General features: G+C 69.4%; 46 protein-coding genes, 2 pseudogenes and 1 CRISPR repeat array (2 of these 49 running past the window's edge). Of the genes and pseudogenes, 24 read left to right on the top strand and 24 right to left on the bottom strand.

The window, feature by feature from the left end; genetic code table 11:
* The 3 genes in view from DEW08_RS24325 to dsrO are tightly spaced (at most 29 nt apart) and all read right to left on the bottom strand, a layout consistent with a single transcriptional unit that may run on beyond the window.
* Nucleotides 1-2,623 carry the 5' portion of a molybdopterin-dependent oxidoreductase gene (locus tag DEW08_RS24325; protein ID WP_109332077.1) on the bottom strand. It extends 485 nt beyond the left edge of the window, so 2,623 of the gene's 3,108 nt are visible here — the first part of the coding sequence; its start codon is at nt 2,621-2,623; its stop codon lies off the left edge, out of view.
* Nucleotides 2,624-2,652: 29 nt separating this feature from the next.
* Nucleotides 2,653-3,783 (bottom strand): NrfD/PsrC family molybdoenzyme membrane anchor subunit, encoded by a 1,131-nt coding sequence (nrfD, locus tag DEW08_RS24320; protein WP_109332076.1) that lies wholly within the window; start codon nt 3,781-3,783, stop codon nt 2,653-2,655.
* The gene (gene dsrO, locus DEW08_RS24315) at nt 3,783-4,532 is read right to left on the bottom strand and encodes a sulfate reduction electron transfer complex DsrMKJOP subunit DsrO (RefSeq protein ID WP_109332072.1); all 750 of its coding nucleotides are present in this window, start codon (nt 4,530-4,532) and stop codon (nt 3,783-3,785) included. Before dsrO ends, nrfD begins: the two co-directional genes overlap by 1 nt.
* A gap of 274 nt (nt 4,533-4,806) precedes the next feature.
* Between dsrO and trxC the strand changes: the two genes are divergently transcribed.
* Nucleotides 4,807-5,250, top strand: a complete 444-nt coding sequence (gene trxC, locus DEW08_RS24310) for a thioredoxin TrxC (RefSeq protein ID WP_109332070.1) — start codon at nt 4,807-4,809, stop codon at nt 5,248-5,250.
* Nucleotides 5,251-5,256: 6 nt separating this feature from the next.
* Here trxC and DEW08_RS24305 read toward each other — a convergent pair whose 3' ends face one another.
* The 5 genes from DEW08_RS24305 to DEW08_RS24285 form a co-directional block, all read right to left on the bottom strand.
* Nucleotides 5,257-5,883, bottom strand: a complete 627-nt coding sequence (locus DEW08_RS24305; RefSeq protein WP_109332069.1) for a response regulator transcription factor — start codon at nt 5,881-5,883, stop codon at nt 5,257-5,259.
* Nucleotides 5,873-7,732 (bottom strand): sensor histidine kinase, encoded by a 1,860-nt coding sequence (locus tag DEW08_RS24300; protein WP_245986958.1) that lies wholly within the window; start codon nt 7,730-7,732, stop codon nt 5,873-5,875. Before DEW08_RS24300 ends, DEW08_RS24305 begins: the two co-directional genes overlap by 11 nt.
* Nucleotides 7,733-7,919: 187 nt before the next feature.
* The gene (locus DEW08_RS24295; RefSeq protein WP_109332068.1) at nt 7,920-11,006 is read right to left on the bottom strand and encodes a MexW/MexI family multidrug efflux RND transporter permease subunit; all 3,087 of its coding nucleotides are present in this window, start codon (nt 11,004-11,006) and stop codon (nt 7,920-7,922) included.
* Nucleotides 11,003-12,103, bottom strand: coding sequence for an efflux RND transporter periplasmic adaptor subunit (locus DEW08_RS24290; protein WP_109332067.1), 1,101 nt, complete (start codon nt 12,101-12,103; stop codon nt 11,003-11,005). Before DEW08_RS24290 ends, DEW08_RS24295 begins: the two co-directional genes overlap by 4 nt.
* 19 nt (nt 12,104-12,122) lie before the next feature.
* Entirely contained in the window at nt 12,123-12,668 is a 546-nt protein-coding gene (locus DEW08_RS24285) for a DMT family transporter (protein WP_109332061.1), read from the bottom strand.
* 222 nt (nt 12,669-12,890) lie between these two features.
* Here DEW08_RS24285 and DEW08_RS24280 point away from each other — a divergent pair, with 222 nt between their 5' ends.
* The 6 genes and pseudogenes from DEW08_RS24280 (at nt 12,891) to ribD (ending at nt 19,683) form a co-directional block, all read left to right on the top strand.
* Nucleotides 12,891-13,811 (top strand): LysR family transcriptional regulator, encoded by a 921-nt coding sequence (locus DEW08_RS24280; RefSeq protein ID WP_109332060.1) that lies wholly within the window; start codon nt 12,891-12,893, stop codon nt 13,809-13,811.
* 435 nt (nt 13,812-14,246) lie between these two features.
* The gene (locus DEW08_RS24275; RefSeq protein WP_109332055.1) at nt 14,247-14,984 is read left to right on the top strand and encodes a class I SAM-dependent methyltransferase; all 738 of its coding nucleotides are present in this window, start codon (nt 14,247-14,249) and stop codon (nt 14,982-14,984) included.
* A 97-nt stretch (nt 14,985-15,081) separates the two neighbouring features.
* Nucleotides 15,082-16,032 (top strand): formylglycine-generating enzyme family protein, encoded by a 951-nt coding sequence (locus DEW08_RS24270; protein ID WP_245986957.1) that lies wholly within the window; start codon nt 15,082-15,084, stop codon nt 16,030-16,032.
* 33 nt (nt 16,033-16,065) lie between these two features.
* A pseudogene (locus DEW08_RS24265) lies at nt 16,066-16,691 on the top strand (GTP cyclohydrolase II).
* A 46-nt stretch (nt 16,692-16,737) separates the two neighbouring features.
* Nucleotides 16,738-18,441: a WD40 repeat domain-containing protein gene (locus DEW08_RS24260; RefSeq protein WP_109332050.1), complete on the top strand. Its 1,704-nt coding sequence runs from the start codon at nt 16,738-16,740 to the stop codon at nt 18,439-18,441.
* Nucleotides 18,442-18,546: 105 nt separating this feature from the next.
* Nucleotides 18,547-19,683, top strand: a complete 1,137-nt coding sequence (ribD, locus tag DEW08_RS24255) for a bifunctional diaminohydroxyphosphoribosylaminopyrimidine deaminase/5-amino-6-(5-phosphoribosylamino)uracil reductase RibD (RefSeq protein ID WP_245986956.1) — start codon at nt 18,547-18,549, stop codon at nt 19,681-19,683.
* 214 nt (nt 19,684-19,897) lie between these two features.
* Here the strand turns inward: ribD and DEW08_RS24250 are convergent, their stop codons facing one another.
* The 7 genes from DEW08_RS24250 to DEW08_RS24220 are packed head-to-tail and all read right to left on the bottom strand — an operon-like array spanning nt 19,898 to nt 28,359.
* Nucleotides 19,898-20,980 carry a CMD domain-containing protein gene (locus tag DEW08_RS24250; RefSeq protein WP_109332038.1) on the bottom strand — a complete coding sequence of 361 codons (1,083 nt, stop codon included), beginning with the start codon at nt 20,978-20,980 and terminating at the stop codon, nt 19,898-19,900.
* Complete coding sequence (locus DEW08_RS24245) at nt 20,977-22,434, bottom strand: NAD(P)-binding domain-containing protein (protein WP_109332032.1); 1,458 nt, start codon at nt 22,432-22,434, stop codon at nt 20,977-20,979. Before DEW08_RS24245 ends, DEW08_RS24250 begins: the two co-directional genes overlap by 4 nt.
* Entirely contained in the window at nt 22,431-23,192 is a 762-nt protein-coding gene (locus DEW08_RS24240) for an ABC transporter ATP-binding protein (RefSeq protein WP_109332031.1), read from the bottom strand. Before DEW08_RS24240 ends, DEW08_RS24245 begins: the two co-directional genes overlap by 4 nt.
* 15 nt (nt 23,193-23,207) lie before the next feature.
* Nucleotides 23,208-24,107 (bottom strand): ABC transporter ATP-binding protein, encoded by a 900-nt coding sequence (locus tag DEW08_RS24235; protein WP_109332030.1) that lies wholly within the window; start codon nt 24,105-24,107, stop codon nt 23,208-23,210.
* 7 nt (nt 24,108-24,114) lie between these two features.
* Nucleotides 24,115-25,953 carry an ABC transporter permease gene (locus tag DEW08_RS24230; RefSeq protein WP_109332029.1) on the bottom strand — a complete coding sequence of 613 codons (1,839 nt, stop codon included), beginning with the start codon at nt 25,951-25,953 and terminating at the stop codon, nt 24,115-24,117.
* Between the two features lie 40 nt (nt 25,954-25,993).
* On the bottom strand, nt 25,994-27,181 hold the full coding sequence (locus DEW08_RS24225; protein WP_109332028.1) for an ABC transporter substrate-binding protein: 1,188 nt from the start codon (nt 27,179-27,181) through the stop codon (nt 25,994-25,996).
* Between the two features lie 47 nt (nt 27,182-27,228).
* Complete coding sequence (locus DEW08_RS24220; RefSeq protein ID WP_109332399.1) at nt 27,229-28,359, bottom strand: ABC transporter substrate-binding protein; 1,131 nt, start codon at nt 28,357-28,359, stop codon at nt 27,229-27,231.
* Between the two features lie 417 nt (nt 28,360-28,776).
* On the opposite strand from DEW08_RS24220, the gene DEW08_RS24215 reads away from it, so the two are divergent.
* The 15 genes from DEW08_RS24215 (at nt 28,777) to DEW08_RS24145 (ending at nt 43,847) form a co-directional block, all read left to right on the top strand.
* Nucleotides 28,777-28,971 carry a hypothetical protein gene (locus DEW08_RS24215; RefSeq protein WP_109332027.1) on the top strand — a complete coding sequence of 65 codons (195 nt, stop codon included), beginning with the start codon at nt 28,777-28,779 and terminating at the stop codon, nt 28,969-28,971.
* A 41-nt stretch (nt 28,972-29,012) separates the two neighbouring features.
* Complete coding sequence (locus DEW08_RS24210) at nt 29,013-30,347, top strand: phenylacetate--CoA ligase family protein (protein WP_109332024.1); 1,335 nt, start codon at nt 29,013-29,015, stop codon at nt 30,345-30,347.
* Between the two features lie 240 nt (nt 30,348-30,587).
* Nucleotides 30,588-31,664, top strand: coding sequence for an ABC transporter permease (locus DEW08_RS24205; protein WP_109332021.1), 1,077 nt, complete (start codon nt 30,588-30,590; stop codon nt 31,662-31,664).
* Nucleotides 31,658-32,452 carry an ABC transporter ATP-binding protein gene (locus DEW08_RS24200; protein WP_109332017.1) on the top strand — a complete coding sequence of 265 codons (795 nt, stop codon included), beginning with the start codon at nt 31,658-31,660 and terminating at the stop codon, nt 32,450-32,452. Before DEW08_RS24205 ends, DEW08_RS24200 begins: the two co-directional genes overlap by 7 nt.
* A gap of 13 nt (nt 32,453-32,465) precedes the next feature.
* Nucleotides 32,466-33,104 carry a cysteine dioxygenase family protein gene (locus tag DEW08_RS24195; RefSeq protein WP_109332016.1) on the top strand — a complete coding sequence of 213 codons (639 nt, stop codon included), beginning with the start codon at nt 32,466-32,468 and terminating at the stop codon, nt 33,102-33,104.
* A gap of 14 nt (nt 33,105-33,118) precedes the next feature.
* Nucleotides 33,119-34,723, top strand: a complete 1,605-nt coding sequence (locus tag DEW08_RS24190; RefSeq protein ID WP_109332015.1) for a rhodanese-like domain-containing protein — start codon at nt 33,119-33,121, stop codon at nt 34,721-34,723.
* An 11-nt stretch (nt 34,724-34,734) separates the two neighbouring features.
* A complete protein-coding gene (locus DEW08_RS24185; protein WP_109332014.1) occupies nt 34,735-35,730 on the top strand; it encodes an ABC transporter substrate-binding protein in 996 nt (331 codons plus the stop codon).
* Nucleotides 35,731-35,759: 29 nt separating this feature from the next.
* Nucleotides 35,760-36,671 carry a LysR substrate-binding domain-containing protein gene (locus DEW08_RS24180; RefSeq protein ID WP_109332013.1) on the top strand — a complete coding sequence of 304 codons (912 nt, stop codon included), beginning with the start codon at nt 35,760-35,762 and terminating at the stop codon, nt 36,669-36,671.
* A 127-nt stretch (nt 36,672-36,798) separates the two neighbouring features.
* Nucleotides 36,799-37,611, top strand: a complete 813-nt coding sequence (locus DEW08_RS24175) for an ABC transporter permease subunit (protein ID WP_109332012.1) — start codon at nt 36,799-36,801, stop codon at nt 37,609-37,611.
* A 27-nt stretch (nt 37,612-37,638) separates the two neighbouring features.
* Nucleotides 37,639-38,463 carry an ABC transporter ATP-binding protein gene (locus tag DEW08_RS24170; protein WP_425429136.1) on the top strand — a complete coding sequence of 275 codons (825 nt, stop codon included), beginning with the start codon at nt 37,639-37,641 and terminating at the stop codon, nt 38,461-38,463.
* Nucleotides 38,464-38,489: 26 nt separating this feature from the next.
* Nucleotides 38,490-39,527 (top strand): ABC transporter substrate-binding protein, encoded by a 1,038-nt coding sequence (locus DEW08_RS24165; protein ID WP_181449479.1) that lies wholly within the window; start codon nt 38,490-38,492, stop codon nt 39,525-39,527.
* A gap of 44 nt (nt 39,528-39,571) precedes the next feature.
* Nucleotides 39,572-40,699 carry an LLM class flavin-dependent oxidoreductase gene (locus DEW08_RS24160; RefSeq protein WP_109332010.1) on the top strand — a complete coding sequence of 376 codons (1,128 nt, stop codon included), beginning with the start codon at nt 39,572-39,574 and terminating at the stop codon, nt 40,697-40,699.
* Between the two features lie 80 nt (nt 40,700-40,779).
* The gene (locus DEW08_RS24155) at nt 40,780-41,580 is read left to right on the top strand and encodes a class II aldolase/adducin family protein (protein ID WP_109332009.1); all 801 of its coding nucleotides are present in this window, start codon (nt 40,780-40,782) and stop codon (nt 41,578-41,580) included.
* Nucleotides 41,581-41,618: 38 nt separating this feature from the next.
* Entirely contained in the window at nt 41,619-42,611 is a 993-nt protein-coding gene (locus tag DEW08_RS24150; RefSeq protein ID WP_168220496.1) for an ABC transporter substrate-binding protein, read from the top strand.
* Between the two features lie 30 nt (nt 42,612-42,641).
* A complete protein-coding gene (locus DEW08_RS24145; protein ID WP_109332002.1) occupies nt 42,642-43,847 on the top strand; it encodes an acyl-CoA dehydrogenase family protein in 1,206 nt (401 codons plus the stop codon).
* 81 nt (nt 43,848-43,928) lie between these two features.
* Nucleotides 43,929-45,946: direct repeats of the CRISPR family, unit length 36 nt; unit sequence GTTGCGGCTGGACCGCGGTTTCCCATCGGCTACAAT.
* A 74-nt stretch (nt 45,947-46,020) separates the two neighbouring features.
* Here DEW08_RS24145 and cas2 read toward each other — a convergent pair.
* The 6 genes from cas2 to DEW08_RS33585 all read right to left on the bottom strand — a co-directional run bounded on the left by cas2 (nt 46,021) and on the right by DEW08_RS33585 (nt 53,992).
* Nucleotides 46,021-46,326: a CRISPR-associated endonuclease Cas2 gene (cas2, locus tag DEW08_RS24140; protein ID WP_109332397.1), complete on the bottom strand. Its 306-nt coding sequence runs from the start codon at nt 46,324-46,326 to the stop codon at nt 46,021-46,023.
* Between the two features lie 33 nt (nt 46,327-46,359).
* Complete coding sequence (gene cas1 / locus DEW08_RS24135) at nt 46,360-47,322, bottom strand: type II CRISPR-associated endonuclease Cas1 (RefSeq protein WP_109331999.1); 963 nt, start codon at nt 47,320-47,322, stop codon at nt 46,360-46,362.
* Nucleotides 47,319-49,538: a type II CRISPR RNA-guided endonuclease Cas9 gene (gene cas9, locus DEW08_RS24130; protein ID WP_168220495.1), complete on the bottom strand. Its 2,220-nt coding sequence runs from the start codon at nt 49,536-49,538 to the stop codon at nt 47,319-47,321. Before cas9 (DEW08_RS24130) ends, cas1 begins: the two co-directional genes overlap by 4 nt.
* Complete coding sequence (gene cas9 / locus DEW08_RS31350; RefSeq protein ID WP_168220494.1) at nt 49,493-50,563, bottom strand: type II CRISPR RNA-guided endonuclease Cas9; 1,071 nt, start codon at nt 50,561-50,563, stop codon at nt 49,493-49,495. The genes cas9 (DEW08_RS24130) and cas9 (DEW08_RS31350) overlap by 46 nt, the downstream gene beginning before the upstream one ends.
* Nucleotides 50,564-50,816: 253 nt before the next feature.
* Nucleotides 50,817-52,637 carry a DNA methyltransferase gene (locus DEW08_RS33590; RefSeq protein ID WP_181449477.1) on the bottom strand — a complete coding sequence of 607 codons (1,821 nt, stop codon included), beginning with the start codon at nt 52,635-52,637 and terminating at the stop codon, nt 50,817-50,819.
* Nucleotides 52,619-53,992, bottom strand: a complete 1,374-nt coding sequence (locus tag DEW08_RS33585) for a type IIL restriction-modification enzyme MmeI (RefSeq protein ID WP_181449476.1) — start codon at nt 53,990-53,992, stop codon at nt 52,619-52,621. Before DEW08_RS33585 ends, DEW08_RS33590 begins: the two co-directional genes overlap by 19 nt.
* A gap of 524 nt (nt 53,993-54,516) precedes the next feature.
* On the opposite strand from DEW08_RS33585, the gene DEW08_RS24120 reads away from it, so the two are divergent.
* The gene (locus DEW08_RS24120; RefSeq protein WP_109332396.1) at nt 54,517-54,885 is read left to right on the top strand and encodes a transposase; all 369 of its coding nucleotides are present in this window, start codon (nt 54,517-54,519) and stop codon (nt 54,883-54,885) included.
* Here the strand turns inward: DEW08_RS24120 and DEW08_RS24115 are convergent.
* Both DEW08_RS24115 and DEW08_RS24110 read right to left on the bottom strand, forming a co-directional pair.
* A pseudogene (locus DEW08_RS24115) lies at nt 54,866-55,183 on the bottom strand (IS21 family transposase); the annotation flags it as partial. The gene DEW08_RS24120 and the pseudogene DEW08_RS24115 sit on opposite strands and share 20 nt — an antisense overlap.
* 126 nt (nt 55,184-55,309) lie before the next feature.
* Nucleotides 55,310-56,490, bottom strand: a protein-coding gene (locus DEW08_RS24110) for an IS3 family transposase (protein ID WP_109331997.1) whose coding sequence is annotated in 2 segments (ribosomal slippage) — nt 55,310-56,196 and nt 56,196-56,490 — 1,182 coding nt in all. Because the reading frame shifts where the segments join, the coding sequence is not laid out codon by codon here.
* Between the two features lie 70 nt (nt 56,491-56,560).
* Between DEW08_RS24110 and DEW08_RS24105 the strand changes: the two genes are divergently transcribed.
* Nucleotides 56,561-56,956 carry a hypothetical protein gene (locus DEW08_RS24105; protein ID WP_109331993.1) on the top strand — a complete coding sequence of 132 codons (396 nt, stop codon included), beginning with the start codon at nt 56,561-56,563 and terminating at the stop codon, nt 56,954-56,956.
* Between the two features lie 11 nt (nt 56,957-56,967).
* On the opposite strand, the gene DEW08_RS24100 is transcribed toward DEW08_RS24105, so the two are convergent.
* A protein-coding gene (locus DEW08_RS24100) for an ATP-binding protein (RefSeq protein ID WP_109331991.1) crosses the window boundary here: on the bottom strand, nt 56,968-57,671 show its end. It continues 1,306 nt past the right edge of the window; the window shows 704 of its 2,010 coding nt (coding positions 1,307-2,010); its start codon lies beyond the right edge, outside the window; the stop codon is at nt 56,968-56,970.

The following is a 57,671-nucleotide window of genomic DNA, read 5'->3' as shown; positions in this document are numbered from 1 at the left end:
CGTCGGCGAAGGCCGGGGGCATCCAGGTTGCCGTGCCGGTCCAGCGCCGGCCGGTGATGCTGCTCTTCGAGGAACCGACGGCCTCGTTGTAGACCTGCAGCGGCTTGGCGAACCTGTGGGCCGCCCGGTCGCCCTCGAACCCCTCCGTCTGGTTCTGGTAGCGGCCGCCGCGCGCGAGGATGAAGGCGACCTTGCGCCATTCCTCCGGCTTCAGCGTCGCCTTCAGCATGGGCAGCACCCGCTCCACGCCGGACAGCGCGATGTCGTCGTCGGAGGCGTCGGGGACCGGCTGCTTGCCGAGCCACGCGATGTTGGCGCCGCCGCGCAGGTACCAGTCCTCCGGCCGCTCCAGCGGATAGCGGTTGCCCTCCATATCCTCGATGGCACCGGGACCGAAGCCCGGCAGGCCCAGACGCCTGGCGAGCGCGATCAGCACGGTCTCCATCTGGACATGCTGCCCGTCGGGCAGCGCGGCGGTGCGGGACTCCACCACCGGCCAGCGCGCGGTCGACGCCTTGGTCGGCACCCCCGCCCACGGGGCGGCCCAGCCCCAGGTCTCGTACAGCACCGTGTCGGGCACGATATAGTCGGCAAACGCGGTGGTCTCGTTGATGAAGGGGTCGATGGCGACGATCAGCGGCAGCGCCTTCGGGTCGCGCAGCGTCGCCTCGACGGCGGCACGGCCGCCGGGAATGCCGTAGACCGGGTTGCTGTTCCACAGGAACAGGGCCTTCAGCGGATAGGGATAGCCGTCCGCCACGCCGCTGGTCAGATACTCGGTCGTCAGTTGCGGGGCGTTGGGATACCAGGGGGCCTTCGCGGGGTAGGGCTTGCCGGCCTCCTTCTTCGCCTTGAACTCGCTGGACTTCTCGTAGGGCACCGGGCGGCTGATCGCTGTGCCGGAGGGCTTCACCTGTCCGGGGAAGCTGGCGAGCTTGTAGCGCGGCCCGTCCTGCTCGTCCGGAAAGCGGCCGCCGCCGAAGATGGTGCCGCCCTTCCAGTTCAGGTTGCCGATCAGCGTGTTGAGCGTGACGACGCCGAAGGCGTTGTAGAAGCCGTTGCCGGCCATCATGCCGCCATGGGCGTTGGCGGCGGCCTTCTTGCCGTGGCTGGTGAACTCGCGCGCCAACCCGGCGATGACGTCGGCGGGGATGCCGCAGGCCTCGGCATAGCCGCGCAGCTCCATCTTCATGGCCTCCTCGCGCAGCAGGGTCAGGCCGGTCTTCACCGCCAGCTCGCCGGACGGGCTGGACAGCGGGCCGTCATGGAACAGCGCCGCCGGCGCCATCAGGGCGTCATGCGCCACCGGCCGGCCCTCGCCGTCCAGCACGACGAAGGCGTCCTTGTCGCCGTAGCGCTCCTTGTCGTCCAGCGTCACCCAGCCCATGTCGGAGGCCCGCAGCAGGCGCCCCTCGCGCGGGTGGCCCTTCTGCACGACGACGAGGTGGGTGGCGTTGCACCAGCCGGCCTCGCCGGCCGCCTCTGCCGCCTTGCCGTTGGGCTGGGCGAGGTACCTGGAGTCGATGCGGCCGTTCTCGAACATCCAGCGCATCATGCCCATGACCAGGGCGCCGTCGGTGCCCGGCCGGATCGGGATCCAGTCGGCGCGCCCACCCGCGGCACTTGCGCCGGCGTTGGTCAGCACGGGATCGACGACGACGTAGTTCAGCACGCCGTCCGTCCGGCCCTTGGCGACCAGCATGGCCTGCCGCTTGAACGGGTTTCCGGCGTTCGACGGCGCCGTGCCGATGAACAGCACGAATTCCGCGTTCTCCAGGTCCGGCTTGGCATGCGGCATCGCCTTCAGGTCGCCGAAGACGGCACCCGATCCCGACCGATAGGCGCCGCCGCAATAGGCCCCGTGCCCGACGAAGTTGATGGTGCCGAGCGCCTGATTGAAGAAGCGGCGGACGAAGGGCTCGCGTCCGTCATTCACCGACGACAGCAGGGCCACCTGGTTGACCTTCGGCCCCAGTTCCGGCGCCGCCGGGTCGATGGGGGTCTTCAGGTCGCGCAGGCTGCGCAGCCCCTCCACCGGCCCCTCGCCGAACAGGTCGCCGCCCTCGGCGATCTCCTCGACCAGCCGGTCGAAGGCGATCGGCTCCCACCGGCCGGAGCCGCGCGGCCCGACGCGCTTCATCGGCGTGGTGATGCGGAAGGGCGAGGTCAGCATCTCCAGCGCCGCGTTGCCGCGCCCGCAGGCGGTCGAGCGGCCCTGCAACCCCTTCTCATCCAGCCGCGACAGCGACTTCAGGCTTTCGCGGATCGGCGTGCCGTAGGGCAGGAAGGGGTCGGTGGACAGCGGGCTGTAGGGATTGCCGGCGACGCGCAGCACCTTGTTCTTCCCGGCATCGACGCGGACCCGCACGCCGCACAGGGTGGTGCAGCCCAGGCAGGCGACGTTGGCGACGATCTGGCCGGGTGTCGGGACAAGCTCCCCGCTCTTGGCGTCGACGCGGAACTCGGGCCTGGGTGCGTTGCCGGAGATGGCGTCGTCCGGCTTTTCCCCGGCCCAGGCCCCCTTCACGAGCTTGCGGCCGGTTTCGGAGAAGCCCCCGGCGAAGGCGGCGAACGCGCCGCCCGCGGCGGTGGTCTTCAGGAGAAGGCGACGGGTGATCGACATGGCGGTGTCTCCGGTGATCCTGCGGACGGTCATTCGGCGGCCACGGTGCGGCCGGCAGCCGGGACGGCGCGGACCGGACGGGGCGCCGCACGGCGCGGCGTCGGCAGGAAGGCGGTGAGGACGAGCAGCAGGAAGAGCCAGAGGCCGGCGGTCCCGACGATGCCCAGCAGGCCGTCCGGGCCGGCGGGCAGGGCGTAGTCGTAGAAGCCCGCCCCGGTCTTCGGCACGGTCTGGCCGCCGATGAAGACGGTCCAGCGGAACATCCAGGCGCTGTGGATGGCGATCAGCCCGGTCAGCAGGCCGGTGCCGGCCGGCCTGGCGACGGCGATGGCGAAGGGCAGCACGGTGGCCGCCACCGCCCAGACGGCGGTGACCCGCCATGCCTCGGAGGTCGCGACGCTCTCCAGCGCCTCGGCATGGCTGCGGTCGAGCCCGAACATGCCGAGCGCCAGCCACAGCCCGCCGACGACCATCACGGCCGCCAGGAATGCCGCGAGCAGCCGGTTGGCCCGGACCTCCACCGCGCGGTCGCCGTCCGCGGCGAGGCGGTTCAGCACCAGCACCAGCCCGGCCGCCCCGGCCAGCGCGGTGGCGAGGAACTGGACCGGCAGGAAGGGCGTGTGCCACAGCGGGCGCGCCCGGACCACCGCGACCTCGACGCCGGTGTAGAGCGCCACCAGCACGGCCCCGGCAAGCACGACGAGTCCGGTCGCCCGGATCAGCCGGTCGTCACGGCCGCCGCCCAGGGCCAGCAGCCGGTAGAGCGCGGCGAGCCGGCTGTCCACCCGCCCCTGCTCCTGCAACTCCTCGCGCAGGCAGGCCCAGCCGTAGACCAGCAGCCCCGTCACGTAGAAGGGGATGATCAGCGATCCCCACCACATCCAGGAGGTCGGGCGGAAGACGACGTAGAAGTGCCAGAAGCGGCCGGGCTGGTGCAGGTCGGACAGCAGGGCCACCGGCGCCGCCAGTCCGCAGGTCAGCGCCACCAGCAACGCGACGCGGCCGAGCTTGCGCCAGCCCTCGCGGGCGAAGGCATAGCCGGGCAGGCTCAGCAGCAGACCGCCGACCGACAGGCCGATCAGGAAGAAATACTGCACGGCCCAGGGAAGCCACGCGACCTCGCGGGTCACGTTGATGACCTCGACGATGTTGGTGTCCATCATGCGTGCTCCTTCCCCGCGGGGGCGTGCGCGGTGTGTTCGCTCGGGCGCCACAGGGTCGGCGTGCCGTCGACCTTGCCCTGGAACTTCGGGTCGAGCCCGATGTAGAAGACCCGCGGCTGCGTGCCCTGGTCGGGCTTCAGCACCTTCGGGTCCTGCTCGCGCACCAGCTTCGACACCGCGCTGGCGGGGTCGTTCAGGTCGCCGAAGATGCGGGCGCCGCCGACGCAGGTCTCGACGCAGGCCGGCAGCAGCCCCGCGTCCACCCGATGGACGCAGAAGGTGCATTTGTCGGCGGTCTGGCTTTCGTGATTGATGAAGCGGGCGTCGTAGGGGCAGGCCTGGACGCAGTAGGCGCAGCCGACGCAGACCGTGTTGTCCACCACGACGATGCCGTCCCTGCGCTGGAAGGTGGCGCCGGTCGGGCAGACGGGTATGCAGGGCGGCTCCTCGCAGTGGTTGCACAGGCGCGGCAGCATGTAGGTGCCGCTCTTGCCCTGCTCCGTCACCTCGTAGGTGGAGACGATGGTGCGGAAGCTGTTCTCCGGGACATCGTTCTCCATGATGCAGGCGACCGTGCAGGCCTGGCAGCCGACGCACTTGCGCACGTCCACCACCATGGCCCAGCGGTGGGCCGCCTCTCCGTCCTTGCCGGGCGCCGCGGCCCCGGCAGGCACGGCGGCCAGCGTCGCCGCCCCCACCGTCGCCGCCCCGGCGCCGAGGCAGAAATTGCGCCGTGATCGGTCCATGGTCGACCTCTTCGCACAGGGTCCGTCGCCCGCGCCGATGCGGGCGATTCCTGTCGGAAGCCTAGCCGGGGCAGGACCGGGGTCCCATTGGGAGTTCCCCGCGACTTTCCAGGGATATTCCCAGTGACACCATGCCGCATACCGGATCGCAGTCCGGGCCGGATCGCAGTCCGGGCCGCCTCCCGGACAGCGGCAGCGCCTTCCTTGCCCCGGCCTTCGCCACTGCCCAGATATGGACCGATGCGAGAGGACTCCCTCTCCGAGGAGACCCGCCATGACCGAGAGCCTTCATGTCGCGTGTCCGGCCTGCGACACCATCAACCGGATGCCGGTCAGCCGCCTGGGTCAGCCGGGCAAGTGCGGAAAGTGCGGCAGCGCGCTGTTCCAGGGCCATCCGGTGGCGCTCGACTCCCGCCGCTTCGCCGCCCATGCGGAGCGCAGCGACCTGCCTGTGCTGATCGATTTCTGGGCCGCCTGGTGCGGCCCCTGCCGGATGATGGCGCCGGTCTTCGAACAGGCGGCCGGCCGGCTGGAGCCGCATGTCCGCCTCGCCAAGGTGGATACGGAGGCGGCCCCCGACCTCGCCGCCCGCTTCGGCATCAGCAGCATCCCCTCGCTGGTGCTGGTCCACCGTGGGCGGGAGATCGCGCGGACGGCCGGCGCGATGCCGCTGCCGTCGCTGCTCGCCTGGGTGCGCCAGCATCTCGCCATGGCGTGACGCCGGCTATTCGGCCTCCAGCAGCAGCCGGGTGAGGTCGGCGACCGAGGCGATCTCCAGCTTCTCCATGATGTTGTGGCGGTAGGCCTCCACCGTCTTGGGGCTGAGGTTCACCTCCAGCGCCACCACCTTGCTCGGCTTGCCGGCGGCGACCAGCGAGGCGACCTGCCGCTCGCGCGGGGTCAGCCGGGCCAGCCGGTCGCGCAGCTCCGCCTTGCGCGCCCCGACCGCCCATACACGGGCCGACTTCTGCAGCGCCTCGTGCACGCGGTCGAGCAGGAGCTGGTCGTTCAGCGGCTTCTCGATGAAGTCCACCGCCCCGCTGCGCAGCGCGCGCACGGCCATCGGCACGTCGCCATGGCCGGTGATGACGATGACCGACAGGACCGAGCCGGCGCGGGTCAGCGCCTCCTGCAGTTCCAGGCCGCTCATGCCGGGCATGCGGACGTCGGTCACCACGCAGCCGGGCCGGCCGAGGTCGGCGGCGCGCAGGAACTCCTCGGCGGAAGCGAAGGCCGTCACCTCCTGCCCGACCGAGCCGAGCAGCCAGGCGAGCGAATGCAGCATGGCCGGATCGTCGTCCACCACATAGACGGCCGGTGCCGTCGCGGTCCTTGCGGCGTCAGCCCGCATGATCCTCCCTCCCCTGCCCGCCGGCCGCCGGCAGGCTGACCCGCATTGTTACGCCGCCGCCCGGATTTTCCAAAGCCTGCAGGTGGCCGCCATGGGCCTCGACGATGCTCCGGCAGATCGACAGGCCGAGCCCCATGCCGGCGGCCTTGGTGGTGAAGAAGGGGGTGAAGAGCCGGTCGCGCGCCTCCGCGCTCAGGCCATGGCCGCGGTCGCGCACGTCCAGCACCACGGTTCCCCCGGCGTCCCGCCCGGTGCGCACCGCCACTCCGCCGCCGGCCGGCCGCCCCTCCATGGCGTCGAGCGCGTTCTTGACGAGGTTCAGCACCACCTGCTCGATCTGCAGCCGGTCGGCCATCACCGGCGGCAATCCCTCGGCCAGATCGAGCGTCAGCGGCACCCCGTCGCTGCGCGCCCTCCCCTCGCACAGCGCGACCGCGCCGCGGACCGCCTCGTTCAGCGCCAGCGGCTCGACCGCGACGGTCCGCTTGCGCACGAAATCGCGGATGCGCGCGATGATCTGCGCCGCCCGGTCGGCCTGGGCGGCGATGGCGCGGGTCGCCTCCGCCAGCTCCTCCGGACGGCCTGCCCCGGCCTCAAGCCGGCGGGTGCAGCCGCGGGCGTAGTTGGCGATGGCGCCCAGCGGCTGGTTCAGCTCGTGCGCCAGGCTGCTCGCCATCTCGCCGAGGATCGACAGCCGGGCGACGTGGTCCATCTCCTTCTGCCGTTCGCGCGCGGTCTCCTCGGCGCGGTGGCGCTCCGCCATCTCGTGGAGCAGCTCGCGGTTGGCCTCCCGGAGTTCGGCCGTCCGGACCTTGATGAGATGCTCGACCCGCAGCGAATGGACCGCCCACCACAGCAGCGCCAGGGCGGCGGCGGCCAGCCACTCCCAATGCTCCCGCGCGACGTCGAGCAGCGAGACCTCGCGCAGATAGCGGTACGGCCCGATGCGCAGCTCGCGGAACAGCGCGTGCACCGGCTGGTAGTCGAGCGGGACCGTCCAGCCTTCATAGCCGCCGGCCCTGGCCGCCGGATGGTCGTCGCGCATCTGGAACAGGGCCACCACCACCGCCTTGGCCAGATCCTCGGGCGTCGCGGCGAGGCGGGCGAGCGGCCAGTCGGGATAGAGGTCGGTCGACACCGCACAGGGGAAGCCCGCCGGCCGCCGGGCGCCGAGGACGCGGAAGCGCGCCGGATCCAGCCGCCCCTCCGCCGCCAGTTCCTCGAGCACGCAGGCGCGCAGCACGCCGGCGTCGACGGTTCCCTCCTCGACCGCGAAGGCGACGCGATCCACCGGGAATCCTGAGAAGCGCAGGTCCTTCAGGTCCCGATAGGGATCGACGCCGGCCCTGAGCATCTCGCCCCAGGCGACCTGGAAGCCGCCGAAGGCGTCGGGATCGACCGCCAGCACGGTCTTTGCCTTGAGATCGCCCAGCGCCTGCAGGTCGCCCCGATCGGCGCGCACGATGAGGGTCGAGCCGACCGAGGCCCCGGAGGCCGCGGACCGGGAGCCATGGAGGGTGGCGATGCGGGTCACGCCGTAGCGCGCCTCCAGCTCCACATAATTGCCGGTGTTGGTCAGGACGAAATCGACGCTGCCGGCGCGCACCGCCGCGTCCATTCCCGGCAGGTCGAGCGGCAGCATCACCGCCCCGCGCTCGGGAAACCGCTCGGCGAGATAGCGGACGGTCGGCTCCCACACCGCGTTGGCATGGTCGCCGCCCCGGTAGGCCAGCACGCCGACCCGGATGGGCGGCTCGGCCGCGGCGGCCCCTGCCATCATGGCGAGCCCTGCCGTGACGAACGCCGTGACGAACGCCCTGGCGGGCGTCAGACGGGTCTTTCGGGGCATGATGCGCGGATCCTCGGGGGCGGTCGGAACGCCGGGCGGCGGGCGGCGGGTCACCCCGTCACACGCTGCATAGCCCTTTCCACCGCCGCCTTCAATCGGCGCACCCCACCTCGCCGGCTCGGCCTCGCCCCCGATGCCGCCGTCCGCGGCGGAGTCCGCCGCAGGAGGCGTCCGGACCCGCTGCGCCTCACTCCGCCGGCCGGGTTGCGACGGCGGCGGACAGCTCCGCGGCGCGCGGCGTGGCGGCGTGCGCCCGATGGTCGCGGGCCAGGAGGCTGTAGAGGGTGGGCAGGATGAACAGGGTGAACAGGGTCCCCACCAGCATGCCGCAGACGATCACGACCCCCAGCCCGTAGCGGCTGTTGGCTCCGGCCCCCGTGGCGAACAGCAACGGAATCAGGCCGACCACCATGGCCGCCGTGGTCATCAGGACGGGACGCAGCCTGATCCGTGCCGCCTGCAGGATGGCGGCGTTCCGCTCCAGCCCCTCCTGCGCCTGGAGCTCGTTGGCGAAGGCGACCATCAGGATGCCGTGCTTGCTGATCAGGCCGATCAGGGTCACCAGCCCGATCTGGGTGTAGATGTTCAGCGTCGCGAGGCCCAGCGCCAGCGGCAGCAGCGCACCGCACATCGACAGCGGCACCGTGACCAGGATGATCAGGGGATCGACCAGACTCTCGTACTGGGCCGCCAGCACGAGGTAGATGACGATCACCGCCAGGATGAAGGCGACCATCAGCGCGTTGCCCTCCTGCACGTACTGGCGGGTGTCGGATTGCCAGTCGAGGCTGTAGCCCGGCGGCAGGTCCCGCGTCGCCTCCTCCAGGAAGGCGACGGTCCGGCCGAGGCTGACGCCGGGCGCGGGGATCGCCTGCAGGGTGGCGGCGTTCTGCTGGTTGAACTGGGTGAGCCGGTTGGGCATCACCTCCTCCTCCACGCGGATCACCGCGGACAGCGGCACGAGGCTGCCCCCGGCAGCCCGCACGTAATGCTGGCCCAGCGCCTCGGCGGTCAGGCGGGCGCTGCGCTGGGCCTGCGGGACCACGTCGTAGGACCGCCCCTCCAGGCGGAAACGGTTGACGTAGTTCTCGCCGACCAGCACCGCCAGGGATTCCGCGATGTCGCGCATGCGGATGCCGAGGCTGTTGGCCTTGTCGCGGCTGACCTTCAGGCGGACGACCGGGTTGTTGTAGTCGAGATCGCTGTCGACCACGGCGAACAGGCCGCTGTCGCGGGCCTTGCGCTTGATGTCCTCCATCATGCGGTAGAGCTCCGGATAATCCTGCGGGCTTCGCAGGACCATCTGCACCGGCAGTCCGCCGGTCGAGCCCGGCAGGGCGGGAAGCTGGAAGGCGAAGATGCTGGTGCCCTCCACGTCGCCGGCCAGCGCCTGCAGATCGGCCTGCACCGCACCCGCGTCGCGCTCGCGCTGGTCCCAGGTCTGGAGGTTGATGCCGCCGAAGCTGTTGGCCGGCCCGTCGATGCCGTTGACGATCCAGCGGCTGACGGTCTCGGGCAGCCGGGTATAGACCTCGTCCAGCCTGCGGGAGAACCGCTCGGTATAGTCCAGGTTGGCGTATTGCGGCGCCTTGATCGAGGTCAGGACGCTCGCCTGATCCTCCACCGGCGCCAGTTCGCGCTGCGGCATGCCGTAGAGCCAGGGCAGGCTGACGAGCACCGCCGCCGCGAAGCCCAGGGTCAGCCAGCGCCGCGCCAGCGAACCGGACAGGAGCGTGCCGTAATGCCGGCCGAGCCCGTCGAAGACACGGTCCGCCGCCCGCGCCACCCGCCCCGCCTCCCCGTGGCGCAGGAGAAGGGAGGCCATCACCGGCGACAGCGTGAGGGCGACCACGCCGGAGACCACCACGGCGCCGGCGAGGCTCAGCGCGAACTCCCTGAACAGCGCGCCGGTCAGCCCCCCCATGAAGGCGATGGGGGCGTAGACCGCCGCCAGGGTCAGGGTCATGGCGATGACCGGCCCGGCGACCTCGCGCGCGCCCAGCAGGGCGGCGGCGACGGGCGACCGCCCCTCGGCGATGTGGCGATGGGTGTTCTCCACCACGACGATGGCGTCGTCGACCACCAGCCCCACCGCCAGGACCATTGCCAGAAGGGTCAGCAGGTTGACGCTGAAGCCGAACAGCAGCATCAGCGCCGCCGCCCCCAGCATCGACAGCGGGATGGTCGTCACCGGGATCAGCACGGTCCGCAGCGATCCCAGGCAGAGGTAGATCACCGCGACGACGATCAGCATCGCCTCCACCAGGGTGCGGACCACCTCGTCGATCGAGGCCTGGATGAAGCGGGCGGTCTCGAACGCCAGTTCCACCCGGACCCCGGGCGGCAGCGACTTGCGGATCTCCGGCAGGCGCTGGCGGATGGCGTCGACGATGACCAGCGGGTTGCCCTGGGGCGCGGCGAACAGGCCGAGATGCACGGCCGGCTGGCCGTCCATCAGGGCGCTGGTCTCGGTCGCGCTGGCGCCGAGTTCCACCGTGCCGACATCGCCGAGCCGCACCAGCCCGGCGGCCCCCCGGTGGATGACCATGTCGCGGAACTGCTCGACGCTGGTCAGGTCGGTGTCGACCTGGATGCCCGACACCACGTAGAGCCCTTTCACCTTGCCGGGTGCCGCCTGGTAGTTCTCCTGCCGGATGGCGTCGGCCACATCCTCGGCGCTGAGCCCGCGGGCGGCCAGCCGGGCCGGGTCGAGCCACAGCCGCATGGCGAGCTGCTGGCCGCCGAACACCTGCACCTTCGCGACCCCCTCGATGCCCGCGAAGCCCGGCTCCACCACCCGCGACAGATAGTCGGTCAGCGCGGGAACCGGCAGGCTGTCGCTGGCGAAGCCGACATAGGCCACCGCCGTGGCATCGCCGGACGACCGCTCGATCACCGGGTCGTAGGCCTGGTCGGGCAGCCGGTAGCGGACCTGGTTGACCTTGGCCATCACCTCGCTCAGCGCCTCGGTGGAGTCGCGGTTGAGCTGGAGGCGAAGCGTGATGGTGCTGCGTCCCTGCACGGAGGAGGAGGACAGGTAGTCGATCCCCTCGACCGAGCTGAGGGCCTGGGCGATCGGCTGGGTGACGAAGCCCTGCATCAGGTCGGCGGGCGCGCCGGGAAACTCCGTCGTGACGGTGATGCTGGCATTCTCCAGCAGCGGGTACTGGCGCACCGGCAACCGGTCGAGGGCCAGCAGCCCGGCCATCAGGACCAGCGCGTTGACCACCAGCGCCAGCACCGGGCGGCGGATGAACAGGTCGGTGAAGGTCATGACGGGCCTCCGGCCATGCCGACGGCGAGCGTGTCGCGGCCGGCCGGCTCGACGCGCGCGCCGTCGCTCAGCCGGTTCTGCCCCGACACCACGACACGGTCGCCGTCGCGCAGGCCGTCGACCACTTCGATGCGGCCGCCGCTGCGGGCGTCGGTCTTCACCGCGACCCGACGGGCGGTCAGCGACGCTCCGTCGGGCTGCGCGACGAAGACCGTGTCGCCCCAGGCGCTGGCGATCACCGCCGTCTCCGGCACGGTCACCACCGGCGCGCGGTCCGGCCGGCGGACGCGCACCTCGGCGAACATGCCGGCGCGCAGGCGTGCGTCGGGCGGCGACAGGATGGCCTGGACACGGAGCATGCGCGCCTCGTCCAACACCGGATCGACGGCGCTGACCGTCGCCTCGAAACCCTCCTCCGGCCAGGCGTCGAACCGCAGGAGCACGGGCTGGCCGGGGAGGATTTCGGCGCTGGCACGCTCGTCGAGCGCGAAGTTCACGTAGAGGGTGCTGGTGTCGCTCAGGCTCGCGATGGGATCGCCGGGCGTGAGGTACTGTCCGAGATGGACACGCCGGATGCCCAGCGCGCCGCCGAACGGAGCGCGGATGGCCTTCTGCGCGATCAGCGCCCGGACCTCGGCCAGCTCGGCGCGGATGGAGTCGCGCTCGGCCTGCGCCTGGTCGAGCTGCTTGCGCGGGGCCGTCCGCTCCTCCACCAGTTCGCGGACGCGCTGAAGCTGGCTCTCGGCATTCTTCAGCAGGGCCTCCAGCCGTTGCCGGCGCGCCTGGTCCGGCGCGTCGTTCAACGTGACCAGCACCTGCCCGGCGGTCACCGTCTGCCCGGAGTCGAAGGCGACCTCCGTCACCAGTCCGGCGGCCTCGGCGGTGACCAGCACCTGCCGGCCGGCCTCGACGACCCCGACGCTGGCGTAATAGCGGGGGACGATTTCGCGCCGGGCCTCCGCCAGGGCGACCTTCACCGCGGCGGGCGGCGGGGCCGGCGGTTCCGCGGCAAGGCGGCTCTGGTAGGCCATCAGGCCGCCGCCGATCACCGGGACCAGCAGCACGGCGGCCACGACCGTTCCTGTCCTGCGTCGCATGGTCAGCCTCCTTCCGGCATCACCGCCTGTACGACGCCGCCATCCTGCCGGTGTCGGGCTGGCTGGCCGCAGCCTTGCTTTCGCCGGAGGGAGAGGTGGTGGTGGCTCCCATCACGACGACCATGCCGGCGACGATCAGCAGGACGCCGAACACCCGCCAGGCGGAAGCGGGCTTCGCCGCCAATCCCATCAGCCCGAAATGGTCGATGAGCAGCGAGGCCAGCACCTGCCCGGCGATGACGCAGACGATGAAGGCGGTGGCGCCCAGCCGCGGCGTGATCAGGAGGGCCGAGGTGATGTAGACCACGCCGGCGATCCCGCCGAACCACACCCACAGCGGCATCTGGAAGGCCTGCGTCACCGAGGGGGCCGGCACCTTCAGCAGGAGCAGGGACGGCAGGACGGCCAGAAGACTGACGATCAGGGAGGCGACCGTGGCCCAGAGCGGATGGCCGAGCGTCCGCCCGAGCGCGGCGTTGGCGCCGGCCTGGAAGGGAACCGCGGCCCCGGCGACCAGGGCGGCGCCGGCCAGAACCACGCCGGAAAGGGAAGCGCTGGAGGTCATGAGGGCACTCCGATAGCTGGATTGCGTACCGGACCATCCTCTTTCATTCGAGAATCTGATGGAAATTCTAAGTCTGATAACTTATCATTCCTCATTCGAATATCGAGTAACGGCGATCCATGCTCCGGCGAGCCCTGCCACAGCCGAAAAGGGCAGGAGTCGGGTGACCGGCCTTCGACGCCGCATCGCCGTTCCCATCCCCAGCCTTCGCGCTTGCCGATGATGAACAGACTGCGCCGCATCGACCTCAACCTCATGGTGACGCTGCATGCGCTGCTGACGGAGAAGCACATCTCCCGGGCCGCCCTGCGCCTGCATCGCAGCCAGCCGGCCGTCAGCCACGCGCTTGCCCATCTGCGCGAGATCTTCGACGACCCTCTCCTCGTGCGCCGCGGCGGCAAGCTGGAGTTGACCTCCCGCGCCCGGGAACTGGAACGTCCCCTGACGGACGCGCTCAATCAACTGGGCGCCCTGCTGGACCCGCCGAACTTCGATCCCGCCCGTACCAACCGGGTGTTCCGTCTGGCGATGTCCGACTATGGCGCGCGCATCGTCCTGCCCGGTCTGGTGCGGTTCCTGCGGACCCATGCGAAGGGCATCGATCTTCTGGTGAGCCAGGCGAGCCGCGAAAGCATGATGACCGGCGTGATCGACGGTGAGATCGATCTTGCCCTGGGCGTCTTCCCCGCCTTCGTGCCCGAGATCCGCCGCGAGGCACTGTTCACGGAGTCCTTCGCCTGCCTCGCCGACGCGGCGACCCTGCCGCCGTCCGGCGACCTGGATCTGGAGGGGTGGCTGGCGCGGCCGCATGCGCAGGTCGCCGTGCGGGTCGGGACCGACAATGAGATCGACCGGTCCCTCGCTGCGATGGGGCTGCAGCGCCACGTCACCGTTCTTCTTCCGCATTGGAGTATTGCCGGCGATTTGATTGCCGGAACCGACCTGATCCTCACGGTCGCCGGCCGCAGCCTGGAACAGGCGGAGCGGGATCCGCGGCTGCGCGTCTTCAAGCCACCCTTCTCCATCAAACCATTCGATTTCGAACAAATATGGCACCCCCGGAGAGAGATCGATCCGGGGCATCGCTGGATTCGCCAAGTCGTCATCCAGATCGCAAACGGCGAAACACCGTCCGGACAGTGACCATCCGCGAGATCATCGCGGACTGAACAAGGATCGGTTCCTCCTTCGTGGTTCGAATGGCGGGTCGGCAGGGGATAGCCTTTGCCGCCGACGCCCGCGCCTTGCCCTTTCACATGGTTGACATCACCCGATCCGCCGCAGTCCCCGGCCGGGAACGGCTCAATTTCATTCACTGTGTGAATGCCATGCATCGCATCCCGCGCATGATATTCAGAATATGAATTTTTTGGATGCATGGAACGAATTTGACTCCTTCAGTCCGGAAAAATAAGTCTGGGGTCGTAACTGGTTAAAGTCGTAGTCATCGATACGTAACCAGACGCCGATCAGGTGCACTCGTATGCATTACCGAGTGAACGCGCTGACTTCTCTTTGAAGAACCGCAATGCCGGTCGGGCCGAATACACTCCTTCATCCAACACGAAAGGACTAACCATGCCGAGAGGGGAGGCGTACGACACCATTGGGACCCTGTTCGAGGACTTCACGAGCACGGCCGCCCAACGGGCGATCGAAGTCCGTACCATTCTTCATATGGCCGGAGAGGTGACCGGGCTGTCGGTCCTCGATCTGGCCTGCGGTTACGGGTTCTTCGGCCGCGAACTTCACAGCCGGGGAGCGGCGCAGATCGTCGGCGTGGATATCTCCGCGAAGATGATCGATCTGGCGATCGAAGAGTCGCGGCGGAACGGCGATCCCATCGAGTTCCGGGTGGGCAATGCCGCCGACCTGGAGAAGCTCGGCGAGTTCGACCTGGTGGTCGCAGCATGGCTGTTCAACTACGCGGACTCGCCGGAGACGCTGGGCCGGATGTTCCGGGCCGCCGCCGCCAATCTGAAGCCGACCGGGCGGCTGGTCGCCTACACGGTGGAACCGGACTTCCGGCTGGCCGACGGCAACTTCACGCGCTACGGCGTCAACGTGCTGACCGAAACGCCCTGGCAGGGCGGTTTCCGTCACGAGGCGGAGTTCGTCACGGATCCGCCGAGCAGCTTCACCTTCTACCGGTGGAGCCGGGCAACCTACGAGCGCGCCATCGCCGAGGCCGGCTTCAGCCGGTGGCAGTGGCAGAAGCCCATGCTGTCGAAGGAGGACGTCGACCGGCGGCCGCCCGGATTCTGGGACGTCTTCACCACCAACTGCCTGCAGACCGGCCTGATCTGCCGGTTCTGACCCGACCCTCCGCGCAACTGCAAATGGGGCTGCCGCAGACATGGCTACGAGTGGATACCATCATCTTCCCCGCTTCGCCGGCGAGCTTTCGCCGGCCATGAGCGACAGGGAACTGCTGGGGGTCGACGGCCGGTTCGTGGATTTCCGGGACTTCCCCTTCGATCCGGAGACGCTCGGCGGGCTGCTGGAGGCCGGCATCGGCGGGCTGGCGAGGGCGGCGGAGGATCCGCGCCGTCCCCTGGCGGAACGGCACATGGCGGGAACCCTGCTGGCGCATCTTGGCGACCCGCGGATCGATCCGCTGAACCCGGCCATGGTGACGGTCGCGGGCGGCGAGGTGGCGATCGGCCTTCCCGCCGCGGACGTCGACGCCGTCATGCAGGATCTGGCCGGGCTGGGCCTGAAGCGCGAGTGGATCGTCAAGGAGACGCCGCGCCACATCGTCACGCTGAAGAGCTACCGGATCGGCCGCTACCCGGTGACCAACCACGAGTACAGGACCTTCCTCGTGGAGACGGGGGAGGAGCGGATCCCCGACTCCTGGTTCCTCGGCCGCTACCCCGCCGACCGGGCCAACCATCCGGTGTACGGCATCACCGCCGAGGATGCCGACGCCTATGCCCGCTGGCTCGGCGGCAGGACCGGACGCCCCTTCCGTCTCCCCCGCGAGGCGGAGTGGGAGTATGCGGCGGCGGGTCCCGGCAACTTCCAGTATCCCTGGGGGAAAGCGTTCCTGCCGGACCACGCCAACACCGCGGAGGCCGGCATCATGACGACGACCCCCGTCGGGATCTTCCCGTCCGGCCGGTCCCCCTTCGGCTGCTTCGACATGGCGGGCAATGTCGAGGAATACGTGGCCGACGCCTACGCGCCCTATCCCGGCGGTGCGGCGGTGGAGGACGATCTGGTGAGCGTGGTCGGCCGCCACCGGGTGGCCAGGGGCGGCAGCTTCTCCCGCTTCCGCGATCTGGCAAGGAACAGCAGGCGCCACGGGAAATTCCCCCGGCCCATCTACGTCATGGGCTTCCGGCTCGCCGAAGACGCCTGAACAGATAAATCGAACACGCAGGAGGAAAGAGACATGGCCAAGCTCCGCATCAGGTCGTCGGTGGAGATTCCGCTTGCCGCATCGGGCCAGGTCGGCAAGTTCATTTCATTCGACGGGCTTTCCACTCCCAACGAACATGTCGCCATCCAGATCGGCGACAGGAAGCCGGGGGTATCCCGCTGGTCCGCATCCATTCCGAGTGCCTGACCGGCGACATCTTCGGGTCCGAGCGCTGCGACTGCGGCCCGCAGCTGCATGAAGCCCTGGACAGGCTGAGCCAGGAAGGCGGCTTCCTCCTCTATCTGCGGCAGGAGGGCCGCGGCATCGGCCTCTACGCGAAGCTCGACGCCTACCGGCTTCAGGACCGGGGCATCGACACCTTCGAGGCGAACGTCCGGCTGAGCTATCCGGAGGACGCGCGCGATTTCTCCGACGCCGCCGCCATGCTGGAGGCGCTGGGGGTCGACCGCTGCCGGCTGATCACCAACAACCCCGACAAGGTCGCCGCCCTGCGCGAGCGGGGGATCCGCGTCGACGGCGTGATCCCGACCGGCGTCTTCCTCACCCGCCACAACCGGCACTACCTGCATGCCAAGGCGCTGAAGAAGAACCACTCGATCAACCTGCCCGGCGGCCTGCCCGGCAGACTTCCGGGCTGACGCCTGTCCCCGACCTCTTCCAGACGACATTTCCTGGAGCCCCATCATGAAGCACGTCGCTCCGATCAGCGGCATCGCCTGCCATGGCGAGACCTTCATCGCCACGGCCGGCTACGACAATCAGGTCATCCTCTGGGATGCCCGCAGCAAGCAGCCGCTCAACCGCGTCGTCCACGACCATCTCGCCAACCAGTGCGCCTTCAGCCCCGACGGCCGGCTGCTGGTCAGCGCGAGCAGCGACTACACGGCACGGATCTGGGAGGTCCCGAGCCTCCGGCTGAAGGCCGCGCTGGTCGGTCATGAGGACGACGTGGAGATGGCCGCCTTCAGCCCGGACGGGCGAAGCGTCGCCACCTGCTCGCGCGATCACACCATCCGGCTGTTCGATCTCACCGGCCGGTGCCGCCACGTCCTGCGCGGGCACACCGCCGACGTCATCTCGATCAGCTGGTCGGCGGACGGCCGCAGCCTGGTCTCCAGCAGCGACGACGGATCAATCCGCCGCTGGGACGCCGTGGACGGCGAGGCGCTGGACCGCATCGACCTCGGCGGCATCGAGACCGACACCATCGCGCTGGCGAGCGACGGGACGATCTTCGCCGGCGACGACGAGGGCCGCCTGACGGTCATCGACGCCGGCGGCACGCACGCGCTGCAGGCGCATGCCGCCGGCATCAAGCGCGTCGTGTGGGACGACCGCAAGCGCTGGCTGATCAGCCTGAGCTACGACCGCTCCGTGGTCGTCTGGCGCCAGGAGGAGGGGCGGCTCGTCCGCTTCGCGGCCAGCTCGCTGCCCAGCATCATCTGGCCGCGGAGCTGCGCCTTCCTCGGCGACGACCGCATCGCCTTCGTGACCTTCGGGTCTAGCTATGCCGTCTGGAACCACCGCACGGGGGACTGGGATCTCGACGGCATCGCCCCGGCGATCAGCCTAAACGCGGTGGCGCGGCATGGAGCCGACACCTATGCGATCGGCGACGCCGGGACGTTGCTGATCAACGGCCGGCCGAGCACCCGGATCGGCAGCCTGTGCAACTTCCTCCTCCCCTTCGGCGATGCCGTGCTGACGGGCGGGCAGATGGGGCAGGTCTATGACGCCGTGTCGGGCGAGATGCTCCACCAGCACCGTTCGCCGCTGAACTGCGGGACGGTCTTCACCAGGAACGGCATCCCCCACGCCGCGATCGGCACCTATACCGGCGAGGCGCTGATCTTCGAACTGCCGGAGTCCGGGCCGCCGCGCATGGTCGGCGAGGTGCGCATGCACGACAACGCCATCAAGGGCATCGCCGCCAACGACGAGTATCTGTTCAGCGTCTGCGCGACGGCCGCTGCGGCCTTCCACCGGATCTCCGACTTCAGCCTGCATTCCTACATCGACCGCGCGCACGACCGCATCTCCAACGCCTGCACGTCCATCGACGACGGGTTCGCCAGCGTCGGCCGCGACCTGAAGCTGCGCCTGTGGCGGGACCAGTCCGCCGAGGCCTACGAGACGCCGCACCGCCACTCGGTCAAATGCGTCGCCGCCTCGCCGGACAGGCGGCTGATCGCGACCGGCAGCTATGGCGGGACCATCGCCGTCTTCGACCTGGACAAGAGGCAGTGGACGGTGGAGCGCAAGCCGACCACCAGCGGGATCTCCTGCATCGCCTACGATCCCGTCTCGTCCGACTTCATCGCCAGCTCCTATGACGGCCACCTCTACCATGTCGGGCTGGGGGCCGCCGCCGTCCGGGCAGCGGACTGACCGAGACACCCGGGTTCCATCGCCGGCGGGCGGGGGCCGGAAAGGCTCCGCCGGCCCGCCGGCCCGAAGAACGGCGGGCAGGGCAGCAAAGGAGAAAGACAGCCGATGGACAGCCGTTTGGTTGCCGAAGACCAGCGTTCCTATGCACCTGAAGACCATGCCCACATGGACCGCGCCCTGCTGCTGGCGGAGCGCGGTCGCTACACCACGAAGCCGAACCCGGTGGTCGGCTGCGTCATCGCCCACGATGCCGAGGTGGTGGGCGAGGGGTGGCACCATCGTGCCGGCGAGCCGCATGCCGAGGTGCACGCCCTTCGTCAGGCGGGGGCGCGTGCCCGCGGCGCAACCGCCTATGTGACGCTCGAACCCTGTGCCCATCACGGGCGGACTCCCCCCTGCTGGAGCGCGCTGGTGGAAGCCGGCATCCGCCGCGTGGTGATCGCGCACGAGGATCCCTTCGCCAAGGTGAACGGCCGCGGCATCAGGGCGCTCCGCGAAGCCGGCGTGGAGGTTTCGGTCGGGCTCGGACGGGAGCGGGCGCGCGAGTTGAACATCGGCTTCCTCGTCAACGCGGAGCGCGGGCGGCCATGGGTGCGTCTCAAGTTCGGCGCCAGCCTGGACGGGCGGACGGCGCTGGCGGACGGCCGGTCGCAGTGGATCACCGGCCCGGAGGCGCGGGCCGACGTCCAGCGCTGGCGGGCCCGCAGCTCCGCCATCCTGACGGGCAGCGGCACGGTCCTGGCGGACGACCCGCGCCTGACGGTGCGGATGACGGATGCCGTGGAGTTCGTCCCGCCGGTCCGCGTCGTCCTCGACGGGCGCCGGACGGTGCCCCGGGAAGCCAGAGTGCTGGACGGGTCGGCGCCGACGCTGCTCGTCCATCAGGCCGGCCCGGACATGCCGTCGGATTTGGACCGGGCGGTCGAACGCCTGGCCATCCCCGCCCGCAACGGCCACCTGGATCTGGCGCTGCTGATGGCGGAGCTGGGGCGCCGGAACCTTCACGAGGTGCTGGTCGAGGCCGGGGCGGTGCTTGGCGGCGCGCTGGTCGCGGCGGGGCTGGTCGACGAACTGCTCTTGTATCTGGCGCCGTCGATCCTCGGAGATACGGCGCTGCCGTTGATGAGGATGCCGCCCTTGCGGGACCTGGGGCAGGCAACCCGGTTCGACGTGCGGGACATCCGGTCCTGCGGGGAGGATGTGCGTCTCGTTCTTCGCCCGCGGCAACAGCCTGGGGCATGAAGCGCTCGCCCGGGGGCCGAGCCGCGCTGCCCTGACCGTGGCGGAGTCCGACGAGAGCGATTCCGACGGGGGTGATTCCGACAGGGGGCGATCCTGAACGGCGAAAAGCCCGCGCTCCCGTTCGGAGGCGGGCTTTTCGTGATCCGGCCGCGGCGCCATGCAGCCATCAGGCCCCGAGATCGCCGGCGGCCGTCGGGCAGCGGCACGACGCCGATCAGCGCACGGCTTCTCCCAGGCTCAGCATCAGGCGGTTCGCCCAGGCGAAGATCGCAACGGCCAGTACGAGGTCGAGGATCTCGCCATCGTCCAATCCTGCCCGGCGGAGAATCGTGACATCCTCCGCCGCCAGGAAAGCGGGCGTTGCTGTCAGGCGGGCGGCGGCAACGGCGATGGCCTGCTGGCGCCTTTCGCCCAGGCCGCCGATTCCCTGCGCGAAGAGCGCCTCGATCCCGTCCCGGGCGCCGGTGAGTTCGACGTAGCGGCGGGCATGGACGGAGGCGCAATAGACGCAGCCGTTCAGCACCGACTCGACGGCGGTCGCCAGTTCGCGCTCCGCCCGCGGCAGGCCGCGCGGTGCATACATGATGCCGTTGAACAGCGGCGTGCGGTGGAGAAGCGATTCCGGTTCGTGCGCCAGTACCAGGGAATAGGCGCCGATCGCCGTATTCGACGGCGTCACCGCCAGGGCAAGGCGCTGCTCCTCGCCGGCCTCGTCCAGAACCACCGGCGGCAGCCAGGGCTTCCAGTCCAGCACATCGGTGGTGAAGCCGATCGCCGCATCGGCGGGAACCGGCGGCCCCCGAAATGGCGGTTCCGCCGCATCGCCGGCCTCGCCGGCCAGCCCGCGCAATCCGGCCAGCAGCCGGACCTGGTAGTTCACCAGCGCGATCAACTGCGACAGCGCGACGATGGCATGGGCGTCCAGCCCCGCCGCCTCCAGCGCGCGCAGATGCTCCGGCCGGGAGTCGCGGGGGGAGAGGGTCACCCGCTCCGCATGGGCGATCAGGGCCGGGCGGGCAGCCGCGCCGCCGGAAAGCCCCCGGTAATGGCCGGCAAGCGCCTCGTTTCCGGCGAGGGCGGCGATGCGCTCCGCCACCGCGGCGCGCTCGGCGGCGGGGAGGCGGCCGGGATGCCGCGGCGCGAGCAGCGCATCATGAGCGGCCTGGGTGCGGGCACGGACCTCGGCCCGGCGGCCCCGCAACTCGAACAGCGGGGAGGCCGCAGCCGGCACCGCCAGCCGGTCGATCAGGTCGGGGGCGAGCGCGGCGGCAGCGCTGGCGATGGTGGTGGCGGTCATCGGAAATCCTCCGCTTCGGTCCATTCGTCGCCCAGCAGTTCCGGCGTCTCGAAATCGAGCAGCCGCTGCCAGTGATGGTCGTAATCCTCGGTGAAGAGCGCCGCCGTGATGCTGTCGGCCAGACGCTCCGCCCCGGCGCTGATTCCGGGGATGTCGCCGGTCACCTTGCCGTGGCTCAGCACCGCGGCGTAGTTGAAGGCATGGATGCGGCTGAGCCAGGGCGCCTCGCCCGGCGTGCGCTCCAGGAATTCGAAATCGGGTCCGAGATAGGGGTGCAGGGCGAAGTCGCTGCCCTCCTTGCCGGGCAGGACATAGCGGTCGCGCCACAGCAGGGCGTGGCGGGCGATCTCCGCCAGCTCCGGACGCTGCGCCCAGTCGACGGCGAAGCCGGTGGCGAGGATGACGTAATCGACCGTCACGGCGCCGCGGCTGGTGCGCAGCGACAGCCGGCCGTCCTCCCCCTCGGCCTCCGCCGCTTCGACGGCGCAGTCGGTGAGGAGCGCGAAGTTGGGATGGCGCGAGCAGCGCAGCATGGAGTTGTGCGGCGCCGGCACGCCGGTGTCGGCGATATACTGGTTGTAGGCCCAGCGCCGCTCGTCCGACAGGCTGTGGAAGCCGAGCACCATGCCGGGATGGCCGGCGCCCAGCCCCTTGTTGATGCGCGGCAGCTTCGGCCGGCGCACCAGCATGTAGACCCTGGCCGCCCCGGCCTCCAGCGCCTCCGCCGCATTGTCCACCGCGCCGGCCCCGGCGCCGAGCACGGCGACCGTCCTGCCCGCCAGCCGGGCGAAGTCCACCGGCTCGTGCGCGTGGGCCCAGAAGCGCTTGTCGATCCCCCGCCAGAGGGGCGGGATGTAGGCTCCGCCCAGCCCGTCGCGCCCGTTGGCCAGGATCACCCGGCGCGCCCGCACCCGCTGCAGCCCCTCCGGTCCGGCAAACCGGAGGGCCACCCCGTCGCCGTCGCCGGAAAGGGAGGTCAGGGCGGTGTCGTTGAGCACCGGCGGGTTGGTGACGCGCCGGTACCAGGTCAGGTAATCGAGCCATTGCAGGCGCGGAATGCGGTGCAGCGCGTCCCAGGCGGTCCGGCCGAACTGCGCCTCGTACCAGGCGCGGAAGGTCAGGTTGGCGAAGCCAAGCGCCGGGCCGGTCAGCGTCTTGGGCGAGCGCAGCGTCTCCATCCGGGCATAGGTCGCCCAGGGACCCTCGCGGCCGGCCGGCGCGCGGTCGAACAGCCGGATGTTGGAGATGCCGACCTTGCGCAGGGCGAAGGCGGCGGTCAGCCCGGCCATGCCCGCCCCGACGATGGCGACGTCGAGCATGCCGTCGCGCGGCGGCACCCAGTCGGCCGGCGGCAGGGTGAGAAGGTCGAGATCGCGGGCGAGCCGGGCTTCCAGCTCCTCCAGCGAGCGGGGGCCGGGATCGGTCGCGGGCACGTCGGGGGTATCCGTGGTCATTGAAGGAGGGTCCTGTCGGAGTTGCGGCGTCGGGCCGCCTGCGCGCCGCCCAGATAGGCGTCTCGGATCTGCGGGTCGCGGGCGAGGTCGGCGGCCGGGCCGGACAGCACGATGCGGCCGGTCTGCAGCACATAGCCGCGGTGGGCGATCTGCAGGGCGAGGCTGGCGTTCTGCTCCACCATGAAGACGCTGACGCCCTGCCGGTTGATGGTCCGGATCATCTCCAGCACCCGGTCGACATGCAGCGGCGACAGGCCCATGGTCGGCTCGTCCATCACGATCAGGCGCGGGCGGCCCATCAGGGCGCGGGCCATCGCCACCATCTGCTGCTCGCCGCCCGACAGGGTGCCGGCCTGCTGGGCATGGCGTTCGCGCAGCTTGGGGAAGAGGTCGAGGATACGCTCGTAATCCTCCGCCACCGCGTGCGCGTCGTCGCGGGTGTAGGCGCCCATCAGGACATTCTCCCGCACGGTCATGGTGCCGAACAGGCGCCGGGATTCAGGCACCGACCCGATGCCGCGCCGCACGATCTGCGGCGTCGTCAGGCCGGTCAGCGGCTGTCCGTCGAAGATCACCTGCCCGGAGCGTGGCTTCAGCAGCCCCAGGATCACCTTCATCGCGGTGGATTTGCCGCTGGCGTTGCCGCCCAGCAGGCAGACGACCTGCCCGCGCGGCACCTCCAGCGACAGGTCGAAATGGACCTGCACCGGTCCGTAGAAGCTGTTCACGCGGTCGAGCCGCAGCAAGACGTCGGTCATTCCTCCGGTCCTCCCCTACTGTACCGCCCGGATGACGGCGCCGGCTTCCCCGTATCCCGCCTCGTCCTGGTTGGCCGCCCCGACCGCCTTGTGGCCGAGATAGGCCTCGATCACCGCGGGATCCCGGGCGACGGCGGCGGGCAGCCCTTCGGCGATGCGGGCGCCGTGGTCCATCACCACCACCCGGTCGGAGAGCTGCATGACCAGATCCAGCTTGTGCTCGATCAGCAGGATGGTCAGGCCGCGCGCCTTCAGTCCGCGGATGATCTCCAGCATCTCCGCCGTCTCGGTCGGGTTCATGCCGGCGGTCGGCTCGTCGAGCAGCAGCAGGCGCGGATGCAGGGCGAGCGCGCGGGCGATCTCCACCCGCCGGCGGTTGGCGTAGGACAGGCTGTGCGCCGGCTTGTCGAGGCGCGGGGTCAGCCGCTCGCCGAACAGCGCGACGATCTCCGCCGCCTCGGCGCGCAGCCGCTCCTCCTCCGCCCGGACGGACGCCGGACGGATCAGGGCGAGCGCCAGCTCGACCAGCGGACCCAGCACCGGAACGCCCAGGGGACCGCCGGGCCGCACCGCCCGCAGCCGGGTGTGGGCGCCGACCAGAACATTGTCGAGCACGCTGAGATTGCCGAACACCCGGCCATGCTGGAAGGTGCGGGCCAGCCCCAGCCCGGCCAGCCGTTCGGCCGTGAAGCCCGTGACGTCCCGTCCGTCGAAGGCGACCGAACCGGCGTCGGGCGTATCGAGTCCGGCGATCAGGTTGAACAGGGTGGTCTTGCCGGCACCGTTCGGGCCGATGACGCTGACCAGCTCCCCCTCCCCCACCGCCAGGGACAGGCCGTTGACCGCGGTCAGGCCGCCGAAGCGGCGGGTCAGGCCGGAGATCTCGAGAAGTGGCTTTTTGGATTGGTTCGCCATGGCGTCCTCACACCGTTCCCAGAAGGCCCTGCGGGCGGAAGCGGATCAGCAGCAGCAGGACGACGCCGTAGATCAGCATGCGGTACTCGGCCGCGGCGCGGAACAGCTCGGGCAGCCCGACCAGCACCGCCGCCCCCAGCACCGCACCGGCGACATTGCCCAGCCCGCCGAGGATGACCATGGTCAGCGCCAGCATCGACACCGGGGCCGGAAAGGTCTCGTGGTTGATGTAGGAGTAGAAGTGCGCCATCAGCGCCCCGCCCACCCCGGCGACGAAGCCCGCCACCGCGAAGGCCAATCCCTTGTAGCGGTTGAGGTCGATGCCATAGGAGCGCGCGGCCACGTCATCCTCGCGGATCGCCCGCAAGGTGCGGCCGAGATGCGAGCCCAGCAGGCGGGATTGCAGCGCGGCGAAGGCCAGCAGGATGACCAGCGGCACCCAATAGACCCACTGGCCGCTGACCAGCGGCTTGCCCGCAACCGCCAGCGGCGGGATGCCGGTGACGCCGATCGGGCCGCGGGTCAGGCTCTCCCAGTTCAGGATGACCAGCGTGACGATCTCCCCCACCGCCAGGGTGGCGATGGAGACGTAATGGCCGCGCAGCCGGAAGGCCGGATAGACCAGTGCGGTGCCCAGCGCCGCCGCCACCAGCCCGGCCAGCGGCACCGCCAGGAGCACCGGCACCCCGGCATCCAGCGCCAGCAGCGAGGAGGCATAGGCGCCGATGGCGAGCAGCCCGGCATGGCCGAGCGACACCTGCCCGACCGTGCCGGCGACCAGCGTCAGGCTGAGCGCCAGCAGGGCATAGAGCCAGGCGTTGCCGAGCGTCTGCAGCAGGTAGGGCTGCTGCACCGCCAGCGGCAGGGCCAGCGCCACGGCGGCCAGCCCCCACACCGCCCAACGCGGCAGCACGAGCGGCCGGCTGGGAGCGATGAAGGTGCCGGTCAGCGGCTCCGGCGGCAGGCGGCGGGTCCGCGCGAACAGGCCGTTCGGCCGCAGCACCAGGATCAGGATCAGTGCCACGAAGGCGAACAGGTTGCGGTAGCTGGTGCCGAACAGCGCGATGCCGTAGCTCTCGATCACCCCCAGCAGCAGGCTGCCGGCGATGGCCCCCGGCACGTTGCCGACGCCGCCGATCAACTGGGCGACGATGCCCTTCAGGCCGGCCTGGAAGCCCATGTTGGGGTCGATGGTGTTGTAGTACATGCCGACCAGCAGGCCGCTGACGCCGCCCAGCGCCGAGGCGATGGCGAAGACCGTGCGGTTGACCTTGTCGACGTCGACGCCGCACTGCTGCGCGGCATCGCGGTCGAGCGCCGTCGCCCGCACCGCCCAGCCGAGCTTGGTGAAGCGCAGGAAGCCGTAGAGCAGTGCCGCACTGCCCATGCCGACACCGGCGATCAGCAGGTCGAGCGCGCCGATGCTGCCGCCGCCGATGGCGATGCGCCAGCTCGGAAGCTGGGTCGGCAGGGCGCGGGGATCGGGACTGAACAGCAGCTGCGCCGCCTGATCCAGCACCACCGACAGGCCGATGGTGGCGAGCAGCGGGGCGATCCGCGGCGCATCGCGCAGCGGGCGCAGGCCCACCCGCTCGATCACCGCGCCCAGCAGGCCGCAGCCGGCGGCCACCGCCAGGAAGGTGACGGGCAGCGGCAGGTTCAGCTTGGTCACGCACAGCCAGCCGATATAGGCGCCGACCATGTAGACCGACCCATGGGCGAAGTTGATCAGGTGCGAGACGCCGAAGATCAGCGCCAGCCCGACCGCCAGCAGGGCATAGATGTTGCCGATGACCAGCCCGTTGATCGTGTAGTCGAGCCACGGGCCGAGGGTGGTGGGAAGCACGATGGTCGATCCTTCCGCTGAAATGATGGGACGCCGCCGGTCAGTTCGCGGCCTTTACGGCGGCCGGCTCCCACAGGGCGAAGGCACCGTTCCTCACGACGAGGCGGGTGTTCAGCGGCTTGTCGACGCGGCGGGTCTGCGGGTCGAAGCGGACGGTGCCGTAGACGACGCTCGGCGCATCCTTGACGGTGGCGAGCCCGTCGCGCAGGGCCTTGCGGTCGGTGCCGCTCTGGCGGATCACGGTCGCCAGCAGCAGCAGCGCGTCATAGGCGCGGCTGGAATAGGCGTCGGGCTCGACGCCGTACCTGGCGGTATAGGCCTTCACGAAGGTCTGCACGACCGGGCGCGGGTCGCCGGGGAAGAAGGGGGTCGTGGTATGGACGCCCTCCACCGCCGCGCCGCCGAGCTCCAGGAACTTCGGCGAGTAGACCGATCCGGCGGCCACCACCGGCTGGGTCAGCCCGGCCTCGCGGAGCTGGCGAGCGATCTGGGCGCCGTCGGCATAGTAGGAGACCAGGACGATGCCGTCCGGCCGGGTGTCGCGCACGCGCACCAGGGCGGAGCGGAAATCCTTCTCGTCGGCCAGATAGCCTTCGGCGCCGACCACCTCGGCCCCACTCTCCTTCGCCGCCTTGGCGAACAGATCCTTGCTGGTGCGGCCCCAGTCGTTGTTGATGAACAGCAGGGCGACGCGCTTCAGCCCCAGCGCCGTCACCGCGTAATCGGCCAGGACCGGCATCTCCTCTGCCTGATTGAGCGCGTTGCTCCAGATGAAGTCGCCGCCCCTGGTGAAGTCGGGGTGGGAGTTGGTGAAGCCGAACTGCACCAGCCCGCCAGTCTGGTAGATCGGCGAGGCCGCCATGGAGGCCGCGCTGGTGAAGTCGCCCAGTTCGGCGACGATGCGGCTGTCGGCAACGAACTTGCGGGCGATGGCGACGGTCTGCTTGGGATCGCTCTGGCTGTCCTCGAACTGGATGCGCAGCGGGCGTCCCTGGATGCCGCCGGCGGCATTGACCTCCTCCAGCGCCAGATCGAAGCCGCGCTGCCACTGCGCGCCATACTGGGCATAGGGTCCGGTCAGCGGCCCGCTGACGCCGAGGACGACGGGCTCCTTCGCCGGATCGGCGGGCTGTCCCTGCGAGAAAGCCGGCTGGGCGACGCCGAGCGCCGACAGGAGGGCAAGAGTGCCGGTGACGAGTGCGGCGGAACGGACAAGCAGTGCAAGCATGGGATGGCTTTCAAGCTCTGGAATTCGGGCGGACTCTGGAATGCGGATCAGTTGCTGACGGCCGGAAGGCTGCCGTCCCACAGGGCGAAGGCGCCGTCCTTGACCACCAGCTTGACGTTGCGCACGCCGGACACCCGGCGGGTTGCGGGATCGAAGGTCGCCTTGCCGAAGATGACGCTGGGGATGTCCTTGACGCGGGCGAAGGCGTCGCGGATCGCGGTGCGGTCGGTCCCGCCGGCCTCGATCACCTTGTGCGCCACCAGAACCGCGTCATAGGCGTAGGCGGCGAAGGCGTCCGGCTCCTCGTTGTATCTGGCGCGGTAGGCGGCGACGAAGCCCTGCACCTCCGGCCGCGGTTCGGCGGGGAAGAAATTGGCGCGGGTATGGATGCCGTTGACTGCCTCGCCGCCCAGCTCCAGGAACTTCGGCGAATAGACCGATCCCACTGCGACGACGGGCTGGGTCAGTCCCACCGGCTTCAATTGCCGGGCGATTGCCGCCCCGTCGGCATAGTAGGAAATCAGGATGATGCCGTCGGGATTGGCCTCGCGCACCCGCACCAGGGTGGAGCGGAAGTCCTTTTCCTCCGGCAGATAGCCTTCGGTGGCGACCACCTCGGCGCCGCGCTCCCTCGCCGCCTTGACGAACAGGTCCTTGCTGGTGCGGCCCCAGTCGGTGTTGAGGTGCAGCACCGCCAGCCGCTTCAGCTTCAGCGAGGTCACCGCGAAATCGGCGACGTTCGGCTGCTCCTCCGCCTGACTGATGGAGTTGCTCCAGATGAAATCGCCGCCCTTCGTGAAATCGGGATGGGAGTTGGTGAAGCCGAACTGCACCAGCCCTGCCCGCTGATAGATCGGCGAGGCGGCCATGGAGGCCGGGCTGGAGAAGTCGCCCAGCTCGATCACAATCTTCGGATCGGAAACGAACTTCTGCGCAATGGCGATGGACTGGCGCGGGTCGTTCTGGCTGTCCTCGAACACGTAGCGCAGGGGACGGCCTTTCACACCTCCGCTACCGTTGATCTGGTCGAGCGCAAGGTCGAAGCCCTTCTTCCACTGCGCGCCATACTGGGCGCTGGGGCCGGTCAGCGGCCCGCTGACACCGATCCACAGCGGCTCGCCGGACGCCCCGGCCAGCGCCGGACCGGTTCCGGCCATCACGGCGCAAGCCAGCGCCATGGCACCAGCCAGCGCCCGCCACGGACCGAAACGCCGCGGCCCGTGCAGATCGGGCCGGGCGGTACGGCTGGCGGCACGGTTGCGGAACGGATGGAACGGCATGCCTCGACTCCCCTGCTCAATCACAAAGCGGCTTGAGCATAGGCATGCTTTTTCCCTACTGTAAATATAGTGTTATGATTAAATTTTTAGCGATCAATCTTGGTGAAATAGGCAGGATCGTCCGGCACGCTCGTCCCTGCAGCGATGCTCCTGCCCCAAAAAACACTGGCTATCGCGAAAGCTGGCGCTTGACGCCGCGGTCATTTCCTATTTTCCTATATGGAAATAAGAGAATTGAACATCTTTTAAGTGTTTTTCGCGCCGGAGCTGTCCGGCGGCGCCTCGCGGCCTCCTCCCCTCACCAGGAGAACAGACATGCAAGGTTCGGATGACTTCGACCGCATGGTCATGGCATCGCTCGGTCCGTCCGGCGCGCTGATGCTGCCGCTGTTGCCGCCCGACGGGACGGCCGCGGCCCCGGCCGATGCTGCCGCGGGCCGCAGGCCCCTCCCCCTCGGCGTCGGCATCTTCGCGGCCCTTCTCCTGGTATCGCTGGCGGCGCTGGCCTGACCGCGCCACCGGCCGCCCTCATTCTCGAAGGAACAGAAACCGTGGCGGTTCAGGACCATGACGCTTACTGGCACCCCGGGCTGGAGACCCAGAGCCGCGCCGACTGGCGGCAACTGCAGCTTGATCTGCTGAAGGATCATCTCCGGCACGCCTATGACGGCTCGCCCTACTACCGCGCCGCCTTCGACGCGCAGGGCGTGTCGCCCGAGGACTTGCGCACGCTGGACGACCTGCGGCGCTTTCCCTTCCTGGACAAGGCGACCATCCGCGACCGCCAGATCGCGGTGCCGCCCTTCGGCGACCTCGTTGCCGTGCCTGAACGGGAGATCGTCTACATCTCCGCCTCCAGCGGATCGACCGGGGTGCCGACCGCCTCGCCCTTCACCGCGAAGGACTTCGAGGAGTGGATCGACTATGAGGCGCGGCAGTTCTGGTCGAGCGGCCTGCGCCCGACCGACCGCTACGCCCATGCGCTGAACTTCTCGCTGTTCGTCGGCGGCCCCTGCGTGCTGGGCGCGCAGAAGCTGGGGGCGCTCAGCATCCATGCCGGGACGTTGCCATCGGAACGGCTGCTGGCGGTGCTGGGACAGTTCCGGGCGACCGCGCTGTGGACCACGCCGTCCTATGCCTGGCACCTGGGCGAGACCGCCCAGCGCGAGGGCGTCGACCCGGCCCGCGACCTCGCCGTCCGCCGCCTGTTCGTGGCGGGCGAGCCCGGCGGCTCCATCCCCGAGACGCGGGAGCGGATCGAGGCGCTGTGGGGGGCGGAGGTCTACGACTATTACGGCCTGTCCGACATCTTCGGCTCCTGCGCCGGCATGTGCGTGGAGAAGGACGGGCTGCACTGGGCCGAGGATCATATCCTGGTCGAGGTGCTCGACCCCGAGACCCTGGAGCCCGTACCCGAGGGCGAACGCGGCGAGCTGGTGCTGACCACGCTGCGCAAGCGCGCCCGCCCGATCATCCGCTTCCGCACCGGCGACGTGGTGTCGGTGACGACGGAGCCCTGCCGCTGCGGCCGCACCTCGCTGCGGCTCAAGGGGGTGCATGGGCGGCTCGACGACATGCTGATCGTCAAGGGCGTCAACCTGTTTCCCGGCGACGTGGAGGCGGTGGTGCGCCAGGACCCGGCGCTGACCGGCGAATACCGGCTGGTGCTGGAGCGGGTCGAGCGGCTGGACCGCCTGACGGTCGAGGTGGAGCACACCCAGGGCTTCAACGGCGATGTCCACGACCTGCGGAGCCGCCTGCGCCGCCAGTTGAAGGCCGCCACCGGCGTCGGAGCGGAGGTCGCCCTGCTCGCCCCCGGCACCCTGCCCCGCGCCGTCCACAAGGCCAAGCGGATCGACGACCGCCGCCAGCATGTGTGGTCGTAATCCCCTTCTTCGACGGAGACCGCTCCCATGCCGGACACCCATCTTCCCGTCGCCACCCCGACGGCCCGGTTGCCGAACGAGCCGGCACAGGGGCCCCCGCCCTTGCGGCGGCACACTCCGGCATTGCCGCCTGAACCCGGACGCCGGAGGACCGCCGGGGCCGGGTGGCTCGGACGCGGCGGCCCTCTTTCCACCCACTTGCCGTAACGGCCGCTCATCCGGCCGAACCGGAGGACCATCATGAGCGTGAACGACACGGCCGCCGCCCTGCCGGCGGTCAATGGCGGAGCCTTGCCGGGTGGCGGAGCCTTGCCGGGTGGCGGGGCTTTGCCGGACGGCGGCCTGCCGGCCGGGCGTCTGCTGCGCTTTTCCGCCGCCGCCCTGCTGTGGCTCCTTGCCGCCGGGGTGACGGCCCTGTGGCCCGATGCGGAAGAGTGGGAGCGGACCGGCGAGTTCGCGAGCCTGCTGGTGGTGGCCGCCGGGCTGCTGGCGCTGGCGGCACCGCTGTCCACGGCCATCCGCCCGACGCCGCGCGGCCGGCTGGCCTCGGCCGTCGCCGGACTGTCGGCAGCGGTGCCCTGGCTGATCGCGCTGGCGCTGGCGTTGACCGGCTGGGAGATCCTGACCGCCAAGCTCGGCCTGCTGCCGCGGCCCTTCTTCGTGCCGCCGCAGGCGCTGCTGGAGGTCTATCTCGACGACTGGCCGCGGCTGCTCGACTGTTTCGCCGCCTCGTTGAAGCTGCTGGTCACCGGTTTTGCCGTCGGATCGGTGCTCGGCGTGGTGACGGGCGTCGCCATCGGCTGGTCGCGCGCGGTCGGCTACTGGGTCCACCCGGTGCTGCGGCTGATCGGTCCGCTGCCGGCGACCGCCTGGCTGCCCATCGCCTTCTTCGCCTTCCCGACGAGCTGGAGCGCCAGCGTGTTCCTGATCGCGCTGGCGAGCGGCGTTCCGGTGACGGTGCTGACCTGGTCGGGCGTCGCCGGCGTCAACAGCGCCTATTACGACATCGCCCGCACGCTGGGCGCCTCGCAGCGCTTCCTGGTGCTGAAGGTCGCCGTTCCGGCGGCGATGCCGCATGTCTTCGTCGGTCTGTTCATGGGGCTCGGCGCCTCCTTCGCCGTGCTGGTGGTGGCGGAGATGCTTGGGGTGAAGTCGGGCGTCGGCTGGTACCTGCAATGGGCCCAGGGCTGGGCCGCCTACGGCAACATGTATGCGGCCCTGCTGGTGATGGCGCTGCTCTGCTCCGGTCTGGTCGCGCTGCTGTTCCGCGTCCGCGACCGCCTGCTCGCCTGGCAGAAGGGAATGCTGAAATGGTAGCGCTTGAGACTGCCGAGACCGCCGGCATGACGGCCGGCATGGCGATCGACGTGCAGGCGGTCAGCCACGGCTTCGACCTGCACGGCGCGCCGCTGCCGGTGCTCGACGGGGTGGAGCTGCGGGTCGAGCCCGGCGAACTGGTCGCCCTGCTGGGGCCGAGCGGCTGCGGCAAATCCACCCTGCTGCGCCTGGTTGCCGGGCTGGAGCCGCCCGGCCGCGGCCGCATCCTGGCAGACGGCCGCCCGATCGCCGGACCCGACCCGTCGCGCGTCGTCGTCTTCCAGGACCCGACGCTCTACCCCTGGCGCACCGTGCGCGACAACGTCGCCCTGGGGCTGGAGGCGCGCGGCCTGCTGCGCTCCCAGGGCCACCGGGTGGACAAGGCGCTGGCTTTGGTCGGATTGGCCGGCTTCGAGAAGGCCTATCCGCACCAGCTTTCGGGCGGCATGGCCCAGCGGGCGGCGCTGGCCCGCGCGCTGGTCAACGACCCCCGTCTGCTGATCCTGGATGAACCCCTTGGCAAGCTGGACAGCCTGACCCGGCTGGCCATGCAGAGCGAACTGGTCGACCTGTGGCGCAGAGCCGGCTTCACCGGGCTTCTGGTGACCCACGACATCGAGGAGGCGCTGTTCATGGCGACCCGCGTGATCGTGTTCAGCGGACGCCCGGCCCGCATCAAGGCCGACCTGCCCGTCGACCGCCCCTATCCCCGCCATCGCGGCGACCCGGTTCTGACCGAGCTGCGCCACCGCATTCTCGACCTTCTCGGCCTGGCCGAGACCTGGTGAGGACACCGACACCATGTCCGACCGCATCACGCCCGATACATCCATCCCCAACCTGCCCCGCCTGCGCGGCTTCATCGCCGACTTCACCCGGCTGGTGGAGCGGGTCGGCGACGACGAGGCCGCGCTGCTGGACGCCGGCCGCCTCCTGCTGGCCGACCTGATCGCGGCCGACGACTGGCTGCCCGAGGCCTACGCCCGGCCGGATCCGGTGCATTACCGGCAATATCTGCTGCATTGCGACCCCTACGAACGCTTCTCCGTCGTCAGCTTCGTCTGGGGGCCGGGGCAGCGGACGCCGATCCATGATCATACGGTCTGGGGCCTCGTCGGCATTCTGCGCGGGGCGGAGCTCTCGCAACGCTATGACCTGCCGCGCGAGGGCGGCCCGCCCGTCGCCTTTCCGTCCGAGATCCTGGAGGCCGGTTCGGTCGAGGCGGTGTCGCCCCGCATCGGCGACGTCCACGCCATCGCCAACGCGCTGCCCGACCGGCCCTCCATCAGCATCCACGTCTATGGCGGCAACATCGGCGCCATCCGGCGGTCGGTGTTCGACCCGCTGACCGGCCGGCGCAAGCCCTTCATCTCCGGCTACGCCAACAGCGCCCTGCCCAACCTGTGGGACCGCTCGCAGCCCGTCCCCCACGCCGCCTGAGGATCCGAAGCATCATGACCGCAGCCGCACCGCTGTCCACCCGCCACCCCGCCGACATCCGCCGCGCCTGGATCGAGCGCGACGAGGTCGCCCTGCTCGACGCACGGGAGGAAGGCCCCTATTCGCTGGCCCACCCGCTGTTCGCGGTGTCGGTGCCGCTCAGCCGGGTCGAGCTGCTGGCCTACGACCTGCTGCCGCGCCGCGACGTTCCGATCACCGTCTACGACAACGGCGAGGGGTATGCCGAGCCGGCCGCCCGCCGGCTGCAGACGCTGGGCTACGGCGACGTGACGCTGCTGGAAGGTGGTCTGGCCGGCTGGATCGCCGCCGGCTTCGAGGTCTACCGGGACGTGAACGTGCCCAGCAAGGCCTTCGGCGAGTGGGTGGAGCATCATCGCCACACCCCCTCGCTGCCCGCCGGGGAGGTCAAGGCGCTGATCGACGCCAAGGCCGATCTGGTCATCCTCGACGCCCGCCGCTTCGAGGAGTACCGCACCATGTCGATCCCCGGCGGCATCAGCGTGCCGGGGGCGGAGCTGGTCAAGCGCATCCACGACATCGCCCCCAATCCGGACACGCTGGTGGTGGTGAACTGCGCCGGCCGCACGCGGTCGATCATCGGCACCCAGTCGCTGGTCAATGCCGGCATCCCGAACCGGGTGGCGGCTCTGCGCAACGGCACCATCGGCTGGACGCTGGCCGGGCTGACCCTCGACAGCGGGCGCGGGGAGCGCTTCCCCGAGGTGTCCGCCGAAGGCGACGCCAGAGGCCGCCGGGCGGCGCGCGCCGTCGCCGACCGGGCCGGGGTCGGCAGGATCGACGCGGCGACGCTGGACCGCTTCCGCAGTGACGAGCGCCGCACACTCCACCTCTTCGACGTGCGCACGCCGGACGAGTATGAGGCCGGCCATCCGGCGGGCTTCCGCCATGCCGCCGGCGGCCAGCTCGTCCAGGCGACCGACGAGTTTGTGGCGGTGCGGGGAGCGCGCATCGTGCTGGCCGACGATCCGGCGGGCGGCGGCGGTCCGCGCGCCGACATGACCGCTTCCTGGCTCGCCCAGCTCGGCTGGGAGGTGCATGTGCTGGAGGGCGACGTCCCCGCCCTGGGCGCCGAGAGCGGTCCCGACCGCCGCCGCCTGCCCCCGGCGCCGGAGGTCGGGGCGGAGGTCATCTCTCCGCACGACCTGCTCCCCCTGCTGGAGAACGGCGAAGCGGCGGTGATCGACATCACCCGCAGCCCGCGCTACCGCGCCGGCCACATTCCGGGGGCATGGTTCTCCACCCGCGCCCGGCTGGCCGGGACCATCGCCCGTCTGCCAAAGGGGGTAAGGCCGGTGCTGACCTGCGGCGACGGCACGCTGACCCGCTACGCCGTCGCCGACTTTCCCGCCGATCGGCGCCCGCTGCTGCTGGAGGGCGGCACCAAGGGCTGGGTGGCGGCCGGGCTGCCGCTCAGCACCGACCTCAACCGGCTGGGACCCGATCCCGACGACGTCTACAAGCGTCCCTACGAGGGCACCGACAACAGCGCCGCCGCCATGCAGGGCTACATCGACTGGGAACTCGAACTGGTCGAACAGCTCAAGCGCGACGGCGCCCACAATTTCCGCGTCATCTGACGGAGAGAGCCATGCCATCGTTTTCCCGTTCGCTCCCCCCGCTGTCGCGGCGCGGTGTCCTCGGCCTCGGCGCCGGTGCCGTGGCCGCCGGATTGTCGCCCCTCGGCATCCCGGCGGCGCGGGCGGCCATTCCCGCCGGTACCGTGCTGAAGGTCGGAGACCAGAAGGGCGGCGTGCAATCGGTGCTGGAGGCCGCCGGTCTTCTGGCCGACCTGCCCTACCGCATCGAATGGAGCCAGTTCCCGGCCGCCGCCCCGCTGCTGGAGGCGCTGAACGCCGGCGCCATCGAGGTCGGCTATGCCGGCGATGCGCCGACCACCTTCGCGCTGGCCGCCGGCACCTCGGCCAAGATCATCGGCGCCGTGCGCTCCAACCCGCAGAGCACGACCATCCTTGTGCCGGGCGCATCCGCGATCGGCAGCGTCGCCGACCTGAAGGGCAAGACCATCGGCACCGGGCGCGGCTCCATCGGCCATTATCTCGTGCTGGCCGCGCTGAAAGCGAACGGCTTGAAGCCCGATGACGTGAAGATCGCCTTCCTGCTGCCGTCGGACGCCAAGTCGGCGCTGGCCGCCGGCTCCATCGACGCCTGGTCGAGCTGGGGGATCTACGTGTCGCAGGCGCTGCTGGTGGACGGCGCCCGCGCGGTCGTGACCGGAACCGGGCTGATGAGCGGTCTGTCCTACCAGTCCGCCACGCTGGAGACGATCACCACCAAGCGCGAGGCGCTGGCCGACCTGATCCGCCGGACCGCCGCCGCACGGCTGTGGGCCCTGGAGAACAGCACCGCCTATGCCGACATCTGGGCCAGGGCGGTCGGCGTCGATCCAGCCATCGCCCGCCACACCTTCGGCGTCGAGCGGGCGCGGCCGGTCGCCATCGACGCCAGGGTCATCACCGACCAGCAGGCCACCGCCGACGTCTGGCGGGAGTTCGGCATCATCCAGAAACGGCTGGACGCGGCGGCGATCTTCGATCCCGGCTTCAACAGCGTGCTGCCGGCCTGACGGCGCCGGAACGGCCCAAGGGCGACGCGATGGCGATGCGTCCCACCAACCTCGACATGGACGTGCTGCGGGCGATGGTGATCGCCATGGAGCATGGCGGCTTCGCCCGCGCCGCCGAGCGGCTGGGACGGACCCAGTCGGCGATCAGCCTGCAGATGAAGAAGCTGGAGGAGCAGGTCGGCCAGCCGCTGTTCCGCAAGGCCGGCCGCACGGTGGCGCTGACCGATGCCGGCGACCTGCTGCTGGGCTACGCCCGCCGCATCGTCGCGCTGAACGACGAAGCCCTGTCGGCCGCCCGCGGCCGGGCAATGGACGGCACCGTGCGGGTCGGCTTTCCGCAGGATCTGGCGGAACGCCGGCTGCCCGCGGTGCTCGGCGCTTTCCACCGCGCCCACCCGCGCGTCCATGTCGAGGCCCAGGTCGGCCGCGGACGCGAACTGCGCGAGCGGGTAGCGCAAGGCGCGCTCGATCTTGCCCTGGCCTTCGGCGAGATCGGCGGCAATCCGGCCGGAGCAGCATCCGGCAATGGCGTGGCGACGCTGGCCCATCTTCCTGTGGTCTGGGTGGCGCACGGGGGCTTTCGCCCCGATCCGGAAAGTCCTTTGCCGCTCGCCCTGCTCGACGCGCCCTGCATGTTCCGCCAGCACGGCATCGAACGGCTGGACGGCGACGGGTGCCCCTGGCGCATCACCTTCACCAGCCCCAGCCTTTCCGGCTTGTGGGCGGCGGTGGAGGCCGGGCTGGGTGTGACCGTCCGCACACCGCTCGGCCTGCCGGACACGCTGACGATCCTCGGGCAGCGTCATGGCCTGCCGGCGCTGGGTTCGGTCCCGCTGGAACTGCACCGCGCGCCCTCCGCGGCGGCTCCCGCCGTCGACCGGCTGCATGCAATCCTCGCCAATTCGCTGCCTGCGGTCCTGAATCAGACAGAGGCGTCGTAATTACATTTTAATATCGTAAGTTGATTTTTTCTCAACAGTTATGACTGTGTTTTTTGTTTTTCCTATTCACACAATAGAGATACGATTCCTCCCGCAGCCACCGAATTGAACGGCCACGGGAGGGACCATGACGGCAGCCACCGCGACCAGACCGACGGGACGCCGGTCCCGCGTCCTGACGCTTCCGGCGGTTCTCCGCCGCTGTGCCGTGCCGCTGGCGTTGCTGGTCCTGTGGCAGGCCAGCGTCGGGCTCGGCTGGATCTCCACCCGCTCCATCCCCTCGCCCGGCCAGATCCTGGCGGCCTTCTGGGACCTGACGGTCAGCGGCGAACTGGCGGTTCATCTGCTGGTCTCGCTGGGCCGGGTCAGCGCCGGGCTTGCCATCGGCGTCTCGGCCGGAACGGTCTGCGCCCTGATCGCCGGCCTGTCGCGGCGGGGCGAGGATGCGCTGGACGCGCTGCTGCAGATGCTGCGCACCCTGCCCCATCTGGCGCTGGTGCCGCTGTTCATCCTGTGGTTCGGCATCGGCGAGGCTCCGAAGATCGCCCTGGTGGCGCTCGGCACCGCCTTCCCGATCTACCTGAACCTGTTCGCCGGTATCCGCACCGTCGACGCCAAGGTGGTGGAGGCCGTCTCCACCCTGGGTCTGACCCGGTGGGAACTGATCGCCCAGGTCATTCTGCCGGGCGCCCTGCCCGCCTTCCTGACGGGGCTGCGCTATGCCCTCGGCGTCGCCTGGCTCAGCCTGGTGGTCGGGGAGCAGATCAACGCCTCCAGCGGCATCGGCTATCTGGCGATGACGGCGCGGGAGTTCCTGCGCACCGACGTGATCATCGTCGCCCTGATCGTCTACGCCATTCTCGGCCTGCTCGCCGACCTGACCGTCCGCCTCATCGAACGCTCGGCGCTGGTCTGGCGCCCGGCCTTCATCAAGGAGTGACGCTCCATGAGCCACGCCCTTTCCCGGATTTCCGCCTCCCCGCCCGCGGTCGGCAAGCCCGTCGTCGGCGTCCGCGGCCTCGTCCGCAACTTCGGCAACGGCAATGTGCTGGATGGCCTGTCGCTCGACCTCCAGCCGGGCTCCTTCACCGCCCTGCTCGGCCGCTCCGGCTGCGGCAAGTCCACACTGCTGCGCACGCTGGCGAAGCTGGACCCGGCGCCGGAGGGGACCGTGCAGGTGCCGGACGAGCGCGCCGTGGTGTTCCAGGAGCCGCGGCTGGTCCCCTGGATGCGGGTGCTGCGCAACGTCACGCTGGGCCTGCGTCACCCCGATGCCGAAGCCCGCGGCCTCGCGGCATTGGCGGAGGTCGGGCTGTCCCACCGCGCCCGGGCGTGGCCGCTGACCCTGTCGGGCGGCGAGGCGCAGCGGGCGGCGCTGGCCCGCGCCCTGGTCCGCGAACCGCGCCTGCTTCTGCTGGACGAACCCTTCGCCGCGCTGGACGCGCTGACCCGCATGCGCATGCAGGGCTTGGTGGAGACTCTGTGGCGCGCCCATGCCCCCGCCGTCCTTCTGGTGACCCATGACGTGGACGAGGCGCTGCTGCTGGCCGACCGCGCCGTGGTGATGGCGAACGGCAGGATCGCCGCCGACATCCCGATCCCGCTGGCCCGCCCGCGCCGTCACGGAGATCCCGGCTTCATCGCGCTGCGCTCCCGCCTGCTGGCCGAGTTGGGCGTCAGTGAGGAGCATCCGGCCGGACGGGAGGCGCACCGCGCCGACCCCCGGGCGGGCGGCGCGGTGCCGGGCGGTTACGGCCTGCCCGCCGGCGCCGCGGCCGCACCCGACCGCTGACCTTCCCCCCACGGACCCCGCCCGCCATGACGACCGACATCGCCCGCCCCCACCTCCCCCTGATCGGCCGCCCGCCGATCGGCCGCCGGAACCTGCTGCGCAGCGCAGCCGGGGCCTGCGGTGCTCTGGCGCTGGGCGGCCTGCCCACCCTTTCGCACGCCGCCTCCGGCCCGACATCGGAAACCGTCCTGCGCATCGCCGACTACAAGGCGGCGGATGGGCTGGTGCTGGAGGCATCGGGCAATGCCCGGTCCGGCTACCGGTCGCAATTCGCCGAATTCGCGTCGGGCAACCTGATCGTCGAAGCGATCAACGCCGGCTCCATCGACGTCGGGTCGAGCAGCGAGATCCCGCCGGCCTTCGGCATCGCCGCCGGGGCCCGCCTGTCGATCGTCGCGGTCATCAAGGACGACGTGAACTGGCAGGTGGTGCTGGTGCCGCCGGGCAGCCCGATCCGGTCGATCGCCGACCTGAAGGGCAAGCGCGTCGGCTATGTCCGCGCCACAACCACGCAATACTACCTCGCCAGGATGCTGGGCGAGGCGGGCCTGCGCTTCACAGACATCCAGGCGATCAGCCTCACTCCGTCGGAGGGACAGGCCGCCTTCGACCAGGGCGCGCTCGATGCCTGGGCGATCTACGGCTACTCGGTGCCCTTCGCCGTCAGGAAGGGCGCCAGGGTCCTGATCACCTCCAACGGCTACCTGTCGGGCAACTACCTGTATCTCGCCTCGCCCGACGCGCTCGGCGATCCGGGCAAGTCGGCCGCCATCGGCGACTATCTGCTGCGTCTTCGCCGCGCCTTCGCCTGGCGCGCCGCCAACCTGGAGCGCTGGGCGCAGGTCCATTCCGCCGCCATCGGCGTGCCGGTCGAAACCGACCTGGAGATCCTGCGCAAGACCTCGCGCCAGCGCGACCTGGCGCCGATCACCGACGCCGACATCGCGTCCGCCCAGGCCGTCGCCGACACCTTCCACCAGTTGGGCGTGCTGCCCAGGCGCATCGACATCGCCCCGGCCTTCGACCGCCGCTTCGCCGACGTCCTGTCGCGTCCGCTCAGCTGATTCCTCACCCGAACCCTCGTCACGCACAAAAGGGGACCTCCGCCATGACCACCGCTTCCGCCCATCCGCTCCGCTTCGTCGGCTTCGTCGGCAACCACAATTCGTCGGAGATCATCCCGCGCCAGGGCCCGGTGGTCGACCGCGACTATATCGAGACGGTCGCCAAGGCACATGAGCTGGGCGGTTTCGATTCGGTGCTCCAGGCCTTCCACGCCGACGCGCCCGACAGCCTGCAGGTCAGCCAGCACATCACCAGCGTCACCGACCGGCTGGGCGTGCTTATCGCCCACCGCCCCGGCTTCCAGGCGCCGACCATCCTGGCCCGCCAGCTTGCCACGCTCGACCAGTTGAGCCGCGGCCGCGTCGCCATCAACGTCATCACCGGCGCCGAGCGCAGCGAGCTGGCCCGCGACGGCAACACGGTGGACGACAAGGACGACCGCTATGCCCGGACGTCGGAGTTCCTCGACATCGTCCGCGCCGAATGGACCAGCGACGAGCCCTTCGACTACCGGGGCCGCTTCTATCGGGTCGAGAAGGCGTTCTCCCAGGTGAAGCCCTACAACCCGTCGGGCATCCCGGTGTGGATCGCCGGCGCCTCCGCAGCCGCCGTCGAGGTGGCGGGGCGCCATGCCGACACCTATGCGGTGTGGGGCGAGACCCACGATCAGGTGCGCGAGTTGCTGGCCCGCGTGCGTGCCGCCGTCGCCAAGGCCGGCCGGCCGCAGCCGGCCTTCAGCCTGTCGCTGCGTCCGATCCTGGCCGACACCGAGGACGCCGCCTGGGCCAGGGCCGAGGCCATCCATGAGAAGGCCAAGGCGCTGCTGGACAGGACCGGCTTCACCCGCGGCGACCTGCCCAGCAACGAGGGTGCGCGCCGCCTGCTGGCCATCGCCGATGCCGCCGCCGACCGGGGCCACCGCCACGACAAGCGCCTGTGGACCGCCATCGCCGCCCTGACCGGGGCGAAGGGCAACTCCACCTCGCTGGTCGGCACGCCGGATCAGGTCGCCGACGCGCTGCTGGATTACTACGACCTCGGCGTCACCACCTTCCTGATCCGCGGCTTCGACCCGCTGCCCGACGCCATCGCCTATGGCCGGGAGCTGCTGCCGCGCGTCCGCCAACTGGTCACCGAGCGCCAGCGCGCCCAGGCCGTCGCGGCGGAGTGAGGGCAGGTGGCGAACCCCTGCGCGACGTGGTGGACGCCGACACCGGCTACTGCCCCCCTTCCCGACGGAGCCCCCGCCCGATGACCCACATCCAACCGCGACCCATTGGATCCGAAGGGCGCAAATTCTGGCCGCCGGTCGATCCGGTCAGCTACAGCAGCGTCGAGGAGGAGCGGCAGCACCGCAAGCAGCGGCTGGCCGCCACCTTCCGCCTGTTCGGCCGCTACGGCTTCGACCAGGGGCTGGCCGGCCATGTCACCGCCCGCGACCCGGAGCATCCCGACCGCTTCTGGATCAACCCGCTGGGCCAGCATTTCCGCACCATCCGGGTGTCGGACCTGCATCTGGTCGACGGCGACGGCACCATCCTGCAAGGCGACCGGGCCATCAACCAGGCCGGCTTCACCATCCATTCCGCCATCCATCGGGCGCGCGCGGAGGTGGTGGCCGCCGCCCACACCCATTCGACCTACGGCAAGGCATGGTCGGCGCTGGGCCGCCTGCTCAACCCGCTGAGCCAGGATGCCGCCGCCTTCTACGAGGATCAGGTGATCTTCGATCCCTATTCGGGCGTCGTCCTGACCGAAGGCGAGGGCGAGCGGCTGGTGGAGACGCTGGGCGACAGGAAGCTGGCGATCCTGAAGAACCACGGCCTGCTGACCGTCGGCCCGACCGTCGAGGCCGCGGCCTGGTGGTTCATCAGCGCCGACAACGCCGCCCATACCCAACTGCTGGCGGAAGCCGCCGGCCAGCCGCAGCCCATCGATCATGAGACGGCACTGCTGACCCGCTCCCAGGTCGGCACCCATCAGGGCGGCGCCTACAGCTTCCACCCGCTGTGGGAATGGATCGTGGCGGCCGAACCCGACCTGCTCGACTGACCCTGTCCCTCCCCATTTCCTGCAAAGGTCCACGACCGATGACCGCGAACCCGCCTCTTTCCCTCACCCGCCGCGGCCTGATCGCCGCCGGTGCCGTCACCCTCGCCGCCCCCTTCGTCCTGCGCCGCCGGGCAGTGGCGGCGGAACCGCTGCGCCTGTCCTGGAACGCCGGTGCCGTCTGCTTCTCCGCCGTGCCGCTGGCCTTCCAGCTCGACCTGTTCAAGAAGCACGGGCTGGAGGTGGAGCTGGTCAACTTCACCGGCTCCACCGACCAGCTCCTGGAGGCCATCGCCACCGGCAAGGCCGATGCCGGCGTCGGCATGGCGCTGCGCTGGCTGAAGCCGCTGGAGCAGGGGTTCGACGTGAAGATCTCGGCCGGCCTGCATGGCGGCTGCATGCGGCTGTTCGGGGCGAAGGCGGCGGGGGTGAAGACCGTGCTGGACCTGCCGGGCAAGGTCATCGGCGTCAGCGACATGGCCAGCCCGTCGAAGAACTTCTTCTCGGTCGTGCTGACCAAGTTCGGCCTCGATCCGAACAAGGATGTCGAATGGCGCCAGTTCCCCGCCGACCTGCTGGGGCTGGCGGTGGAGAAGGGCGAGATCCACGCGATCGCCGACGGCGATCCGCTGGTCTGGCGCCATACCAAGGATCCGCGGATGGTGGAGATCACCAACAACGTCTGCGGCGAGTTCGCGACCCGCACCTGCTGCCTCGTCGGGGTGCGCGGCAGCCTGCTGCGCGACAACCGTCCGGCGGCCAGGGCGCTGACCGCCGCGCTGATCGAGGCCCAGCATGCCGCCTATGCCGACCTGCGCGCCGCCGCCGCGGCCTATGCGCCCTTCGCCCCGAAATTCCCGGTGGAGGAGCTGGAGGCGATGCTGCGCAGCCACGCCCACAACGTCACCCCCGTCGGCGACGAGCTGCGCCATCAGCTTGCGCTTTACACCGACGAGCTGAAGAGCGTGTCGGTCATCAAGCGTTCGACCGACAGCCAGCGCTTCGCCGGACGCATCACGGTCGACCTCGCCTGAGCCCATTCCATCGCAGCGGAGCCGCCTGCCATGCCCTTTGACGACCCGCCCTTCCCGGCCGCCCCCTTCGGCGATGCCAGCACCGCCACGGTGGTCGACGAGGCGTCGATCGCCGCCCTCGCGGCGGAGTTCGCGCTGCGTGCCGCCGAGCATGATGCCGCCGCCAGCTTTCCCTTCGAGAACTTCGAACGCTTGCAGGCGGCGGGACTGCTGGCGCTGGTCGATCCGCCGTCGGCCGGCGGCAAGGGCGGCGGCCTGCGGGACGCCCTGGCCGTGGTGAACGGGATCGCGCGCGGCGAACCGTCCACCGCGCTCGTGCTGGTGCTGCACTATGTCATCCACAACCAGCTCTGGCATGGTCCTGCCTGGCCGGAAGCCCTGCGCGACCGGATCGCCCGCACCGCAGCGACCGACGGCGCCCTGATCAACATCCTGCGGGTGGAGCCGGAACTGGGCACGCCCCACCGCGGCGGCCTGCCGGCCACCGTGGCACGCAAGGTGCCGGGTGGCTGGCGGATTTCCGGCACCAAGATCTACTCAACTGGCATTCCGGCGCTCTCCTGGCTCGGCGTCTGGGCGCGCACCGACGATGCCGAACCGCTGGTCGGCACCTGGGTGGTGCCGCGCGGCATAGGATTCGCCGAACAGGGCATCGAGGTGCGGCAGACCTGGAACCACATCGGCATGCGGGCCAGCGGCAGCCACGAAGTGGTGTTCCGCGACATCTTTGTGCCCGACGACCATGCCGGCGAGCTGCGCCCGCCCGCCGGCTGGGCGGCCCCCGATGCGGCAGCCACCGCCTGGATGTCCACCCTGTTCAGCGGCGTCTATGACGGTATAGCCCGCTCGGCCCGCGACTGGCTGGTCGGCTTCCTGCACGCCCGCAGGCCGACGGCGCTGGGCGGTGCGTCGCTGGCGACTGTTCCCCGCCTGCAGGAGGCGCTCGGCGGGATCGAGGCGCTGCTGCTGACCAACGGCGTGCTGCTGCGCTCCCTGTCGGCGGCGGTGGACGGTGGTTCAGCACCCTCGCAGAGCGACAGCCTGCTGGTGAAGTACACGGTGACCAACAACGCCATCGACGCGGTGGCGCGGGCGCTGGAGGTGACCGGCAATCCCGGCCTGTCGCGCGACAACCCGCTGGAGCGCCATCACCGCGACGTGCTGTGCGCCCGCGTCCACGCCCCGCAGAACGACATGATCCTGACCGGTGCCGGCCGTGCCGCCCTTTCACGGTGAAGCCCAGCGGAGAAGGCACGCTGACCATGTATGGCTTTCACGGCCGAACTGAACCGTGCCGGGGACCCAGCTCTATGCCGCGTTGCGGCTGGACCGCGGTTTCCCATCGGCTACAATCCCGCCGCCGTTGAAGAAGATGTTGATTCCGTTGCGGCTGGACCGCGGTTTCCCATCGGCTACAATCGCGCGTCCACCCGGACAGCGACCTGACGCGTTGCGGCTGGACCGCGGTTTCCCATCGGCTACAATTTCGGGGTCAACGTCTACGACCTGCTGAAGGTTGCGGCTGGACCGCGGTTTCCCATCGGCTACAATGGTGGTGAAGGCCCGCAAGCAGCACGTTTGCGTTGCGGCTGGACCGCGGTTTCCCATCGGCTACAATGCTCCAGTAGACATGGACGAGAACCCGGTTGTTGCGGCTGGACCGCGGTTTCCCATCGGCTACAATCAGCTGTCGCGCGTCGACGCCGCCGACGTCGTTGCGGCTGGACCGCGGTTTCCCATCGGCTACAATGACGGCGTGAAGTGGGTCAAGACAGCGCGGGTTGCGGCTGGACCGCGGTTTCCCATCGGCTACAATGACGGCGTGAAGTGGGTCAAGACAGCGCGGGTTGCGGCTGGACCGCGGTTTCCCATCGGCTACAATGTCCGCCGTCATCCGCTTATTCTCTGCCCGGTTGCGGCTGGACCGCGGTTTCCCATCGGCTACAATGGTTGAAGACGCCGACCGGCGGGTCCATCCGTTGCGGCTGGACCGCGGTTTCCCATCGGCTACAATGACCAGCGCGACCTCCGACACCCGCAGCTCGTTGCGGCTGGACCGCGGTTTCCCATCGGCTACAATCTGCATGTGCAGGACCATATCCGCACCATCGTTGCGGCTGGACCGCGGTTTCCCATCGGCTACAATCGACGCTCTGTTGCCCAGCGGTCTGCTGCGGTTGCGGCTGGACCGCGGTTTCCCATCGGCTACAATCGGCGCACGACGCTTGAGAACGCCATCCTCGTTGCGGCTGGACCGCGGTTTCCCATCGGCTACAATTCTCTTCGGAGTGTCCCGGAGGCGGGAGGCGTTGCGGCTGGACCGCGGTTTCCCATCGGCTACAATCGCACGGAAATCCGCCATGAGTTGCTGACTGTTGCGGCTGGACCGCGGTTTCCCATCGGCTACAATCGGCGGTGGCTCCATTGGGGCCATGCATGGGTTGCGGCTGGACCGCGGTTTCCCATCGGCTACAATTCATGGCGCAGGAAGTCGATGTAGCCCGTAGTTGCGGCTGGACCGCGGTTTCCCATCGGCTACAATCACCGGGATGGTGGGCTTCGCGTCGATGCTGTTGCGGCTGGACCGCGGTTTCCCATCGGCTACAATACAGGACTCGCACCATACTTCATCAGAGTTGTTGCGGCTGGACCGCGGTTTCCCATCGGCTACAATCCCGGGCTCGGTCTCGCCGACCGCGGACCTGTTGCGGCTGGACCGCGGTTTCCCATCGGCTACAATCAAGTACGCCCGCGTCAAGCTGGCGGCCGAGTTGCGGCTGGACCGCGGTTTCCCATCGGCTACAATATGACGACCGCCATCTGGTGCCGCTTGTCGGTTGCGGCTGGACCGCGGTTTCCCATCGGCTACAATCTCGACGGTCAGGCCGACCGAGCCGACATTGTTGCGGCTGGACCGCGGTTTCCCATCGGCTACAATGGTGCCCAGCGCCGTGATGGTGGTGCCGGTGTTGCGGCTGGACCGCGGTTTCCCATCGGCTACAATCGGCGGCGTCCTCGCCCTCGACCTCGCGACGTTGCGGCTGGACCGCGGTTTCCCATCGGCTACAATAAGATGCTGGATCACGTTGTCGGCTACTTCCGTTGCGGCTGGACCGCGGTTTCCCATCGGCTACAATGCCCATTGAGCGGTCGCCGCCGACGAAGATGTTGCGGCTGGACCGCGGTTTCCCATCGGCTACAATGGGGATGCGACGCATGCCGCGCGTCTCTTGGGTTGCGGCTGGACCGCGGTTTCCCATCGGCTACAATCACCTCAGGATACAAATTGACCAAGCGTTGTTGCGGCTGGACCGCGGTTTCCCATCGGCTACAATCGGCTGCGGGGTAAGGCTTTGAAAAAGAAGCTTTATCCCGCCGTCTCTCTGCCCGGATTCCACCGTCCGGACGGTCAGAACAGGACGTACTGCTCCGGATTTTTCCGGGAGGGCTGGCGGACTCGGCCATCGAAGCACACGATGGTCTCATACTGCTTGTCCGTGATGAAGACGATGTGCACCTTGCCGGTGGATGGAGCGGCCTTCTCGATTCGGCGGGTCAGCGCTTCCGTTTGCTCCTTGCCCACGCAATGGCGGAGGTAGACGGAGAACTGCGACATCTCGAAACCCTGGTCCAGCAGGAACTTGCGGAAGGCCGTCGCAGCCTTGCGTTCGCGCTTGGTCAGAACCGGAAGGTCGAACAGCACCATCATCCACATGATCCGGTATCCGCTCAACATCGCCGCGTTCCGTCAGGCCGGTTGCGGCACCTTCGACGGTGCCGGAGGGGGTGCGGGCCATTCCAATGGCATTGGCGCCCACGCCTTGGTGCCTTCCCCGGCGGGGAGGTCGAGCGCCGCTTCGCCATTCTCGTAGGCCTGCGCCAAGGACGTCGCGGCCCGCATCACCACCGTCGAGAGCGGCGTCGTTCCCTCCGCCGTCGGCAGGTCCAGCGACGGCACAAGCGCCAGGAAACGCTTGGTCTCCGGCGTCACCGCGTCGTGCCCCGCATCGGCCAGCCGGGCCACGGCGAGGTCCACGAAGGGGCGGAACGGTTCCATCAAGTCATCCACCAGGCACAGCGGGTTTGCCCGGTTGTGGTGGAACAGGCCGAGCGTGGGGTGCAGCCCCGCCCCCATCACCGCCCGCGCCACGGTGGATCGCAGGATGGCGTAGCCGTAGTTCAGCAGGCCATTCACGCCGGCGGCGTCCGTGTCGCGCCGGAAGTCGTCCCCGAACAGCAGCGGCCAGTACCGGCGCGCCGCCTGCGCCTCGATGTTGTCGGGGTCGCCGGAGCGCACCTTGCGGGCCAGCGTCTCGAACGCGCCGGCGGGTGCGCCGCGCGCCTCCAGGACCGCGCCCTGCTGGCGGACCTTGGCGCGCACCAGAAGTTGCCACAGCCGCTTGGTCTGCGGGACCGGGACGTTGAGCTGGGCGCGCATGCGCTGGGCCTGCACGTGATGGCCGTCCACCGGCCACAGGAAGGCCGTCGGCATGTGATTCGGTCCGCACAGCACCACCACGGCGCCGCGCTCCGCCAGGGCGAGCAGCAGGTTGTTGCTGTAGGTCAGCCCATGGGCGTTGGCCACCACTGCACCGATATCGTCGAGCGGGACGCGCCCGATCTCCCGCCCCTGCCCTTCCACCACCAGGAAACCGCGCGACAGCGACAGGTGGCGGCCGTCCTCGGCGATCTCGACGATGCGGCCGGTCATGAGGCGTCTGCCTTGTTCCGGCGACGGGGCGAAATCGCATCCCGCGTCGCCCAGCGCGGAAACCCGGGATCGTTGACCTCCCCCATCGGGCTGACGGTCACCCGCCGGGCCCCCCGCTCCCGCAGCCCGTCATAGGTCACGATCAACCAGCGGAACAGATCGTCGTTGTCGTCATGCCGCTTTTGCAGGCTGCCGGCCTCCTGATGCTCCGCCAGACGCAGACGGTTTTGCGATGGTTCCAGGATATGAACCTTCATCACCCGCCGGCGACCGTCTTGCGTCAGCGCCACCGCATCGCCCTTGTGCAGACGCATCACGAACCGCTCGCTCTCGCCCGGCGCGCAAGGCGCGGCCCGCCCATCCGGAAGTGCGGTCCGCCGAGCGTCGAACAGCGTAACGGCGCGGCCGATCCATCGTCCGTCGTCTCGGGCGATGATGTCGACATGATGGATATCGCCGGCGATCAGCCCCTTGTAAATCCGGCCGTCGGCGTCCGGCAGCCAGATCGGCGACGCTTCCTTCTTCAGAATACGCACATGCCGAATGCCCTTCCACGGCCCTTCGTGCGACGAAAGCTCGGCCGCGACGCGCAGCATCGCCTGCTTGTGGTCCATGCCTGCGGCCCGGCACCCGTCCAGCCGTTCCTGCACCTTTTTCCTCAGCTCGGGCGCGCGGATGGCTTTCACCTCCCCCTCCGTCAGGCCGTCGAGCGGCTTGCGGTAGACGAGATTGAAGCCCTTGGCCCGCTCCGCCTCCGTGGTCGGGCCATAGGCCGTGTCCTCGTGCAGGCGACCGCCGGTGCCGTGCTCCGGCTTGTGCGAGACGGTCACGCCGCGCACCCGCACCGCCAGCTCGTCGCGGAAGCCGTCCCAGGGATCGTCGATGTCGTCCATCAGGCGGTCGAGCCCGAGATCCTCGGCGCGGGAGGCGGCCTGGGCAACCTTCTGCACCATGCCCTGGTCGATGCAGCCGATCACCGCCGCGTCCAGCGCATGGTGCAGGTGGTTGTCGCGGTTCTTGGCGAAGGTCGCATCCACCGGCACGTCACCGCCCTCGCGGTTGTGGTCGCGCAGGATCGAGTCGATGCCCCAGCGCCGGCGCAGCAGGGCGGTCAGCCGCCCCGGCGAGACCCGCACGCGGTCGGGGTTGCAGACGTGGCGCAGATACTCCCGCGCCAGCCGGGCGAGATACTGGGTGTCGGTGATCTGCCGGGCGAGGAAGCCGCCCTCCTCGTCCCAGCGGTTCATGGCGCCCTCCGAAAAGCGCCAGCGCTTGTTGGGCGGCAGATCCTCGACGCAGCCGAGAATCCGCGACCAGCGCACCTCGTCGCCGTGCCAGCGCTCGTAGGGCGTCAGGTTGCGCTTGTCCCGGTTGGCGGCGGTCAGGCAGACGACCTTGTTGGCGGCGCTGTCGTCCAGCGTGCGGGAGAAGGGCAGGATGTGGTCGATGTCCACCTTGTCCGACAGCAGCAGTTCCAGCCCGATGGTCTCGCCGGTGTAGGGGCAGCGGCGGTTGACGCCGGTGCCCTGCTCCTCCCACAGCCGGAGCTTCATCAGGTTGCGGCCGTTGACCGGCGCGTTGACGCTGCGCAGCAGCGCCTTGCGCTCCTCGTTCTTGCGCTGGTTCTCCGCCTGTTCCTTCTCGTTCCGTCGGCGGGCCTCCTGGCTCTGCTTCAACGGGCGCGCCAGTTCCACCACGATCTCGTACGGCGGGCCATAGCGCTCGATCAGCGCATTGACCACCGTCCGCACCTGATTGAGCCCGATGTGGACCGTGGGGTTGGTGAGCCGGCCGAGCCGCTTTTCCTCCGGGTCGTCGGGTTCGCCGGTGCCGAAGGCGACGTGGCGTTCCAGCGCCTTCGCGTAGTAGGGCAGCCGGTCGAACCGCTCGCCCGGCCGGCGGTCGGAATGATGGGCGCCGGGGAAGGCGACGGGCACCGCCTCGTCATACCGGATCGGCCGCCCGTCGCGCGATTCGGTCTCCAGCACCGGCAGCAGGGCGGCCAGAGCCTTCCGGCCGACGCGCAGGTGGAAATCGGGCAGCGGTGCGTCGGCCACGCGGGCCGCGGCGTCCGGTTCCAGATCCCAGCGCGCGACCAGCCAGTCGATCAGCGCCCCTTCATCGGTTTCCGACAGCAACCGCTCGACCACCTCGTCCTGTTCGGCCAGGGTCAGCCGCGCCCAGCGCAGGCCGAAGCGCTTCTTGTCGGCCAGCACGGCCGAGGTCTCGTCGGTCGCCAGTTCCGGCCGGCGGGTGGATTCGTGGAGAACTCGACGTCGGAGCCGAGCTTCAGCACCTTGCGGATGTCCTTGAAGCCAATGGCCTTCTTTGTCGGCTTGGCACGCGCGGCGCGCAGAATGGTATCGCGCTGCTCGACGGTCAGCGGCCATTCGCTGCGGTCCGGCATGATGATGCGGAGGTTGGCGAGTTCGGTGTAGAGGCGGAAACGCTGCGCCGAGGGCAGAGCGCGCGGGGCGCGCTCATCCTCGGGGATCAGGGAGCATTTGCCGACCTGCGGCGGCTTTAACGGGCGCTGGTGGAAGATGCGGTGGCGCAGGGTGGTCCGCGCCTCCTCCGTCAGCAGTTCCGGGTGATGGCGCGCCTGCGCCGCCCACAGCGCGTCGAACTCGGCCTCCAGCATCGGGCGCGCCGGGTAGAAGGGGTATTCGGCCTTGGCGCCGCGTCCGACGAGCCGGGCGCGCACGCTGCGCCCGTTCGCGCGCAGCCATGCGAAGAAGGCGCCCAGCGTCGGCGTGCCGGCCTCCGCCATCTGCACGTCCAGCCGGTCGATGCCGGAGCGGATCTTGCCCGCCTCCTCCGCGTCGCCGGTGCCGCGCATCGCCTTGAAGCCGCGGCGCTGGTTGATGTGGAACAGCGCGCGGCCGATCTCCTGCGGCTCCAGCCGCTCGGTCAGCCCCCGCGCGCGAAGCGCGAACGGGTCGAGCCGCTCCAGCGCCTTGCGCGCAGCCCGGTCGCCCGGCATCAGGCCGAAGCGGATCAGCGCCGCCATCAGCCGCGCGCGGCGCACCAGCGTCCGGTCGCGCCGCCGCCGCATCTGCCGCGCGATCCGCCGCGCCACCGCCAGCGAATTCTTGTCCTGCGGGTTGCGTCCGTCGGTGAAGATACGCACGCCCATCCGCCGGATGCCCTTCGGCCTGGGAGGATCGCTGCGGTCCAAGTCCAGCACGCACCAGCCGAGGGAATTGGTGCCGAGGTCAAGAGCAAGGCGGTAGGGCTGCATGAGATGGTCCGCTTATGAATTGACTACGCGTGAGTGCAGGCGCCGGAGATTCTCTGAAAATTCTTTGGGGCTGAGCGTATCACAACCCTTGACCGTGTGAAGGGCTCTGCTACTCTCTTTTCAGCTGGAAACGCTGCCTGTTTTAGCCGATGGGAAACCGTGGTCCAGCCGTTAACAAGCTTGCTTCGGCAGGCACAAGATGCGGGGCGGGCTACGGCTCGCCCCTTCTTGTTTGGGCGATGCCCCACCCCGGTCATCCGGCCTTTCTCCGGCGAGGATTCGCGCGAGCAGATGCGGTGGCGCGCTCCGTTTCCGTCTCGGGGGTTTCCGCAGGGGCGGACTGCGCCGGCTTGCCACCGGGAAGCGGCAGCAGAAGATTCCCTTGGTTGCGGTTGATGGGCTTCGCGGCCTTCTTCCGGCGCTTCACGGCATCCGCCGCCGGTCTCGCGTGGTTCAGGGCCAGGAGGCGCCGCAGAACCTCCTCGTCGGATATGTCGGCGGGCCAGCCGTAGGCGGCGGCCACGGCGGCGTCGAGGGCCGCGTGGGCCTGCACGAGCCACGCCGGGCGCTGATTGTAGAGGTTGGTGAGGGTGCGGGTCTTCAGGATCGCGGCGGCGGCCTCGTCGCGCGGCAGCAGGCGGTCGGGAAAGCCCGGCACCACTTCCCGTTCCGTCTTTACGAGATCCGGTGGATTCAGCCAGTTTTCCCGCAGCTCGTTCAGCCGCTTTGCCGCCTCCGCGATGGCCTGTGCGCGGAGATCGCCGGCGTAGGTTGAGGCTGAGATGTCGGGCGTTAGGCCCTCTGGGAAGGGGAAGGTTTCGAACGTGGTGGACGGCGTGTAGCGGGGGTCGTTCCCTACCCCAAGCCATGTGCACAGCCGCAACGCCCACAGCTCATGGAAGCGGCTGTGCAGGATGCCGAAGGTCGTGTCGTCGTCGCGGGCGATCACGTCCAGCAGATTGGCCGACAACACGCTGGTGGACTGCCACACGAAGACCCGGTGCTTGGCGACGACCGGCGTCACGATGCAGCGGGAAAGCCCGGCGAGACTGGTCCGCAGTTCGGGACGGGGGCGCTCGTGCTGCCACCACACGCGCCGGGTCCGTTCGTTGCGGTCCTTGTCCCGTTCCGGACGGACGTTGCGCAACACGTGCTCGAAGGGCGCCTCGTACAAGGCGGCTTCCTCTTCCTCCAGGCCGATAAAGTCGATCACCCAGCTGTCCGAAGAGCGTCGGACGACATCCAGCGCGTTCAGCCAGGGGCGCAGGACGTCGGCGTTCGGCCGCCCGTTCGGATTGAGGGGACTGGACAGCCAAGCGCGCGCCGTAGACCCGGGAACATCGAAGGAGCCGTATTTCTTGATGCCCTCAAAACACACCCCCTCATTCTCCGCCAGTGGCCTCGCCCTCGTCAAATCCACGCCACCCCCGGTCAGGTCGGCGAAGATCTCCGGCACCTCGCGGCCGTCCAGCCGGGGCTTTTCGTCCAGGCCCTTGGGGCCGAAGCACACCAGCGACACACGGACGGCGGCGCCGTCGACCGTCCAGGGCTCGTCGGACCACGCCTCCACGATGGTGCCGCCGGCGCGGATACGGTCGAGGACGGTGCGGTTGGCGCCGCCGCGGATGGAGTTGGTGGCGACCAGCCCGACCCGCTCCACCCGGCCCTCCTCCAGCAGGGCGCGCGCCTTCTCGAACCAGTAGCAGACGAGATCCGCAGCACCCGGCACCCGGCCCTCGAACAGGCGGCGCAGGCGGGTCACATACTCCTCTCCCAGCTCGCCCAGCATCGTCTTGTCCCCCAGGAAAGGCGGGTTGCCGACGATGACCATCCGGTACGGCTCCCCATCGTCACCGTCCCCGTATCCCGTAGCGAGGGCTTGCGGATCGGGCCAGCGGGTCTCGCCGCCGATCAGGTCGACGAGCGCATCCTTCTGCTCGATGGTCTTCAGGGACTGCAGGATGGGGTTGCGCGGCACGTCGTAGCCATGGCGGCGCATCCACTGGATTGCGCCGATCCAGACGGAGATGCGGGCCAGCTCGACGCCCAGGGGGTTCACGTCGATGCCCAGCACCGCCTCCGGCCCGATGGTCTTCGGCGCTCGTTGCCCTTCAGATCGAATTCGAGCTGGCGGGGAAAGCCGAAGGTCTCTCCGTCGATCACCACCTCGTGCTCCAGGTCCTTCAGCTCGCGCAGCGCCAGATACAGGAAGTTGCCGGAGCCGCAGGCGGGATCCAGCACGCGGAACCGGCGCAGGCGCGTGAGGAAGCGGTCATAGAGCGCCTGCGCGTCGCGGCGCACCCGGTCGCGCTGCCGGGGACCCGCTGCCCTGGCCTGGGCGAGCAGGGCTGCGATCCGGTCCCGCGCCGCCGCCCATTCCCGGCGCAGCGGCCGGGTGATGACCGGTTCGACCAGCTTCATGATGGTCGGTTCGGGCGTGTAGTAGACGCCCACCGCCCCTTTGGAGCGGCCCTCCCGGTCGCGCCGCACCACCTCGCGCGCCAGCGCCCGGCGGCGCTCCGGGCTCAGGCCGCGCTCGAACAGCGTGCCCATGATCGTCGGGTCGATCTCCGACCAGTCCAGCCGCGCCGCCTCGCGCACGATGGCAAGGTCGTCCCTGTCCAGCGGCAGGGCGCTCGCGTCCTCGAACAGGCCGCCGTTGAACCACTCGACCTTTTCGAACCCGAGACGCCCGCCGTCCTTCATCGACCGGAACAGTTGCTCCGCCAGCGGCACGAACTCGGCCGGGTCACGCGCGGCCTCGTCCAGAAGCCGGGTGAACAGGCCCTTTCCGAGCAGACCGACATCCTCGGCGAACATGCAGAAGACCAGGCGCATCAGGAAATGGGCCACGGTCCAGCGGTCGTGCCCGCGCGCCACCAACCGGGCGGCCAGCGTCGCGAAACGGGCCGCCACCTCCTCCGTCAGCATGGCCCGCGTCTGGCCGGGCCGCAGCCGCTCCGGATTGGAAAAGACCCATTTCAGGATGTCCCGCCGGCCGGAATCGAGCAGATCCTGCAGACCGATCTCGTGCGTCACAGTGACGGCGTTGGTCCAGTTCGTGTAGACTCGGATCCGTGCCATGTCGCTGACGATCAGCAGCGGCGGGTTGGCCAGGGCCGGCGCGTAGCGCTGCAACTGGGCATAGGCTTGATCCAGGTTGCGGCCGGGTCCCTTGTATTCCCACGCGAAGCAGCCACGCTTCCAGACATCGGCCCGTCCGGGACGCCGATCCGTCTTTGCGATCGCTTTCTCGAAGCAGTAATCGGTGGCCGACGGGTCGGCTTCGGCGGGAGGAGGTTCTCCCAGGACATGGCAAAGGTCGATGAAGTGCTCGTGCGAACCCTGGCTCTCGCCCAGTGAAGACCGTTCCCATTTGCGGACGAAGTCTTCCACCGTCATGCGAGGCCGCATGGCGTTGTCAAGCATCTTGGAGCGTTCTCTGATGTGCTTACCTACACCAGATACGCGCCGGAAATTTTAATGTCAGGTTAAGGATAGAAGCAGGGAGATTATGCTTCCTTTTCAGGAATATCATACATCGGCATAAATCAACTTTCTTTGTTATTTGACGAAGACCACAGCTTTTGGGACGGTCAAATACTCTTCTGTTTCTTTAAATCCATATGTTGGGCCTATGGCAAGCGCACCGCCCCTAGCCTTGACACGAGCACTCCGTCCCTTCCATGGGCTTCAACGAGGGCGGGAACCGGAGCGACCGGCCAGAGACGACGACGCAAGCGATGGAAGAGGCATTCCTGCCGCCAGTGCTGCGACGTTCCGCCGCATGGAATCCGAGTCAGCACCTCCGTGCGTCCAACGTAAGCGGTGTTCTGGTCCCACCTTTTGGCGAGATCAGGGCGGAGCGAATCTCCCGGATCGCATGATCGGGAGAACGGTTTGTGTTTACGCTCGACCTTACGCTTGACCCGTAGCCCGTGCGGGTGCGCCGCATGGAGGTGATCACCGGCGATGTAGGCCGCCGGACTTGGTCGCCGGAGGAGAAGGAACGGATTTTGGCCGAGGGCGCGGTGCCGGGGGCTGTTGTTCCCGAGGTGGCCCGGCGTCATGGATTGCGGCCCCAGCAGGTATTCGGCTGGCGCCGGGAAGCGCGTGCGGCCAACCGCTTGCAGGAAGAAGGGCTTGGTGTTCGCGCCGGTGGTGCTGGACACCACGCCGCCCCCAGCCGCACCGAAGGAGCCCCCGGCCATAGAGGTGCAGATCGGCGATGCGGTGGTGCGCGTGCCGGCCGGCATGGACGGCGCCACCGTCAAGGCGGTGCTGCGCGCGGTGAGGGCGTCGCGGTGAGGGCGTCGCGGTGATCGGCATCTTCGGGCGGATGGCGCGCAGGAAATCCTTCAGCACCGTGTAGCCGCCCGTGTAGCCGAGGGCGCGGATCTCCCGCAGCAGATGGCTGGCGGTGAGTTCCGGGAACGCGACGATGCGCTCGCGCAGATAGGGCTCGAAGGGGCCGACGAGCGTCGGCTTGGGCGGGCGCGGCGTGTAGGCCGGCGGTTCCAGACTGCGGGCGATGTATTTGCGGATGGTTTTGCGGTCCAGGCCGGTGCGGCGGGCGATTGCCGACACGGACAGGCCCTCGCGGGCGAAATCGAGAATCATACCGGCGAGCGGAGGCGCTGACTCACTGAGGGGGATTCCCAAGGCGAGCTATCCGTGATTCGATTCCCCGTCCACGTCGGGGGAGGAGCGAATGCCTGATCTTGCCCCGGTTGGGTGGACACAGGTTCACGCAGATCTTAGCTCGGCCTGTTCGGGGGTGATGTATCCGATGGCCGAGTGGGCGCGTTGGCGATTGTAGTAGGTTTCGATGTAGGCGAACACCTCCCGGCGCGCCTGGTCGCGGGTTTCGAACCGAGTACGATGGACCAACTCGACCTTGAGAGTGTGGAAGAAGCTCTCCATGGGAGCATTATCGTAGCAGCAGCCCTTGCGCGACATGGATTGCCGCATCCCGGCCGCCTGCAACAGGTCCCGGTAATCCCGGGAGGCATACTGACTGCCGCGATCGGAATGCTGGATGAGGCCCACGGCTGGCCGTTGACGCTGGATGGCCATGACCAGGGCGGAGGTGGCGAGTTCGGCGCGCATATGGTCGCGCATCGCCCATCCAACGATCTTCCGGGTCGCCAAGTCGAGGAGAGCCGCCAGATACAGCCAGCCTTCAGCGGTGGGCAGGTAGGTGATGTCGGCAAGCCAGACCCGGTTGGGCTCGGCTACCTGGAAGGCCTGGCCCAGCAGATCGGGAGCGACTGGCAGGCCATGGCGGCTGTCGGTCGTGACGGGCCGGAACCGGCGTGCGGCTGCGCCCCGGATGCCGTGCCGGCGCATCAGACGCGCCACCCGGCCCCGGCTGGCGGCGACGCCCTCCGCTCGGAGGGCTGCATGCACGCGCGGGCTGCCATAGCGGCCATGGTGGTGACCATGAACGCGTCGGACCTCGACCAGAAGCTGTCGGTTGGCGGCGGCCCGCTGGCTTTCCGGCCGCCCACGCCACGCGTAGTAACCGCTGGCGGACACCTCGAGCACCGAGCACATAAGCCGGGTCGGGAACTCGTCCCGGTGGTCCTCAATGAAGCGGAACCTCATCTCAGTGTTTCCGAGAAGATGCTGATGGCCTTTTTTAAAATGTCGCGTTCCTGCCGGACGCGATCCAGCTCGCGTCGCAGCCTCGCGATCTCCGCCGTCTGCTCATCCGGCTTGGCCGGCATGGCCGTGTCGGATACGGCAGGGGAACCAGACCGTGGGCGCGGCGGGTGGCCTTGGGCTACCCGCCGCCAGTTCCGCAGCACCGAGGCCTGCAGGCCCAACTCCCGCGCCACATGCTCCAGGGGCCGGCCGCTCGCTTCCAGCAGGGCAACAGCCTCACGCTTGAAATCGTCCGTGAAGGATCGCCTCGTCTTCGTCATCAGACACCTTCCCACTCCACTCGGAGCTTAGCTGAGATGTCCACCGAACCGAGGCAAGATCACCGTCGATATGACCGCGACCACGGACACGGCGGCGGCCGTCCAGGAATGGCTTGCCCGCCGCCGCGACATCGACATCGCCCGATCGTTGCGGCGGCTGTTCCACGAATCGGGAGCCAAGCCGTCGGGCTGGCGCTCGCGTCGTGACAAGGCCGTCGTCATGGCCGACGCGGAACTGGCCGCCTTCCTGAAGTCGGTCGCCGCGGCAGGTCCCGACGGCTGGCGGGAGGAGATCGACCGCGTTCGGCTTCGTCAGGTGAAGGCCGCGAGGAAGCGGGGCCGCAAGCCCGAGGGAGTCAGTGCCCCTGCCCTCTCGCTGGCGGCCATCGTGGGCCTTCTGCCAACGTGGCGGGCATGGGGGCGGATGCTGATCGACGCGGGCAAGGTGCCAAGTATGGGAAACTGAACTGACACACTTTAGGCCATCACCGCTTCGTCGGGGGAATTACCAGTTGGTAGTGGTGCTGGCACCTCCCCGCCCTCCTGAACGGCCGGGACATTCAGCAACGACATTTGGGCAGGCATCGCTTCCACCTCCGGCTTCGCGAGGAACTCCGCCATGGCCGCCTGCATGAACGGAGCATCGAGCAGTCGTCGATGGAGGTTAAGCATCCGCTTTTCACCCTGGCCGACGAAGGTATTGTAAAGCATTGGCCGAATGAAAATACGATCTCCTTCCTTTCGCTCTCCTCCGTCGATAGAATCTATCCTGTCACCGAGTACGTAGCCATAAACGGAGGTCCGGTCGGTGACGTAGCCCTTTTTCATTAACTCCCGAATATACTTCCAGACCTGCCCCTTCTCATCCGACCCCACAGGCACACCAGGGCTTTTGAGTTCAACAATCACAAGAACATCTATACCGTTCTCATTGAACTCGGTATCGAAGGACGGGCGTGAGTAGAAGCCGACACTACCGTCTGGAACAACCACGAAATCAGGCCTGTTCAGGGAACCCCTTTGGTTGCCACCAAACAACTGCTTGATAACTGTTGTCATGCCTCTGTTTGACGTAAACTCAATACTCTCGAACTGCGGACCGAATATCCACAACGCTTGACCGAAGAGAGGTTGAATTTCGTGCACTTCATCGGTGCCAGGAATCTCTGACTTGGCACGGA

The organism is Azospirillum thermophilum (assembly GCF_003130795.1).
In the GTDB taxonomy this organism is placed as follows: domain Bacteria; phylum Pseudomonadota; class Alphaproteobacteria; order Azospirillales; family Azospirillaceae; genus Azospirillum; species Azospirillum thermophilum.
This window is presented reverse-complemented; position numbering and strand designations above follow the sequence as displayed.

Coding starts and splice junctions, on each gene's coding strand:
- nrfD (WP_109332076.1), bottom strand. CDS start 3,783: ATGGACACCAACATCGTCGAGGTCATCAACGTGACCCGCGAGGTCGCG.
- dsrO (WP_109332072.1), bottom strand. CDS start 4,532: ATGGACCGATCACGGCGCAATTTCTGCCTCGGCGCCGGGGCGGCGACG.
- trxC (WP_109332070.1), top strand. CDS start 4,807: ATGACCGAGAGCCTTCATGTCGCGTGTCCGGCCTGCGACACCATCAAC.
- DEW08_RS24305 (WP_109332069.1), bottom strand. CDS start 5,883: ATGCGGGCTGACGCCGCAAGGACCGCGACGGCACCGGCCGTCTATGTG.
- DEW08_RS24300 (WP_245986958.1), bottom strand. CDS start 7,732: ATGCCCCGAAAGACCCGTCTGACGCCCGCCAGGGCGTTCGTCACGGCG.
- DEW08_RS24295 (WP_109332068.1), bottom strand. CDS start 11,006: ATGACCTTCACCGACCTGTTCATCCGCCGCCCGGTGCTGGCGCTGGTG.
- DEW08_RS24290 (WP_109332067.1), bottom strand. CDS start 12,103: ATGCGACGCAGGACAGGAACGGTCGTGGCCGCCGTGCTGCTGGTCCCG.
- DEW08_RS24285 (WP_109332061.1), bottom strand. CDS start 12,668: ATGACCTCCAGCGCTTCCCTTTCCGGCGTGGTTCTGGCCGGCGCCGCC.
- DEW08_RS24280 (WP_109332060.1), top strand. CDS start 12,891: ATGAACAGACTGCGCCGCATCGACCTCAACCTCATGGTGACGCTGCAT.
- DEW08_RS24275 (WP_109332055.1), top strand. CDS start 14,247: ATGCCGAGAGGGGAGGCGTACGACACCATTGGGACCCTGTTCGAGGAC.
- DEW08_RS24270 (WP_245986957.1), top strand. CDS start 15,082: ATGAGCGACAGGGAACTGCTGGGGGTCGACGGCCGGTTCGTGGATTTC.
- DEW08_RS24260 (WP_109332050.1), top strand. CDS start 16,738: ATGAAGCACGTCGCTCCGATCAGCGGCATCGCCTGCCATGGCGAGACC.
- ribD (WP_245986956.1), top strand. CDS start 18,547: ATGGACAGCCGTTTGGTTGCCGAAGACCAGCGTTCCTATGCACCTGAA.
- DEW08_RS24250 (WP_109332038.1), bottom strand. CDS start 20,980: ATGACCGCCACCACCATCGCCAGCGCTGCCGCCGCGCTCGCCCCCGAC.
- DEW08_RS24245 (WP_109332032.1), bottom strand. CDS start 22,434: ATGACCACGGATACCCCCGACGTGCCCGCGACCGATCCCGGCCCCCGC.
- DEW08_RS24240 (WP_109332031.1), bottom strand. CDS start 23,192: ATGACCGACGTCTTGCTGCGGCTCGACCGCGTGAACAGCTTCTACGGA.
- DEW08_RS24235 (WP_109332030.1), bottom strand. CDS start 24,107: ATGGCGAACCAATCCAAAAAGCCACTTCTCGAGATCTCCGGCCTGACC.
- DEW08_RS24225 (WP_109332028.1), bottom strand. CDS start 27,181: ATGCTTGCACTGCTTGTCCGTTCCGCCGCACTCGTCACCGGCACTCTT.
- DEW08_RS24220 (WP_109332399.1), bottom strand. CDS start 28,359: ATGGCGCTGGCTTGCGCCGTGATGGCCGGAACCGGTCCGGCGCTGGCC.
- DEW08_RS24215 (WP_109332027.1), top strand. CDS start 28,777: ATGCAAGGTTCGGATGACTTCGACCGCATGGTCATGGCATCGCTCGGT.
- DEW08_RS24205 (WP_109332021.1), top strand. CDS start 30,588: ATGAGCGTGAACGACACGGCCGCCGCCCTGCCGGCGGTCAATGGCGGA.
- DEW08_RS24200 (WP_109332017.1), top strand. CDS start 31,658: ATGGTAGCGCTTGAGACTGCCGAGACCGCCGGCATGACGGCCGGCATG.
- DEW08_RS24195 (WP_109332016.1), top strand. CDS start 32,466: ATGTCCGACCGCATCACGCCCGATACATCCATCCCCAACCTGCCCCGC.
- DEW08_RS24190 (WP_109332015.1), top strand. CDS start 33,119: ATGACCGCAGCCGCACCGCTGTCCACCCGCCACCCCGCCGACATCCGC.
- DEW08_RS24185 (WP_109332014.1), top strand. CDS start 34,735: ATGCCATCGTTTTCCCGTTCGCTCCCCCCGCTGTCGCGGCGCGGTGTC.
- DEW08_RS24180 (WP_109332013.1), top strand. CDS start 35,760: ATGGCGATGCGTCCCACCAACCTCGACATGGACGTGCTGCGGGCGATG.
- DEW08_RS24175 (WP_109332012.1), top strand. CDS start 36,799: ATGACGGCAGCCACCGCGACCAGACCGACGGGACGCCGGTCCCGCGTC.
- DEW08_RS24165 (WP_181449479.1), top strand. CDS start 38,490: ATGACGACCGACATCGCCCGCCCCCACCTCCCCCTGATCGGCCGCCCG.
- DEW08_RS24160 (WP_109332010.1), top strand. CDS start 39,572: ATGACCACCGCTTCCGCCCATCCGCTCCGCTTCGTCGGCTTCGTCGGC.
- DEW08_RS24155 (WP_109332009.1), top strand. CDS start 40,780: ATGACCCACATCCAACCGCGACCCATTGGATCCGAAGGGCGCAAATTC.
- DEW08_RS24150 (WP_168220496.1), top strand. CDS start 41,619: ATGACCGCGAACCCGCCTCTTTCCCTCACCCGCCGCGGCCTGATCGCC.
- DEW08_RS24145 (WP_109332002.1), top strand. CDS start 42,642: ATGCCCTTTGACGACCCGCCCTTCCCGGCCGCCCCCTTCGGCGATGCC.
- cas2 (WP_109332397.1), bottom strand. CDS start 46,326: ATGTGGATGATGGTGCTGTTCGACCTTCCGGTTCTGACCAAGCGCGAA.
- cas1 (WP_109331999.1), bottom strand. CDS start 47,322: ATGACCGGCCGCATCGTCGAGATCGCCGAGGACGGCCGCCACCTGTCG.
- cas9 (WP_168220494.1), bottom strand. CDS start 50,563: ATGCAGCCCTACCGCCTTGCTCTTGACCTCGGCACCAATTCCCTCGGC.
- DEW08_RS33585 (WP_181449476.1), bottom strand. CDS start 53,992: ATGCTTGACAACGCCATGCGGCCTCGCATGACGGTGGAAGACTTCGTC.
- DEW08_RS24120 (WP_109332396.1), top strand. CDS start 54,517: ATGGAGGTGATCACCGGCGATGTAGGCCGCCGGACTTGGTCGCCGGAG.
- DEW08_RS24105 (WP_109331993.1), top strand. CDS start 56,561: ATGACCGCGACCACGGACACGGCGGCGGCCGTCCAGGAATGGCTTGCC.